The sequence below is a fragment of the Mycobacterium sp. E787 genome (genome assembly GCF_001668725.1).
Classification (GTDB): domain Bacteria; phylum Actinomycetota; class Actinomycetes; order Mycobacteriales; family Mycobacteriaceae; genus Mycobacterium.
This window is the reverse complement of sequence record NZ_LZKL01000034.1, coordinates 1-51971: the sequence shown is the minus strand read 5'-3', so window position 1 is coordinate 51971 and position 51971 is coordinate 1. Positions and strand designations below refer to the sequence as shown.

The following is a 51971-nucleotide window of genomic DNA, read 5'->3' as shown; positions in this document are numbered from 1 at the left end:
CACCGTCACGACGCGCTGGCCGTACGCCGACGTGGTGGTCGCGGTGCTGGTCGCGCTGTGGGTGCTGCCCCGGGCCGTCTCGCTGGCCCGCGCGGCGCTGCGGATCCTGTCCGAGACGTCGCCGGCCCACATCGACGTGGAGGAGTTGCGCAGCGCGCTCGGCGCCGTCGACGGCGTCACCGAGGTGCACGACCTGCACGTGTGGACGCTGTCGCCGGGCAAGGACATGTGCACCGCGCACCTGACCAGCGACGGCGACTCGGCCCGGGTGCTGCAGGACGCGCGCGCGGTGCTTTCGGCGCGCGGGCTGGACCACGCGACCGTCCAGATCGAGTGCCCGGGCGGCGCCGAATGCTCGGAAAGCTATTAGGGAGCTACTGAAGCCCCAGCGCCGTGCGGGCCGCCGGGTCGCAGTCGTCGAGCAGGTCCAGGCAGCGCAGGTATTCGTCGGTCTCGCCGATGGTGTCGGCGGCCTTGGCCAGCGCCGCCACGCAGCGCAGGAAGCCGCGGTTGGGCTCGTGCGCGTAAGGCACCGGCCCGAAGCCCTTCCAGCCGTTTCGCCGCAGCTGGTCCAGCCCGCGGTGGTAGCCGGTGCGGGCATAGGCGTAGGCCGTGACGGCCGCGTCGACCGTCCCGGAAGCTAAAGCCGCCTCGGCCAGGGTTGCCCAGGCCACCGACGCCGACGGATGCGCGGCGGCGACGGAGCTCGGGTTTTCGTTGGCAAGCAGCTCCGCCTCGGCGTCGCTGTCGCCGGGCAGCAGGATCGGATCGGGTCCGAGGAGATCTCCCATCGACGTCATGGTGTCTATTTTGCCGTCCCCCCGGGACGGGTCGCTAAGCTCCTTGCATGCCCAATGCACCCGAGCCCGACCGCGGCCCCGCGCCGAGGCGCGGCGAACGGGCCTTCAACAGCGGCGAGGCGGCCGGTGAAGCGAGCGGCGACGAGGGGGCCGCGGGCCGGCCGATGGTGCCCAACGACCCCGAGACCGAGACCGTCGTGATCAACAAACCCGATCAGGGCAACGATCCCGAAGCGAATCCCGAAGGGGCGCAACGGGAACGCCGTTTCACCGCACCCGGCTTCGACGCGAAGGAAACCCAGATCATCGCGACCGCGGGGGAACCCGCGACGGAGGTGTTCGAGTCCTCGCCGGGCCCCGAGGGGGCGACGACGCAAATGGGCGTACCACCGAAAGCCGCTGTGCCCCAATCGATTCCGCCGCGACTCGGCGCGAAGCTGAAGACCACCCGGCAGGTCAACTGGGGCTGGGTGCTGGCGCTGGTGGTGGTCGTGCTGGCGCTGGCCGCGATCGCGATCCTGGGCACCGTGCTGCTGACCCGCGGCAAGCACTCGAAAGTCTCTGAGGAAGACCAGGTTCGGCACATCATCCAGCGGTACGACGTCGCGGTGCAGCGGGGCGACCTGACCGCCCTGCGTACCATCACGTGCGGGAACGCCCGCGACGGGTATGTGGACTACGACGAGCACGCGTGGCAGGAGACCTACCAGCGGGTGTCGGCGGCCAAGCAGTATCCGGTGATCGCCAGCATCGACCAGGTCGTCGTCAACGGCCAGCACGCCGAGGCGAACATCACCACCTTCATGGCCTACGACCCGTCGCTGCGCTCGACCCGCAGCCTCGACCTGCAATACCGCGACGACCAGTGGAAGATCTGCCAGTCCCCGAGCGGCTGACTTTCGATTGCGAGCAGACGCAAAAGCCCCCAATTCGTCGGCGTGTCGGGGGCTTTTGCGACTGCTCGGCAATCTCAGCCGAGCGACCTGCCCGCGCAGTGCAGGTCGTTGCAGGCCTCCACGACGCGCGCGGTCATGCCGGCCTCGGCCAGCTTGAGGTAGGTGCGCGGGTCGTAGGCCTTCTTCACGCCCACCTCGCCGTCGACCTTGAGCACGCCGTCGTAGTTGCCGAACATGTGGCCCGCGATCGGGCGGGTGAACGCGTACTGGGTGTCGGTGTCGACGTTCATCTTCACCACGCCGTAGCGCAGCGCCTCCTCGATCTCCGACTTCAGCGAGCCCGAACCGCCGTGGAAGACGAAGTCGAACGGCTTGGCGTCATCGGGTAACCCGAGCTTGGCCGACGCCACCTGCTGCCCCCGGGCCAGGATGTCGGGGCGCAGCTTGACGTTGCCGGGCTTGTAGACGCCGTGCACGTTGCCGAACGTCGCGGCCAGCAGGTACTTCCCGTGCTCGCCGTGGCCCAGCGCGTCGATCGTCTTCTCGAAGTCCTCGGGCGTGGTGTAGAGCTTGTCGTTGATCTCGCCCACGACGCCGTCCTCCTCGCCACCCACCACGCCGATCTCGATTTCCAGGACGATCTTCGCGGCGGCGGCCTCCTTGAGCAGCTCCCGCGCGATGACGAGGTTCTCGTCGATCGGCACCGCGGAGCCGTCCCACATGTGCGACCCGAACAGCGGATCGCCGCCCGCGCTCACCCGCGCCGCCGAGATCGCCAGCAGTGGGCGCACGTAGCTGTCCAGCTTGTCCTTGGGGCAGTGGTCGGTGTGCAGCGCGACGTGGACGGGGTACTTGGCGGCGACGACGCGGGTGAACTCGGCCAGCGCGACGGCCCCGGTCACCATGTCCTTGACCCCGAGGCCGGAGGCGAACTCCGCGCCGCCGGTGGAGAACTGGATGATGCCGTCGCTGCCGGCGTCGGCGAAGCCCTTGATCGCGGCGTTGACCGTCTCCGAGGAGGTGCAGTTGATGGCCGGGAAGGCGTAGGAGTTCTGTTTGGCGCGGCCCAGCATCTCGGCGTAAACCTCGGGGGTGGCGACGGGCATGGGCTCCTCCTGGCGGCTGGGCCCATCCAGTATCGCAACAAAGGTATGTTGAAGCATCGTGAGCACCACCGTGACGGCCCTGCCGGACATCCTCGACCCGATGTACTGGTTGGGCGCGGGCGGCGTCTTCGGATCCGCGGTGCTGCCCGGCATCCTCGTCATCGTCTTCATCGAGACGGGGCTGCTGTTTCCGCTGCTCCCCGGCGAATCGCTGCTGTTCACCGGCGGGCTGCTGGCCGCGCACCCGAACCCGCCGGCGAGCATCTGGGTGCTGGCTCCGGCGGTCGCCGTGGTCGCGATCCTGGGCGACCAGTGCGGTTACTTCATCGGGCGGCGGATCGGGCCGGCGCTGTTCAAGAAGGAAGACTCCCGCTTCTTCAAGAAGCACTACGTGACGGAGTCGCACGCGTTCTTCGAGAAGTACGGGCCGTGGGCGATCATCCTGGCCCGGTTCGCCCCGTTCGTGCGGACGTTCGTCCCGCCGGTCGCCGGGGTGTCGTACATGCGCTACCCGGTGTTCCTCGGGTTCGACATCGTCGGCGGCATCCTGTGGGGCGCCGGTGTGACGCTGGCCGGCTACTTCCTGGGCACCGTGCCGTTCGTGCACCAGAACCTGGAGAAGATCATCCTGGGCATCCTGTTCGTGTCGCTGATCCCGGCGTTCATCGCCGCCTGGCGCGCCTACCGGGGGCGCCGGCGCCCGGCCGGACAGGAGCCCGAGTCAGGACACCCGACTTCTGCGGTACGCAACGAAAGCGTCTAGCAGGTCGGGCCGGTCGATCGAACTCTGCTGCACGGCCTCGTGCGGCGCGGTCCCGAGCAGGATCCGCTTGATCGGGATCTCCAGCCGCTTGCCGGTCAGCGTCCGCGGGATGCCGGGAACGTCGAGGATGTCGTCGGGCACGTGTCGCGGCGAGGCGTGCTGGCGGATCTCGGCGACGATCCTCGACCGCAGCGCGTCGCCGAATTCGACGCCGTCGGCCAGGTGCACGAACAGCGGCATCCAGTAGCCGCCGTCATCCTGCTCGACGCCGACCACCAGGCAGTCGGTCACCTCGGGCATGCGTTCGACGGCGGTATAGATCTCCGCGCTGCCCATCCGCACGCCCATCCGGTTCAGGGTGGCGTCCGAACGGCCATGCACCACAACCGATCCCCGGTCGGTGATGGTGATCCAGTCCCCGTGGCACCACACGCCCGGGTACTTGTCGAAGTAGGCGGCGCGGTAGCGACTGCCGTCGTCGTCGTTCCAGAAGAACACCGGCATCGACGGCATCGGCTTGGTCAGCACCAGCTCGCCCTCTTCCCCGATGACGGGGTTCCCCTCGCCCTGCCAGGCCTCGATCGCCGCGCCCAGGCACAGGCAGGACAGCTCGCCGGCCACCACCGGCAGGATCGAGCAGCCGCCGATGAAGGCCGTGCACACGTCGGTGCCGCCGCTCATCGAGGTCACCGGGACCGCTCGGCCGAGTCCCTCTTGCACCCAACGGAATCCGGACGCCGGCAGCGGCGACCCGGTGGATCCCACCGCACGCACGGCCTCCAGCGGGTACGACGCGCCGGGCTTCAATTCCTTTTTGGCACAAGCCAACAGGTATCCCGCGCCGGCGCCGAGCACCGTGACACCGGCCTCGGCGGCGACCCGCCAGAGGCCGTCGGTGCCCGGGTGCGTCGGGCTGCCGTCGTAGAGCACGATGGTCGCGTCGGCCAGCAGGCCGGACACCAGCAGGTTCCACATCATCCAGCTGGTCGACGAGTACCACAGGAAGCGGTCGCCGGGGTACAGCTCGAGTTGCAGGTTCAGGTATTTCAGGTGCTCGAGCACGACGCCGCCGTGCCCGTGCACGATGCCCTTGGGCTTGCCGGTCGTTCCCGACGAGAACATCACCCACAGCGGGTGCGCGAACGGGACCGCCGTGATGTCCAGGGGGGCCTCGTTTTCGACGGCCGCGGCCCACGGCACGATGCCGGCGGCGCCGTCGAGCCCGAGCCGCGGCACCACCACGGTGGCCTTCAGGGTGGGCATCGCCTGCCGGATCGTTTCCAGCTCGGCGCGCCGATCGATGCGCTTGCCGGCGTACACCGAGCCGTCGGTGGCCACCAGCACGGCCGGCTCGACCTGGCCGAGCCGGGCGATGACGCCGTCGACCGACACGTCCTGGTTGCACACCGCCCAGATCGCGCCGACGGCGGCCGCGGCAAGCGCGGCGACGACGGCCTCGCCGACGTTGGGCAGGTACCCGACGACGGCGTCGCCGGGCTTGACGCCGATGGTGCGAAGGTAGGCCGCGAACGCCGCCGTCTCGCGCTGCAGCCTCGCCCACGACCATTCGGTGAAGCCGTCCTCGCCGACGACGATCATGGCCGGGCGCTCACCGGTGGCGTGCCGGAATATCTCGGTGGCGTAGTTGAGCGTGGCGCCCGGGAACCACTCGGCGCCCGGCATGGACCGCTTGCCGAGCACCGCGCGGGGCGGGCTGTCCGCCCGGATGTCGAAGTAGGTCCAGACGGCGTCCCAGAACCAGTCGATGTCGTCCACCGACTTCGCCCACAGGGCCTGGTAGTCGCGGTACTCGCCACGCCCGGTCTCGGCCAGCCAGGCCATGAAGCGGGTGAGGTTGGCTTTGGCGAGCGTCGCCTCGTCGGGGATCCAGCCGCCGCCCAGTTCGCTCATGTCTCGCTCACGGCGGTGACGTTACAGGCGGCCTCCATCAGCATCCAGCCCGAAAGCTGCACCGACAGATCCCGCTCGGCGACCTCGGAGGCGTTCACCGCGCCCTCGACGAATTGCGCCTGTTCGCCGCCCGCGGCGTTTTCCGGGGGCAGTACGGCGTCGCGGTCCCAGAACGCGCCGAACAGCGGCAGCCCGTCGACCGTCTGCCGGTAGTCCCAGGCCGATTTCGCCGACGACAGCACGATGGTGCGTGCGGTGTCGCGGGCCACAGCGTCGTCGGCGGAGTCCCCCGGCAGGGCGGTGGCGACCAGCGCGAGGTAGCGGGCGGTGATGCCGGCGAACAGGCCGCCGTCCCCGCCGCCGGCGCCCCGCAGCACGCCCGCCGGCGCCATCTGCTCGCCGACCGCCGCGACCAGCCGGTGCACCCGGGCCCGGTGCCGGGTCCTGGCCTCCGCGCCGGTGCGCGCGGCGAGCTCCGTCTCCAGGCCCAGCACGACGCCCTGGCAGTAGGTGTATTGCGCGCGGACGAGCGAGCCGTCCTTGATGCCGTCGAACACCAGGTGCGTCTCGGGGTCGATCAGGGTGCGGTCGATCCAGTCGCTCATCTGGTCGGCACGTTGCAGGTGGTCGCCGTAGCGGGCGAGGAAGATGCCGGCCGGGCCGTTGGCCGGGGCGTTGAAGAACCGGTCCTGCTTGCGCCAGGGGATGCCGCCGCCGTGCTGGGGCGCCCACGCGGTGACGAACTGCTCGGCGAGCTTGGGCAGCGCGCGATGGCGCTCGACGCCGGCGAGCCGGGCGGCGCGTTCCAGCGCCAGCGCCAGCCACGCCATGTCGTCGTAATAGCTGTTGGTCCAACGCAGGTTGTTGCGTAGCCGGTGGGAGCGGACCTGACGGTTGATCATCGTGCGCCGGTGGGGTTGCGGGTCGCGGACCTGCGCGTCGGTCAGGCAGTCCAGCAGGTGCGCCTGCCACCAGTAGTGCCAGGTGCCGAACAGCCGGTCCTTGCGGTTCGACGGCCAGGCCACCACCCCCAGCTGGGTTCCGGGCAGCGCCCACAGCCGTTTCAGGTGTCGCTGCGCGACAGCGGCTTCGGAGCTGGCCGCCCGGTTGGCCCATAGCTGATCCATGTCTGCCGATCCTGCCCTAGCACGTCGCCGGAGGATGCTGGAGGCCATGGGAGAACTGACCGTGAATGGGCGTCGCCACGAGGTGGACGCGGAGGACGACACACCGCTGTTGTACGTGCTGCGCAACCACCTGGGGTTGAAGGGCACCCGGTTCGGCTGCGGGGTGGGGTTGTGCGGCGCGTGTTTCGTGCTGGCCGACGGCCGTCCCGTGTACTCGTGCGACACCCCGCTGTGGTCGGTGGCCGGCAAGTCGATCCGCACCGTCGAGGGCCTGGGCGACGACGGGCAGCCGCACCCGGTGGCGCGCGCCATGGTGGCCGGGCAGGCGGCGCAATGCGGGTACTGCATGTCGGGGATCGTGGTGGCCGCCGCGGCCCTGCTGGCCGACAACCCCGACCCGACGGAGGACGAGGTCCGTGCCGCCCTGGACTCCAACCTGTGCCGGTGCGGCTCGCACAACCGCGTGGTCGCGGCGGTGCTGCGCGCGGGGGCCGAGCTGCGGGGGTCGGCCCGTGCGTGACCTGCCGGAGTCGCTGGCGGCCAATCCCGTTTTGGGCGAATGGGTTCGGATCGGCCCGGACGGCATCGTGGAGGTGCGCTCGGGCAAGGTGGAGCTGGGCCAGGGGGTGTTGACGGCGCTGGCGCAGATCGCCGCCGAGGAACTCGACGTGGGTGTAGCGCGCGTGCGGATGACCGCCGCGTCGACCGATCGCAGTCCCGACGAGGGCTTCACCGCCGGGAGCCGGTCGATCCAGCAGTCGGGGGCGGCGCTGCGCCAGGCGTGCGCCGAGGTGCGGGCGATCTATCTGGACGCGGCGGCGGCCAAGCTGGCCGTCGCACCCGACGAGTTGGACGTCGTCGACGGCGAGTTCAGTGGCCCGCACGGCCTGGCCACCAGTTATTGGGAACTCGCCGACGATTCGCGGTTGGACCGCGTGGCGACCGGGGCGGCGACGCCCAAGCCTGAGTCGGAATACGCGGTCGTCGGCACCGAGGTCGCGCGGCTGGACCTGCCCGACAAGCTGACCGGGCGACCGCGCTACCTGCACGACCTGGTGCTGGAGGGGCAGCTGTACGGACGCATTGTCCGGCCGGCGTCGCGCGGCGCCCGGCTGCGGGATGTCGATACCGGCCCGACCCTGGCGCTGCCGGGCGTGGTGACCGTCGTGCGCGACGGCGAGTTCCTCGGTGTGATCGCCGAGCGCGAGGAGGTCGCGGTGCGCGCGGCCGAGCGGCTGCGCGCCGACGCCCATTGGGACCGGCGGCCGACCCTGCCCGACGAGGACGACCTGCCCGCGTTTCTGGTGTCGGCGGCGGCCGAGACGTCGGTGCTTGCCACGAAACAGGCTGGGGCGGTTGCCCGTACGGCGCGGTCGCACGCGGCCCGCTATCACCGCCCGTACCTGGCGCACGCCTCGATCGGCCCGTCGGCGGCCGCGGCGGTGTTCGGCGCCGACGGCGGCCTGGAGGTGTGGTCGCACAGCCAGGGCGTGCACGTGCTGCGGCGTGAACTGGCCACCGCGCTGGGCCTGCCGGTCGATGCGGTGGTGGTGCGCCACGTCGAGGGCGCCGGGTGCTACGGGCACAACGGCGCCGACGACGCCGCCATGGACGCCGCGCTGCTGGCGCGCGTGGTGCCCGGACGCCCGGTGCACGTGGTCTGGTCGCGGGCCGACGAATTGGCTTGGGCGCCTTTCGGTCCCGCCGCGGTTGTCGAGATAGCAGCCGACTGCGGCGACGACGGCGCCGTCGTCGACTGGCGCCACGAGATCTGGAGCGGCAGCTACATGGGTCGCCCCGGCACGACGCCGACGCCGGCGTTGCTGGCGGCGAGCGAGCGCGCCGGTGGCGAGCCGATCCGCGCGGGCGGCGAGCCGCCGGTCGAGTGGGGCGGCGGCACCGGGCGCAACTCGGTGCCGGGCTATGACTTTGCGTCCTACCGGGTGATCAACCACCTGCTGACCGAGATGCCGCTGCGCACCTCGGCGCTGCGTTCGCTGGGCGCGTTCGTCAATGTCTTTGCCGCGGAGTCGTTCCTGGACGAGTTGGCGCTGGCCGCGGGCCGCGATCCTCTCGAGTTCCGGTTGGCGCAGCTGTCGGACGAGCGCGGACGGGCCGTGCTGCGGGTGGCGGCTGAGCGGGCCGGCTGGGGTCACCGGACGCGGCGGGAGTCCGTCGGCCACGGCATCGGGTATGCGCGGTACAAGAATTCGGCCGCGTACTGCGCGGTGGTCGCCGAGGTCGAGGCGGTCGAGGAGGTCCGGGTGCGCCGGCTGGTCATCGCGGTGGACGCCGGGCTGATCATCAATCCCGACGGCGCGGCGAACCAGATCGAGGGCGGCGCGATCCAGGCCACCAGCTGGACGCTCAAGGAGCGGGTGCGGTTCGACGAGTTCAACGTCACCAGCGACACCTGGGAGACCTACCCGATCCTGCGGTTCTCCGAGGTGCCCGCGGTCGACGTCGAATTGGTTGCCGGACAAGGGAACCCGCCGCTGGGAATCGGCGAGTGCGCCCAGGGCCCGACGGCCGCCGCGATCGCCAACGCGGTGCACGACGCGCTCGGCGTGCGGGTGCGCTCTTTACCGCTGACGCCCGAGCAGCTCATCGCGGCGATCGACCGGCGTTAGGCCGCTGCCGCGGTTTCACCTCAGTTGCGGAAAGCCGAGGCTACGGCTGATCGTCAGCGCCGCCGTACGCACCGCCGATGCGACGCGGGCGGGCTGCATGCGGCCGGCCGGCCCGGTCACCGAAAGGGCGGCCACGCCGCGGTGCCCGTCGCGGCCGACGTAACCCTCGACCACGATCGGCGCGGCGACGCACACGATGCCGGCCGTCCATTCTTCACGGTCGTAAGCCACGCCGGCATCCCTGATCTTTTCCAGCTCGCGTGCCAACCGTAGCGGATCGGTGATCGTGGCGCCGGTCCGCTTCGGCATCGGCTCGGCGAGCGTCCGCTCCGCGGCCGACTCGTGGCTGTAGGCCAGGATCACTTTCCCCAGTGCCGTGCAGTAAGCGGGCAACCAGGAGCCGAAGGCCGCTTGCGCGGAACGGCGACCGGTGAGCCTTTCGATGCAGAGGATGCCCGTGCCCTCCAGGACACCAAGGTGCACGGTTTCGCCTGTCGCGGTGACCAGGTCGGACATGAAGGGTCTCGCGCTCGTTCGCAGGCGGCGTGAAGCGGGAACTTGCTGGCCGAGCTCGAATACATGCAGCCCCAACCGGTATCCGTAGGCGCCGCGTTCAAGCATGCGGTGAGCCAACAGATCGGAAGCCAGCCGGTGAACGGTCGCCTTCTTGATACCGGTCAGCCTGGCCAACTCGGTCAGGCCGACCTCGCCGGGCGCGGCCGCAACGGCGTCCATGATCAGCAGCAGCCTGTCACTGACGCTGCGCTGCTCATCGGCTTCCTCGGTGCTCAGCCGCATTCGCGCAGACTACCTCTCGGGTGACGGGAGTGTGTTCAACCGTTGTCTCAGAACCCTTTTGCCGCGAGCCACTGCAGGACGACGTCGGCCACCTCTTTCCATCCGTTGTCGATGGTCAGCGAGTGCCCGCGACCCTTGAAGGTGTGCAACTCGGTGTCCGAGTGCCCCTTCGCGTAAAGCCGATTAGTCGTCTTGGTGACCTTCAGCGGGACGACGTGGTCGTCGGTTCCGGAGGTCAGCAGCAGCGGGCCGCGGTCGGCGTTGCGGATGTCGACCTTGGCCGGCGAGTGCCTCGAGAAGTTCGCTGCCGCACCCTGGAAGAGCGGCCTTCCGGGGCCCGGGATGCTGACCGCGGCGTGCAGCGCGTCGGATTCCTCCCTGGACAGGGTGTTACCGAACGCGTAGTGGAACTGCTTGGCGTTCAGCGCGACCGTCGTGCGCCGCGTGCTCGGGTGCCCGAGGATGGGGAACCCTGAGCGCACCTGCGCCAGGGGCACCACCTTGACGCCCTTGATGGGCGCCGGATCGATCGCCGCCGCGGCGGCAGCGAGGCCCCTGTCGAGCAGGAGCTGCGCGATCAGGCCACCGAAGGAATGCCCGACGACGATCGGCCTCGCCTCGAACGAGCGGATGAGACCGGCGTAGTGGTTGACGATCTCGGCGATCCCGACGCCGTTCAGGGCCGCGGGGTTCCGACGGGTTTCGGACACCGTCGGGCCGTCACCGGGCCACCCGGGCGCCGAGACGGAATAGCCGTAGCTCTCGAAGAGCTCCAGCCACGGGCCCCAGGCCGCCGAGTGAATCCACAGTCCGTGGATGAAGACGACCGGGTTGTGCTTTCGTGGTGCTGACATGTTGTGTCCTTCGGTGTTAGGTGCCGCTATCGGTTCAGCGGTCGAGGAATTGGGCGACGTTGCCCGCTCCTCGGTACGGGGTTACTGAGGACAGCGTCATGGCGATCTGGGCGGCATTCATCCCACCGGTCCGCCCAGTGGACCGAACTCCTCGGGCTAGGCGGCCGCCAATTCGTGCAGCAATTCGCGCAGACCCGTCAGCGAGTGCGCCGGCAGGAACAGGTCGCAATAGGGCAGGGCCGCGGCCATCGAACCGGCCAGTGGCTGGAATTCGCCCTGCGCCGCACGGGGATTGAGCCACACCACCATCGCGGCGCGGCGCCGCAGCCTGGCCATCGCGTGGGCGAGTACCTCGGGCGGGTCGGCGTCCCAGCCGTCGGAGGCGATGATCACCACCGCGCCCCGCAGCGCGTTACCGTGCGGTGCGGCCAGCAGGGCGCCGAGGCTCCGGCCGGCGAACGTGCCGCCGTAGCGGTCGGTGACCTTCGCGTTGGCCTTCTGCAGCGCCACCTCGGCCGAGCGGTGCGAGAGCACCGGCGTGAGCCGGGTCAGCGACGTCGAGAACGCGAAGACCTCCGGGCGGACGCCGCCCCGGCGCAGCGCCGCCGCCCGCATGAGATGCAGATACACCGCTGCGTACGGCTGCATCGAGCGGCTGACGTCGCACGCCAGCACGACCCGCCGCGGCCGGCGGCGTGGCCGGGTTCGCGCCACTTTCACCGATTCCCAACCCGTCGCGCGCGAGGCGTTCATGGTGGCGCGCAGGTCGATGCGCTTGCCGCGTGGGCTGGGCTCGAATCGCATGGTGCGGCGGCGGGGCCAGCGCGCGACGGTCCGCTCCAGCCAGGTGCCGAGCAGCCGAAGGTCTTGGGCGTCGAAGCGGTCGAACGGTTCGTCGGCGCGCGCGGCGATGCGGCTGGGCATCAGATCGGGCAGCAGGACGCTCGCCTCCCTGCCGTCCTCGCCGGCGGCCGTCCTCGTGGTCCACGGCAATCCGCTTGTGCCGCCGGTGGATTGGCTCCCAGCCGGCCGCAGCGTCCCGGCGCCGGGTGCCTTGGGGCCCGGGAGGGGCAGGACCGGTTCGGGCTCTGGGGCGCCGTCGGCCGAGGCGCCGCCGAAAACCGCCGCGAAGACGGCGTCGAAGGCGCCCAGGTCTTCCACCCGGTTGACCAGGGTCAGCCGCGCCGCCCAATACAGCGCGGTCGTGGTGCCGGGAACCAGCTGCCGGAGCGCCTGGACGAAGCTCGCCTGCCCGTCGGCGGAGACCGGCACCCCCGCACCGCGCAGGCGCGCGACCACGGCGGCGGCGAACGCCGCCAGGTCGACGCCCCGCAACAGCAGTGGGATGCTCACCAGCCGCTAGTGTCTCCGGCCCAGCAACCAGCCCAGCACCAGCGCGGCGAGCAGTCCCAGCACGATGGGGGCGTACTTCTTGAGCTGGTCGCCGCCGGCGAGGTCGAGCAGGTCGATGGGTTCGGGCTCGGCCGCGGGGGCGGCGTGGCGTGGTCCCGGAACGGGTTCCGTCGGGCTCGGGGTGGCGGCGCCGGCCGGGGTCGGCGCATTTTGCGAGGCCAGCTCGGCCTCCAGCGATTCCACGAACTGGCCGAGCAGCTTCTCCGAAACCTGCTGCAGCATGCCGCTGCCGAATTGGGCCAGCTTGCCGACGATTTTCAGGTCGGTGTCGACGGTGACGCTGGTGCGGTCGCCGTCCTCGTGCAGTTGAGCGGTGACCGTGGCGGCGGCGTTGCCGGTCCCCCGCGATTCCTTGCCCTTGCCGTCGATGACGGCGCGGTGCTGGTCGCGGTCCAGCTCGACGAAGCGCACCTTGCCGCTGAACTCGCTGGTGACCGGGCCGACCTTGACCTTGACCTTGCCGAGGTAGTCGTCGCCCTCGTGGCCGGTCAACTGCGCGCCCGGCATCAGCGGGATCACCTGCTCCAGGTCGCACAGCACGTCCCAGGCCTGTTCGATGGGGGCGCTGACGGTGAACTGGTTGGCGATCTTCATCCGGTCGGTCCTCTCAGGTGCGGCTGTATTCGGTGAACGTGTCGCGAATCAGACTACGGTCGTCGGGTGTCTTGGCCAGCGCCCCCAGGCTCACGACCGCCGCCTCGTCAACCAGGTCCGCGACACCCAGCGACACCAGCGCGGCCACCCAGTCGATCGTCTCGGCCACCCCGGGCGGCTTGTCCAGGTCGAGACCGCGGACGTGGCCGATGAACTGCGTCGCGTGCTCGATCAGCGGTGCGGTCGCGCCGGGCACCGTCCGGCGGACGATCGCGGCGGCCCGGGCCGGCTCGGGGTAGTCGATCCAGTGATACAGGCAGCGGCGGCGCAGCGCGTCGTGCAGGTCGCGGCTGCGGTTGGAGGTCAGCACCGCGATCGGCGGGCGCTCGGCGACGAAGGTACCCAGCTCGGGCACGGTGACCGCGGCCTCCCCGAGGAATTCCAGCAGTAACGCCTCGAATTCGTCGTCGGCGCGGTCGATTTCGTCGATCAGCAGCACCGGCGGGGTTGGGCCGCGATGGCGCACACACTTCAGGATGGGCCGATCGACCAGATATTTCTCGGTGTAGAGGTCCGCCTCTTCGATGTTGGCGCCGCGCGCCTCGGCCAGCCGGATGGACAGCAACTGGCGCTGGTAGTTCCAGTCGTACAGCGCCTCGCTGGCGGTCAATCCCTCGTAGCACTGCAGCCGGACCAGCTCGGTGTCCAGCACGGCCGCAAGGGTTTTCGCCGCGGTGGTCTTGCCGACGCCGGGCTCGCCCTCCAGCAACAGGGGGCGCCCGAGCGTGACCGCCAGGAAGATCGCCGACGCGGTGCCGGTGTCGAGCAGGTAGTCGTGCGCGTCGAACCGCTTGATGACTTCGGCGACGTCGGTAAACGTCATGACGAGCCCACCAGCCGGCGGTAGTCGTCCCAGGTGTCGACGTCGAGCGGGATCCGGCCGTCGACGGCGAGCTCGCGCACCTCGTGGCGACCCGATTCCACCAGCTTCCAGACCGCCTTGTCGCCGTGCAGGTCGCGCAGGTCGTCGAACAGGTTGCGGCCCAACCAGAACGGGTGGCCGATGCCGTCGTCGTAGCGGCACACGGCGATGTCGGCCCCGGCCCCTTCGGCGGCCATGCGCTGCAGCGTGGCGGGTCGCACGCCGGGCTGGTCGCCCAGCATCAGCACGATCCCTTCGGCCCGCGCGTCCACCCGGTCCAGCGCGGCGCGCAGCGAGGCCGCGCATCCGGTACCGGCATCGGCGACGGTCACCACATCGATTCCGCCCAGCGGCACGGCTTCTCGCACCGCCCGGGCGGCGCCGCCGAGGGTGACGATGAGCTGGTCGAACCCTGCGCCGCGGGCGACCGCGAGGGTCGCCCCGAGCAGCGTCGTATCGCGGTACGGCAGTAGCTGTTTGGGCGTGCCGAGCCTGCGCGAAACGCCGGCCGCCAGCACGACACCGGTGACGGTCATGCTTTCCCGGCGGCGAACGCGGCGCGACAGCCGGGGCCGCAGAACCAGTGGTCCTCGCCGGCCAGCCGCAAATGCTCGGTGGCCGGGCCGACCGTCACGGTCATGCCGCACACCGGATCCACGGCCTCGGACGGGGCGGCCCGCGTCGCGAGGGAGCGGCACAGGTCGCCGCCGCGGATGCCGGCGATCAGCTCGGCCGCGATCGAGACCGCGATCTCCGCGGGGGTTTTGGCGCCGATCGGCAGGCCGACCGGCGTGTGCACGCGCGCCCGCTCGTCGTCGGAGAGGCCGAGCGCGTTCAGGATCGCGGCGCCGCGCACCTTGCTGGCCACCAGTCCGATGTACCCGACGCCGTGATCCAGTGCCGCGCGGATGATCTCGCCCTCCGGCCCGCCATGGCTGGCGATGACGACGGCGCTGGCATCGGCCAGATCACCGTCGCGGCGCACGTCATAGCCCAGCACCCCGCACAGCTGGGCCAGCGCGTCGGCGATCGGGGTGGCCCCGTAGATCTCAATCAGCGGCGCGGGCAGCTGCGGTGTCAGGAAGATCTCCAGCGACCCGCCGGACAGGCAGGGGTTGACGACGACGCAGGCGCCGGGCGCCTCGGGGAAGTGCACGTCGCCGTCGGGAAGCACCCGCAGCAGGACGCTTTCGTTCGTCTGCAACGCGCCGAGTGCCGCCTTGCGGACGGAGTTCTGGGCGCACTGGCCGCCGACGAAGCCCTCGATTGTGCCGTCCGCCAACAGGATTGCCTCATCACCCGGGTAGGACGAGGTGGGCGGCTGGGCGCGCACCACGGTCGCGTGCACGAACGGTGTCCGCGCCGCGATCAGTTGCCGAGCCCGTTCGCTGATCGTGATCAAATGGGTGGCCTCGCTCTGCCCTGCATGGCCTCCCACACCCGCGACGGCGTCAGCGGCATGTCGGCGTGCCGAACCCCGAAGGGCGCCAACGCGTCCACCACCGCGTTCACCACGGCGGGCGGCGATCCCACGGTGGCGGATTCGCCGATGCCCTTGGCGCCGATCGGGTGATGCGGCGACGGCGTCACGGTGTGGCCGGTCTCCAGGTGCGGCACCTCCATCGCGGTCGGGATCAGGTAGTCCATCAGCGACCCGCCCAGGCAGTTGCCGTCCTCGTCGAACGCGATCATCTCCATCAGCGCCATCCCGATGCCGTCGACGATGCCGCCGTGCACCTGGCCCTCGATGATCATCGGGTTGATGCGGGTGCCGCAGTCGTCGACGGCCAGGAACCGCCGCACCTTGACCACCGCGGTGCCCGGATCGACGTCCACCACGCAGAAGTACGCGCCGTACGGGTAGGTCAGGTTCTCCGGGTTGTAGCAGACCTCGGCGTCCAGGCCGCCCTCGATGCCCTCGGGCAGGTCGCCGGCCCCGTGGGCGCGCATGGCGATGTCGGCGATGGTCACCGACGCCGACGGGTCACCCTTGACGTGGAAACTGCCCTTCTCCCATTCCAAGTCGGCGACCGACACCTCGAGCATGCCGGATGCGATGATCTTCGCCTTGTCGCGCACCTTGCGGGCCACCAGCGCCGCCGCCCCGCCCGAAACCGGCGTCGACCGGCTGCCGTAGGTGCCCAGCCCGAACGGGGTCTGGTCGGTGTCGCCGTGCACCACCTCGATGTCGTCGGGCGGGATGCCGAGCTCCTCGGCGACGATCTGCGCGAACGTCGTCTCGTGGCCCTGGCCCTGCGTCTGAACCGACAGCCGCACAACGGCTTTCCCCGTCGGGTGCACGCGCAGCTCGCACCCGTCGGCCATGCCCAGGCCGAGGATGTCCATGTCCTTGCGCGGCCCGGCGCCGACGGCCTCGGTGAAGAACGACATGCCGATGCCCATCAGCTCGCCGCGCTCGCGCTTGGCGGCCTGCTCGGCCCGCAGCGCGTCGTAGCCGATCATGTCCATGGCCTTGCGCATGGTCGCCTCGTAGTCGCCCGAGTCGTACGTCCAGCCGGTCTTGCTCTGGTACGGGAATTGCTCGGGCCGCAACAGGTTTCGCAGCCGCAGCTCGGCCGGGTCCATCTTGAGCTCGAAGGCCAGGCAGTCCACCAGCCGCTCGACGAAGTACACCGCCTCGGTGATCCGGAACGAGCACGCGTAGGCCACCCCACCGGGCGCCTTGTTGGTGTACACGGCGGTCATGTGGCAGTAGGCGGCCTCGAGGTCGTAGCTGCCGGTGAACACGCCGAAGAATCCGGCGGGGTACTTCGTCGGCGCGGCCTGGCCGTTGAACGCGCCGTGGTCGGCCAGCACGTTGGACCGGATCGCCAGGATCTTGCCGTCGTTCGTCGCGGCGATCTCGCCGACCATGATGTAGTCGCGCGCGAAGCTGGTGGAGGTCAGGTTCTCGCTGCGGTCCTCCATCCACTTGACCGGCTTGCCCAGCACCAGCGACGCGACGATCGCGCACACGTAGCCGGGGTAGATCGGCACCTTGTTGCCGAAGCCGCCGCCGATGTCGGGCGAGATCACCCGGATTTTGTGCTCGGGCAGGCCGGCCACCAACGCATAAAGGGTGCGGTGGGCATGCGGCGCCTGCGAGGTGGTCCACAGCGTGAGCTTGCCGGTCACCGGGTCCAAATCGGCCACCGCGCCGCAGGTTTCCATCGGCGCGGGGTGCACCCGGGGGTAGACCATCTCCTGGGAGACGACGACGTCGGCCCGCGCGAACGTCGCCTCGGTGGCCGCGGCGTCGCCGGTCTCCCAGTCGAAGATGTGGTTGTCGGTCTTGCCGTCGAGGTCGGTGCGGATCACCGGCGCCGAGGGGTCGAGCGCCGTGCGGACGTCGACGACGGGATCCAGCGGGTCGTAGTCGACGTCGATGAGCTCCAGCGCGTCGCGGGCCGAATACCGGTCCTCGGCGACGACGAACGCCACCTCCTGACCCTGGAAGCGCACCTTGTCGGTGGCCAGCACGGCCTGCACGTCGTTGGACAGGGTCGGCATCCAGGCCAGCCCCTTCTCGGCCAGGTCCGCGCCCGTGACCACCGCCTTGACCTTCGGATGGGCAAGGGCCGCAGTCGAATCGATGCCGACGATGCGCGCGTGCGCGTACGGCGAGCGCAGGATGGCCAGGTGCAGCATGCCCGGCAGCGCGACGTCGTCGACGTAGGTGCCGCGGCCGCGGATGAAGCGCGGGTCCTCTTTGCGCAGCATCCGGCCGTGGCCGCAGGGCTTTTGGTCGTTGTCCGCGGTATCTTCGGGCGACGGCGGCCTTGACTCGATCGTGGTCATGACTCGGCCTTTACGGTGGCGTTGTTCGCGGCCCACTGAATGGAACGCACGATGGTGGTGTATCCGGTGCACCGGCAGATCTGCCCGGAGATCGCCTCGCGGATGGTTTCCTCGTCGGGATGGGGGTCGCGGTCCAGCAGGGCGCGGGCGGTGATCATCATGCCCGGCGTGCAGAAACCGCATTGCAGCCCGTGGCAGCGCATGAACCCTTCCTGCACCGGGTCCAACTGGCCGTCCACCGCGAGCCCCTCGACGGTGCGGACGCTGTGCCCGGATGCCATCGCGGCCAGCATCGTGCACGACTTCACCGGAACGCCGTCCACGTCGACCACGCACGTCCCGCAGTTGCTGGTGTCGCAGCCCCAATGGGTTCCGGTGAGCCGCAACTGATCCCGCAGGAAGTGCACCAGCAGCGTCCGGGGTTCGACCTCGGCGGTCACCTGTTCGCCGTTGACGGTCATGTTCACCTGCATGGCTAGTTTCCCCTTTGTTCGCGCACCCGTTCGGCCGCCCTGCGCAGCGTGCGGATGGTCAGTTCGGAGGCGAGGTGCCGCTTGTACTCCGCGGTGCCGCGCACGTCGGTCGCCGGGTCGCAGGCCTCCGCCGCGCGCCGGCCCGCCTCGGCGAAGGTCTCGTCGGTGGCCGGCCGGCCGACGAGGGCCGCCGACAGCTCGGCCAGCGCGGCCGGGTCGGGATTGACCGCCGTCAGTCCCACACGCGCGGCCACGATCTCGGCGCCGTCCAGCGTGACGGCCGCCCCGGCCGCCGTCACCGCCCAGTCCCCGACGCGCCGCTCCACCTTGGCGTAGGCGCTGGAGCTGTTGAGCCGCACGGGGATTCGGGCCTCGACCAGGATCTCGTTGTGCGCCAGTGCGGTCTCGTACGGCCCGGCGACGAAATCGTCGATCGGTATTTCTCGTTCGCCCGCGGGCCCGCGGGCCAGGCACACCGCGTCCAGCACGGCGCACACCGTCACCAGGTCCTCGGCCGGATCCGCCTGGCACAGCGAGCCGCCCAGGGTGCCCCGGTTGCGGACCACCGGGTCGGCGATCACCCGTTCGGCGTCGCGGAAGATCGGGCACACGGCGGCCAGGGTGTCGGATTCGAGGATCTCGCGATGGCGGGTCATGGCGCCGATGCGCACCAGCGTCGGGTCGGTGATCACGTAGCCGAGTTCGGGGGCCAGGTCGTTGATGTCGACCAGGTACTCGGGGTTGGCGATGCGCAGCTTCATCATCGGCAGCAGGCTGTGCCCGCCCGCGATCACCCGCGCCCCCTCCCCCAGCCGATCCAGCAACCCGACCGCGTGGTCGACGCTGGTTGCACGTTCGTATTCGAAGGGTCCCGGTACTTGCATTGCAGCAGTGTCAGCCGCGCTGACATGGCCGTCAATAGCGAGTTAAGTAATCACTGAACTGGCTTCGACCTGCGCGTCGTGATGGATGCGCCCGGCGGTCTCGGTCAACGGACGACCCCCGCCGCCCCAGCGCTTGGCGATGATGTCGGCCGCGATCGACACCGCGGTCTCCTCGGGCGTGCGGGCGCCGAGGTCCAGCCCGATGGGGCTGGACAGCCGGCCCAGCTCGGCATCGGTCAGCCCGGCGGCCCGCAGCCGGTCCATCCGGTCGTCGTGCGTGCGCCGCGATCCCATCGCGCCCACGTAGCCGACGTCCAGCCGCAGCGCCACCTCCAGCACCGGCACGTCGAACTTGGGGTCGTGGGTGAGCACGCAGATCACGGTGTTCTCGTCGACGGCGCCCGCCTGCGCCTGGGCGGCGAGGTAGCGGTGCGGCCAGTCGACGACGACGTGGTCTGCCGTCGGGAAGCGCACCGGCGTGGCGAACACCTCGCGGGCGTCGCAGACCGTGACCCGGTAGCCGAGAAACGACCCCTGCTGCGCCAGCGCGGCGGCGAAGTCGATGGCGCCGAAGACCAGCATCCGCGGGCGCGGCGCGTAGCTGGACACGAAGACCTCCATGCCGTCGCCCAGCCGCTGTCCGTCGGGCCCGTACTTGAGGACGTCGCTGCGGCCGACCGCAAGCAGGCCGCGCGCGTCGTCGGCGACCGCGGCGTCGGCGCGCGCCGAGCCCAGCGAACCGTCCAGCGCGTCCGGCCGGACCACGACCCGCCGCCCCAGCCACCGCGCGTCCGGGTGGGCGATGACGGTCGCGACCGCGACGGGACGGTTCTCCCCGATGTCGTCGGCGACCGCGGCGAGCTCGGGGAACGTGGTGCGCGACATCGGCTCGACGAAGACGTCGATGATCCCGCCGCACGTCAGCCCGACGGCGAACGCGTCGCCGTCGCTGACCCCGTAGCGCTCCAGCCGCGGCGTGCCCGTTTTGGCCACCTCGGTCGCGGCGTCGTACACCGCGCCCTCCACGCAGCCGCCCGACACCGAGCCGGCCACCGACCCGTCGGGCGCCACCACCATCGAGGCCCCCGGCGGCCGCGGCGCGGACCGGAAGGTCCGCACCACCGTCCCGAGCCCGGCGGTGCCGCCGGCACGCCAGATCGCCGTCAGCTCGGCAAGCACGTCGCGCACCCCTTCAAAGTAAGCCAGAAGTAGGCTCGTGACGTGACTCCGGCTCAACTTCGGGCCTATTCGGCGGTGGTCCGTTTGGGCTCGGTGCGGGCCGCCGCCGCGGAGCTCGGTGTTTCCGACGCCGGCATCTCGATGCTGGTGGCGGCCCTGCGCAAGGAGCTCGACGACCCGCTGTTCACCCGGACGGGTGCGGGGCTGGCGTTCACGCCCGGGGGGCTGCGCCTGGCCAGCCGCGCGGTCGAGATCCTGGGATTGCAGCAACAAACCGCGATCGAGGTCACCGAGGCCGCGCACGGGCGCCGGCTGCTGCGGATCGCGGCGTCCACCGCTTTCGCCGAACACGCCGCGCCCGGGCTGATCGAGCTGTTCTCGTCGCGGGCCGACGACCTGTCGGTGGAGCTGAGCGTGCATCCGACGAGCCGGTTCCGTGACCTGATCTGCTCGCGCGCCGTCGACATCGCGATCGGCCCGGCGAGCTCGATCGGTCCCGACGACACGATCTTCGTGCGGCCGTTCCTGAAATACCAGATCATCGCCGTCGCGGCGCCCAACAGCCCAGTCGCGGTTGGCATTCCGACGGCGGCACTGCTGCGCCAGCAGCAGTGGATGCTCGGCCCGTCGGCCGGAGGCGTCGACGGAGAGATCGCAAACATGTTGCGCGGCTTGGCAGTTCCGGAGTCACAGCAGCGCATCTTCCAGAGCGACGCCGCCGCGCTCGAGGAGGTGCAGCGGGTCGGCGGCGTCAGCCTGACGATCGGTTTCGCCGTCGCGAAGGACCTCGCGGCCGGGCGGCTGACCCACGTGTCCGGCCCCGGCCTGGACCGCTCCGGCGAGTGGTGCGCGGCGACGCTGGCGCCCTCGGTCCGCCAGCCCGCCGTGTCCGAGCTGGTCCGCTTCATCACCACCCCGCGATGCACGCAGGCGATGATCCGCGGCTCGGGCGTCGGCGTGACCCGATTTCGGCCCAAAGTGCATGTGACGCTGTGGAGTTGAGTGTGAACTCAGGGCTTTCCGTGTGCATCCTGGGCTTTCCGTGTGCATCCTGGGCGGGAAAAACGCCGAAATCCCGCCCTCACTTCACACCGAAAGCCATAGGCTCACACTGAAGGCCGCTGATTCACACTCGAGGTCACGCATTCCCACTCACCAGGCGCGCGAGAGGTCCGCGTGCTGGCGGATCCAGGCGTGCATCGCGATCCCCGCGGCCACACCCGCGTTGATGCTGCGCGTCGAGCCGAACTGGGCGATCGACACCGTCAGCGCCGCGCCGGCCCGCACGTCGTCGGTGATGCCCGGGCCCTCCTGGCCGAACACCAGCAGGCACTCCCGCGGCAGCGCCGCCTCCTCCAGCCGGGCCGCGCCCGGCACGTTGTCCACGGCCACCACCGTCAGGCCCGCGCCCGCGGCGAAGTCCAGCATGTCGGCGACGCTGTCGTGATGGCACAGCCGCTGATAGCGGTCGGTCACCATGGCGCCGCGGCGATTCCACCGCCGCCTCCCCACGATGTGCACGGTGTGCACCGCGAAGGCGTTGGCGGTGCGCACCACCGACCCGATGTTGGCGTCGTAGCCGAAGTTCTCGATCGCCACGTGCAGGGCCTGGCGCCGCCGGTCGATGTCGGCGATGATCGCCTCCCGCGTCCAGTACCGGTAGGCGTCGACGACGTTGCGAGTATCGCCGTCGCGCAGCAGGTTCGGGTCATAGCGCGGATCATCGGGCAGATCGCCGGGCCAGGGCCCGACGCCGGCCGTCGTTCCCCATTCGGTGGGCCCGGGTTCGCTCATCGCTGCGTCCACACCCCGGCGTGGGTGCCGTCGATCGCCACCGTCGCGTAGAGCAGCGCCTGGTTGATCTCGCCCTGGGTGCACAGCGACGCGTTGACGTGCACCGAATCCAGCGAGGCGTCGGGCAGGATCAGCACCGACGACCCGTATGCCGCGCACGCCGGGTTCAGGCCCGGGGCGGGCAGGGTGGGCGACGCGAGCAGCATCATCGGGCCGCCGCGCCTGGCCGAGTCGTCGCGATACCGCTCCGCGAGGGCGTCGGCCTGCAGGCCCAGCAACATGTAGCCGTTGCCGTTGAACGCGGCCGGGTCGCCGAGCTGGGCCTTCGTCACCGGGGCGCCGTCGGCGCGCCAGGCCGTCAGGCTGACGGTCTTGACCACCAGGCCGGTGTCGTTGGAATTGGTGGGCGGCAGCCCGACCGGGAACGCGACCGGGTAGGCCGACGAGGTGTTCGGGATCCGGTCGCGCGGCGAGTAGCCGTACACCCCGCGCACCTGGCTCCGATCCTTGAGCGGCCCAAGGCAAACCGTGCCCACGAGCCGGTCGGGAGGCGCAGCAAGCGCGTGCTGGATATCGTGCACGCCGGCCACGGCCTGGTCGCAGCTGCCCAGGCCGTTCGACTCCAGCGGGTGCGCCAGCGCGCCGTAGAGGCCGAAGCGAATGTCCTCGGGTTTGGCGTGCGGCGCTTTCGGATCCGCGGGCGAGGCGTCCACATCGATCAGCACGTAATCGCCGCCCCAGCGCAGGTTCGACACCGACATGTTCCAGCCCAGCAGCGCCAGCGATTCGCCGAGCCTGGCACCCTGCGCGCCGTAGGGCCGGACGGGATGGTTGGAGCCCGAACAGCCCACGACGCAGGCGGCGATGGCGAGCAACGCGATGAGACTGCGCATACCGCCCGCGGCCTAAGCCAGCCCCAGATCGGCCAGGCCCAGCAGGCTGCGGTACGAAAAGCCCTCGGCCTCAATGGCTTCGGCCGCGCCGGTGGCGCGGTCCACCACGGTGGCCACCCCGACCACCTCGCCGCCCGCGTCCTGAACCGCGCGCACCGCCGTCAGCGCCGAGTTCCCCGTGGTGCTGGTGTCCTCCACCACCAGAACCCGCTTGCCGGCGACGTCGGAGCCCTCGATAAGGCGTTGCAGCCCATGGGTTTTGGCGGACTTACGCACGACGAACGCGTCGATCGGGCGCCCGGGCGCGTGCATGATGGCCGTCGCGACGGGGTCGGCGCCCAGGGTCAGGCCGCCGACGGCCGCGTAGTCCCAGTCGGCGGTGAGGTCGCGCATCAGCTCACCGATCAGCGCGGAGGCGCGGTGGTGCAGCGTGGCCCGGCGCAGGTCGACGTAGTAGTCGGCCTCCTTGCCCGACGACAATGTCACCCGGCCGTGCACCACCGACAGCCGTCGCACCAGCTCGGCGAGCTCGGCGCGCGGGTCAGGTTCGCCCACGACCGCCCCCTACCCGTCGGGTCGCGGCCCGCGCCAGGCCCCGCGGGATCAGCCGCCCGGCGGTGACGATCGCCTTGTACTGCAGGCCCGGAACGCTGATCACCTTGCCGGCGGCGATGTCGGCCAGGCTCTTGGTGACGACGTCGTCGACCTCGAGCCACAGGAACGACGGCAGCTTGGCCATCTCGATGCCCGCCCTGGCGTGGAACTCGGTGTGCACGTACCCCGGGCACACGGCGTGCACGCCGACGCCCGTGCCCTGCAGGCCGACGGCCAGGCCCTCGCTGAACGAGATCACCCACGCCTTGGACGCCGAATACGTCGACCCGCGCCCCGGCACCAGCCCGGCAACGCTGGCGATGTTGATGACGGTGCCCGCGCCGGCGTCGAGCATCGCCGGCAGCGCGGCGCGGGTGAGGTGCATCACCGCGGTGACGTTGACGTCGAGTTGGGCCTGCAGCAGCGCGGGGTCGGTGGCCCAGAAGTCACCGGACGTGCCGAAGCCGGCGTTGTTCACCAACACCCGGACTCCTGCGGCGAGGCGATCGCAGACCTTGCTCCGGCCGGCGGGGTCGGCCAGGTCGGCGGGCAGAACCTCGACGCTCCCGGCCGCGCCCTCGAGCTCCGCCGCCAATCGCGTCAGCCGGTCGACGTCGCGGGCCACCAGGACCAGGTCGTAGCCGTCGCTCGCGTAGCGTCGCGCGTAACCGGCGCCGATCCCGGACGTAGGCCCGGTGATCAGGGCTACGGGGCGAGGCATGAGCGACAGTGTAATGACGGGGCGCTAACCGCCCCCGGACCCACCCCGCGCTATCAGCGCTGGTAGTTGGAGGCCTGATTGCCGTTGCGGCCGGTGGGCGGCGGGCGGCGCAGGGCGTCGGTGCGGCCCTGCTCCCGGCGCACCGGCTCGGGGGCGCGGCGGGCCGCGTCACCGAGCAGCCCCGACACGTCCTGCTGGGCCCGCCGGGAAGGCAGCTCGGCGCGAGCGGCGGGCGCAAGGGGACGACTCGGCGCGGCATTGCGAAGTCCCGCAGGCGATCCCGTCTCGGCAGGGGTCTCCTGGGGCACCGGCGGCAACACCCGCAGCAGGTCGTTGAACTGCCGGACGGTGCGCAGGCCCTCGTCCCACTGGGCGCGCGTGCTGGCGATCGGCATCGCGACCAGCGTCCAGTTCTGCTCGTTCCACATGATCTCGGCGCAGTCGGGCGCGGTGTGGGCGAAAGTGACCATCCGGCGGTCGCACGCCCGCCGGGCGGCGTCCAGGTTGGTGGAGTACACCATCCGGGGCCCGATCGCGCCCAGCAGCCAAATGTCGCTCTCGCGTGGCTCTTTGAGCCCTTTGAGCCGCAGGTCCACCACGACGTTGGTGCCCACCTTGCGGTGCAGCGCGATCACGGTGGCGACCTCCTCGAGGTCGAAGATGTACACCGCCTCGCCACGGATCTGGCCCAGGACGACGTTGTGGGCGGGCACGTCGCCCACCGTGGAGATCACGCCGCGCTTCCAGCGCTTGAGGATGTCGGATGATTCACGCTCGTAGTCGAATCCGTGCGAGCGCGCCCACGACCTGCGGCGCCTGCTCCGGCCGCGGCGTCGATCGAGGTCGACGTACAGCAGCACGCCCGCACCGACAAAGCACAGTGCGGAGAGCGTGAACCAAAGGGGGACCATCCCACACAGGGTATCTGCTGTTGGGCCGGAACACAGAATTCGACCAGGTCACAACCGCGTCACAGGTGTGGCGATCGCGAGCGCGGCGAAGCCGCCGCCAGCAGACGCAAAAGCCCCCAATTTCGGGGGGAAATGGGGGCTTTTGCGTCTGGTCGCCGAGCTGACTCAGCCCAGGACCAGCGAGTCGCCGTCGGGGCTGACGTTGACGGGCACCACGTCGCCGTCGTGCACGTCGCCGGCCAGCAGCATCTTGGCGAGCTGGTCGCCGATGGCCTGCTGGACGAGCCGGCGCAACGGCCGGGCGCCGTAGACCGGATCGAAGCCGCGCTGCGCCAGCCAGCGCTTGGCCGGCAGCGACACCTCCAGCTGCAGCCGCCGCTGCGCCAGCCGCTTGCCCAGCTGCTCGAGCTGGATGTCGACGATCTGCACCAGCTCCTCGGGATTGAGCCCCTCGAAGATCAGCACGTCGTCGAGGCGGTTGATGAACTCCGGCTTGAACGCCGCGCGCACCGCCGCCATGACCTGCTCCTCGCTGCCGCCCGACCCGAGGTTGGACGTCAGGATGAGGATCGTGTTGCGGAAGTCGACCGTGCGGCCCTGCCCGTCGGTCAGCCGGCCCTCGTCGAGCACCTGCAGCAGCACGTCGAACACGTCCGGGTGCGCCTTTTCGACCTCGTCGAACAGCACCACCGTGTAGGGCCGGCGGCGGACCGCCTCGGTCAGCTGACCGCCCTGGTCGTAGCCGATGTAGCCGGGGGGCGCGCCGACCAGGCGGGCCACCGAGTGCTTCTCGCCGTACTCGCTCATGTCGATGCGGACCATGGCCCGGTCGTCGTCGAACAGGAAGTCGGCCAGCGCCTTGGCCAGCTCGGTCTTACCGACGCCGGTCGGGCCCAGGAACATGAACGAACCGGTGGGCCGGTTGGGGTCGGCGACCCCGGCGCGGGAACGCCGCACCGCGTCGGACACGGCCTGCACGGCCTTGCGCTGCCCGACGACGCGCTTGCCCAGCTCGTCTTCCATCCGCAGCAGCTTGGCGGTCTCCCCCTCCAGCAGCCGGCCGGCAGGGATGCCCGTCCACGCCGACACCACGTCGGCGATGTCGTCGGGCCCGACCTCCTCCTTGAGCATCACGTTCTCGCGGGCCTCGGCCTGCGGCAGCGCGGCGTCGAGCTTCTTCTCCACCTCGGGGATGCGCCCGTACCGCAGCTCGGCGGCCTTGGCCAGGTCGCCGTCGCGCTCGGCGCGCTCGGACTCCCCGCGCAACGCCTCCAGCTGTTCCTTGAGCTCGCGGACGATGTCGATCGCGCTCTTCTCGTTCTGCCACCGGGTGGTCAGCTCGGCCAGCTTCTCCTTCTGGTCGGCCAACTCGGCGCGCAGCTTGTCCAGCCGCTCCTTGGAGGCCTCGTCCTCCTCCTTCTCGAGCGCCATCTCCTCGATCTCCAGGCGGCGCACCAGGCGTTCGACCTCGTCGATCTCGACGGGCCGGGAGTCGATCTCCATCTTCAGCCGGCTGGCGGCCTCGTCGACCAGGTCGATGGCCTTGTCCGGCAGGAACCGGGCGGTGATGTAGCGGTCGGACAGGGTGGCCGCGGCGACCAGCGCGGAGTCGGTGATCCGCACGCCGTGGTGCACCTCGTAGCGGTCCTTGAGGCCGCGCAGGATGCCGACGGTGTCCTCCACCGACGGCTCGCCGACGAACACCTGCTGGAACCGCCGCTCCAGGGCGGCGTCCTTCTCGATGTACTTGCGATACTCGTCGAGCGTGGTGGCGCCCACCAGCCGCAACTCGCCGCGGGCCAGCATCGGCTTGATCATGTTGCCGGCGTCCATCGCGCCCTCGCCGGTCGCCCCGGCGCCGACGATGGTGTGCAGCTCGTCGATGAAGGTGATGATCTGCCCGGCGGAGTTCTTGATGTCGTCCAGGACGGCCTTGAGCCGCTCCTCGAACTCGCCGCGGTACTTCGCGCCCGCCACCATCGAGCCCATGTCCAAGCTGATGACGGTCTTGTCGCGCAGGCTCTCGGGCACGTCGCCGGCGACGATGCGCTGGGCCAGGCCCTCCACGATCGCGGTCTTGCCGACGCCGGGCTCGCCGATGAGCACCGGGTTGTTCTTGGTGCGACGCGACAGCACCTGCACGACGCGGCGAATCTCGTTGTCGCGGCCGATGACCGGGTCGAGCTTGCCCTCGCGGGCCCGGCCGGTCAGGTCGGTGGAGTACTTCTCCAGCGCCTGGTAGGTGGCCTCCGGGTCGGCGCTGGTGACCCGCGCGCTGCCGCGGACCTTGACGAACGCGTCCCGCAGCGCCTGCGGGGACGCGCCGTGGCCGGTCAACAGCTTGGCGACGTCGGAGTCGCCCGTGGCCAGCCCGACCATGAGGTGCTCGGTCGAGACGAACTCGTCGTCCATCTCGGTGGCCAGCTGCTGGGCGGCGGTGATGGCCGCCAGCGATTCACGCGACAGCTGCGGTTGCGAGCTGGCGCCGCTGGCCTGGGGCAGTTGGTCGAGAATCCGCTGTGCTTCGGCGCGGATGGTGGCGGGCTCGACACCGACGGCCTCCAGCAGCGGCGCGGCGATCCCGTCGTTCTGCGTCAGCAGCGCCAACAGCAGGTGGGCGGGCCTGATCTCGGGGTTGCCCGCGGCCGAGGCCGCCTGCAGCGCCGACGTCAGGGCCGCCTGCGTCTTGGTGGTCGGGTTGAAAGAGTCGCTGGCCAATCCAGGCCACCTCCGTTCGGTCACGTAGAGAAAATGCTTGTCGCGTTGTTCAACGCCGTCAAGGTTGAGTCTGTTCCGCTCAACTCTAGTGGATTTTGCGCACCTCGGGATAGAGGCTTAAGTCGCCATCCCGCCTAGAATCGGCGCCCGTGAGCCTCGAGGACCGGGATGCGTTGCGGGTTTTGCGCGACGCCTTCGAGGACGAGCTGGTCCGCCACTTCTATACCCACTGGTTCGCCCTCGACGCCTCGGTGCGCGACCTGTTCCCACCGGAGATGGATGCGCAGCGGGCCGCCTTCGCGCACGCGTTGCACTGGGTTTACGGCGAGCTGGTCGCGCAGCGCGCCGCCGAGCCGGTGGCCTTCCTGGCCCAGCTGGGCCGGGATCACCGCAAATTCGGCGTGCTGCCGGGCCATTACGACTCGTTGCGGCGCGCGCTGCACGCCACGCTGCGGAATCACCTCGGCCAAGCCTGGACCGAGGCCGTGGACGCGGCCGCCACCCAGTCGCTCAACCTGATCATCGGGGTGATGCGCGGGGCCGCCGACGCCGACGAAGGACCCGCCTGGTGGGACGGCACCGTCATCGAGCACCAGCGGGTCTCGCGCGACCTGGCCGTCGTTCGGCTGCGACTCGACCGCCCGATGCACTACTACCCCGGCCAGTACGTCAACGTGCACGTTCCGCAGTGCCCGCGGCGTTGGCGTTACCTCTCGCCCGCGATCCCGGCGGACCCGGACGGCGGGATCGAGTTCCACGTCCGCCAGGTCCCGGGCGGCCTGGTCAGCACCGCGGTCGTCGACGAAACGCGGGCCGGCGACCGGTGGCGGCTGTCCAGTCCGCACGGCGGTCTGCGGGTCGACCGCGACGGCGGGGACGTGCTGATGGTCGCCGGCAGCACCGGGCTGGCACCGCTGCGTGCGCTGATCATGGACCTGTCCCGCTACGCGGTGAACCCGCGGGTACACCTCTTCTTCGGCGCGCGCTACCGCTGCGAGCTCTACGACCTGCCCGTCCTGTGGCAGGTCGCGCAGCACAACCCGTGGCTGTCGGTCACGCCGGTCTCGGAGTACCGCCGCGACCCGGCGTGGGCCGCCGACTATCCCGACCCCACCCCGCCGCGCGGGCTGCACGTGCACCAGACCGGCCGCCTGCCCGACGTGGTGACCAAGTACGGCGGCTGGGGCGACCGGCAGATCCTGATCTGCGGCGGGCCCGACATGGTCCGCGCCACCAAAACCGCCCTGATCGCCAAAGGGGCACCGCCCGAACGCATCCAGCACGACCCCCTGTGGAGGTAGGCATGCGCCCGATCACCCTGACCGACCCGTCCGCGCCGGTGGCCGCGACGTTCGTGCCGGACGCCGGCATGATCGGCACCTCCCTGACCGACGACGGCGCGGAGTTGCTGGGCCAGCGGCGCGGGCTGGACGCGTACATCCAAGCCGGCAAGACGATGGGGATCCCGATCCTGTACCCGTGGGCCAACCGGCTCGGGGACGCCCGCTACACGGCCGAGGGCGTGACGGTGACGCTGACGCCGGGCGAGCACGGGGTCCGGCCCGACCCCAACGGGCTGCCGATCCACGGCACGCTGGCCGCCTATCCCGGATGGCGGGTCACGGCGCAGACCGCAAACGAGCTGACCGCCGAGGTGGACTTCGGCGCCGACCCCGAGTTGCTGGCCGCCTTCCCGTACCCGCACGTGCTGACGGTCGCGGTGCGGCTGGCCGACCGCGCGCTGACCGTGCGCGCCACGGTCACCGCGACCGGCGACCTGGCGGTCCCGCTGTGCTTCGGCTTCCACCCCTACCTGTGCCTGCCGGACGTGCCGCGCGCCGAGTGGGTGATCGAGACCCCGCCGCTGCGGCACCTGGCCCTGGACGAGCGGGGGCTGCCCACCGGCGCGGCCGAACCGGAGCCCGCGCGACGGGAGGCGTTGGGCAACAACGCCTTTGACGACGCCTACGACCAGGTCGGCGAGGGCGCGGTGTTCGCGGTGTCCGGCGGCGATCGTCGCGTCGAGGTGCATTTCGAGCGGGGGTTCTCGGCGACCCAGATCTTCGCGCCGGCCGGCGACGAGCCGGAGAAGCAGGTGGTGTGCTTCGAGCCGATGGCGGCGCCGACGGACGCGCTGCGCCGCGGCGGATACCGCAGCGCCCGCCCGGGCGAGCCGGCGGTCGCCCAGTTCTGCATCCGGGTGTGACCAGAGTTGCGGAACGGTCATTTTCACATGCGCTGAACCGGGCCGGCGAGTAGTCTGACGCCCAATCCCGGGCAGGAGGAGCAGGTTGAGCCCCGGCAACAGCGAATCGATCGACGACTTGCTCGATCGCGCGGTGCGCGCCCTCAACGAGGGCGACCGCGAGACCGCCACCTCGCTGGCCGGGCGGGTTCTTGCGGTCGACCGGGGCAACCCCGAGGCGGAGGACCTCCTCGCCGCGCCGGCTCATCACGGTGAGATTCGCCGCCTGACCATCATGTTCGTCGATCTGGTCGAATCCACGGCGCTGTCCACCCGATTGGAACCCGAGCCCTACCACACCCTCGTCGGGCGATACCGCGCCGAGGTGCACCGGGCCGTCGATCGCTACGGAGGCCACATCGGTTCCATCAAGGGCGACGGGCTGCTGGTCGTGTTCGGCCATCCCACTGCGCACGAGCACGACGTCCGCCGCGCCGTCGCAGCCGGCCTCGAGATCACCCGCGCGGTTGCGCAGCTCAGCGAGCGGGCCCAACGCACCTTCGGTGTGGCCATCGACGTGCGGGTCGGCGTTCACCGTGGGCTGGTGTACCTCGACACCGAGCAGGACGACGTCTACGGCTTCGCCGCCAACCTTGCCGCGCGCCTGTGCAGTGTGGCCGAGCCCGGCACAGTGGTGGTCTCGGAGGCGGTCGCCCCGCTGGTGCGCGACGCGTTCGAGCTGCAGACCCGGCCGGCCGTCGCGGTCAAGGGCGTCGACGCGCCCATCACGCCGCATCTGATTCTGGGCGAGCGATCCGAGGCGCCGCCTCCCGGGTCACCGCCGCTGATCGGGCGCGACGCCGAGCGCGGCCGGCTGCAGCACGCCTGGGACCTGGCCCGCGCGGGAACGCTGAGCACCCCGGGCATGGTGCTGCGCGGCGAGCCGGGAATCGGCAAGACGCGGCTGGCGACCGAGATCGCCCGGATCGTCGGGGACTCCGGCGGCGCCGTCGTCGAACTGAGGGGCTCACCGCTGCACACCGACACCGGGCTGCACCCGGTGCGCAGGCTGATGGAACGGCGCTGCAAGATCACCCGGGTGACCGAAGGCGCCGAGCGGTTGCGCCTGCTGGAGTGCGAATTGAGCTCGCACTCAATGGATCCGGCTCGCACGGTGCCACTGCTGGCGCCGGTGCTGGGCATCGCACCCGAGCACGGTTATCGCCCGGTCGCGGTCGAGGGCCGCACCCTTTACCAATTGATCGGCCAGACGGTGCACCAGTACGTGATGGCATGCTTGCGACACCAACCCGGCCTGGTGGTCGCCGAGGACGTCCACTGGTTCGACCCGTCCACCGTGGAACTGCTCGGCGCGCTGATCGCGGGCGCGGACGGGCGGGTGCTGGTGCTGATGACCGGGCGTGAGGGCGACTGGGTCCAAACAGGTTGGGCGGCAGAGGTGTTGGAGCTGCAACCGCTGACCGACGCGGAATCGGATGCCTTGATCACGGCGCTGGACCCGACGCTGTCGCACGCGCGCCGCGGCCAGGTGCGGGACCGGTGCGACGGGATTCCCCTCTACATCGAGCACGTCGTGGCGGGCATGCGCGCGGCCGACGACGAACCGGACGTGCCGGAGGCGCTGTACGCGCCGCTGTTCGCGCGGCTGCACGCGCGCCCCGACGTGGTGCCGGTGGTCGAGGCGGCCGCCGTGATCGGGCGCGCCGGTGACCTGCAGCTGCTTCGGGCGGTTACCGGGGGCCGTACCGCCGACGTCGACGACGTCGTTGCCGAGCTGGTGCGCGCGCGTGTGTTCGAGCGGCGCGACACCGACGGCTGGCGGTTCCGCCACGAGCTACTCCGGCAAGTGGCGACCGAATTGGCCCCGCCGTCGCTGCGGCGCTACCTGCACGGCCGGGCCGCCCGCGCGTTGGCCGACACCGCGACCGCCGCCGAACCGGACTGGCGGGCGGTCGCCGCGCACTTCGCGGAAGCGCACGAGTACGCCGACGCCGTCGACGCCTATCGGAAGGCCACGGTCAACGCCCGGCGTCGCGGCGCGGCCCACGAGGCGCTCGCCTGCCTCACGGCGGCGCTCGAGCAGCAGGCGCACTGCGCCGCGGGCCCCGCACGGGACCGCACGGAGATCGCCCTGCGCCTGGAACGCGGGTTTGTGTCGGGCACCGTGCAGGGCAGCCAGAGCGGCGAGGGGCCCGCCGACTTCCAGCGCTGCCTGGCCCTGGCCAGTGACGGCAACTATCAGGACGAGCTGTTCAGCGCCCTGTGGGCGCTGGTCAGTTACTACATGCCGCGCGCCGAGCTGCGCCGTGCGCACGAGCTGTTGGACTCGCTGTCCGCGCGGACGACTGACAATCCGCCGTGGAATAAGCTGGCAACCGCGTCCACGCTGGGGTCTGTCACCTGGCTGCAGGGCGACTTCACCACCGCGCGGAAGCATTTGCTGGCCGCTCTGGCCGACATTTCCGCCGCGGACCCGCGGGTGCTGGAGACGGCCTTTTGGGTGGCCGTCGACCCGGTCGCGAACGCGCATACCTTCCTGGCGCTGACGCACATGGTCCGCGGGGACCTCGACCATGCCGACGCCGAGTTCGGCGAGGCCCTGCGCCGCTGCGACGAGCTGGGCTTCCCCCGCAACGCCCACAACCGCGCGCACACGCTCTACATGCAGATCTGGGTCCATCTGGAGTCGGGGCAGCTCGAGCGGGCGGCCGAGCTCGTCTCGAGCCTCCGTGAGCTGAGCGAGCGGTCGGGGCTCGACCTGTGGCAATGGGTGGGCAGGACCCAGCACGCCACCGTCAAGGCGCTCGACGCCCTGGCCAAGGGTGCCATGGAGTCCGACGCCGGCGCGCTGACTGGCCAGGCCGAGAAGCTGGCGCAGCGGGTGGACGGGTCGCGGCTGATGAGCCTGAACAGCTACCTCACGTATCACGACGCGGTCATCGGGCGCCTCCTGGTGGCCGCCGGGCAGCCGGAGAAGGCGCGTGAGCGGCTGGACATGTCGTTGCGCCACTCGCAGGAAACAGGCATGCGCTTCTACGACGCCGAGGTACTGCGCGTGCGCGCGCACACCCTCGCCGAACCGGCGGAACGCCGCGCCGCGCTCGCCGACGCGATCCAGTGCGCCCGTCACCAGGGCGCGTCGCTGTTCGAATTGCGTTGCCTGATCGACTCTTTCGATCTCCTCGGCGAGGGCAGCCGGTCGGAGCTGGCCGAGGCCGTGCGGCGATTCGCCGGTGCCGGTCCCTGGCCGGAACTGGAACGGGCGCGCCGCCTGCTGTCGTGACTCACCGACACGACGCGATCAAGCGCGAGCCTTCGCCGCATTCTCTGGGCGCCTCGAGACTGCCTCCAGCGCATCGAGGTTGCTTCGAACCTCGCGGGGCTCGTGTTTGGCGACGGCCCGGATGAGCCGGGGCAACGGTGACAACCGACCCGAGGGTTGCAGGTACCAGGAGCTCAGCGTCGCCGTCCAGGCCTCCTGATGCACCGCCTTCTGCTTCGCGTTCGGCGGGTTCGTCGCCACGTAGCGGGCGAAAAGCCAAGCGCCCTCACGCATCGCGGTCAACCACCGCTGCATGAGTTGGATTTCGTCGGGTATCAGCAACCGGAGCCAGCGAAGCTCCGGGGAGAGCTGCTGCACCTCCTTGTTGATGCCCGGAATCTGGGCGCACAGCAGGTCGTTGACCCGGTGGTAATCCTCCCTCAACGAGTCCGGCCAGCCATCCGCGACGGTCAGCAGCGCGAGGCCCAGGTCGAAGCTGATGTGCGCGTTCAGCCCGGCCAGCATGTGCTGCACGATGACCGCCTGGTGGTCGGGGTCGCCGACGAACGCGACCTCCCAGGGCAGGGTCGGCGTCTTCGACTCGTCACGATGGAAGTGGGCGTTCAACGCGTCGAAGTAGCGTTTGGCGAAGGCCACGTCGAGCCGCTCGATGCGAGGCCCGTCGACGAACCTGCCTTCCTTGATCGCCTCGCGGATGGCGAGGGTGATCCGGCGGTAGAGAACGGCGAAGTACCCGATGCTGCTCTGCGCGTCCTTGGCCCAGTCGACGACCTCGTCGATATTGCGCACGACGTCGTCGATGGTGCCGGGTTCTCGCAGCCGGTGCAGCGTCAGCGGGTCGGCAGGCGCGGGGGCGGACATGTCGAAAGAACCTCCTTTTAGGTAGATCCAGGTCGGTGCGCGCATGGCGCCGTCAGCCCGACAGCTCCCAGCTGCGGGCGAGTCGATCGGGCATGGCGAACGGCGCGCGCTCCCCGCCGCGCTCGAGCCGGAACAACCCGTGGACCAGGTCGTAGCCGAAGGGGCGAGCGATGCGCGAGACCAGTTCGTAACGGGGGGTGGCACGCTCGGTGCGGCCGAAGACGCGCGCGTAGACCCACTTGTTGAGTTGGGCGAGCCGCCCGATCTCGGGGAGGTCGGACTTCGGCACGTTCAGCAGGTCGGCGACGTCGTCGCCGATCAGGTGCCGAACCAGGGGCGGGATCGTGTCGTCGAAACGGTGGAAGGGGGTCATCTCGTCCATCAGCTCGAGCAGCGCCCTGGTCATGTCCTGCCCCTCGGGCGACGCCCTGAACTGCCTGCGCCGGATCGCGTCGACGAGTGCCTCGGCATCGCCGATCCCGTGCACGCGCAGCGCGTCGTCGATGCCCATCAGGTGCCCGATGACGTTCCACAGGTGCAGGTAGGCGTCGACGTCCTTGGCGGGCAGGCGAACTCCCAGCCGGGGCAGCGAGTCCGCGACGATGTAGGAGAACACGAGCTTCGTCCCGGCGAGGTCCTCCTGGTTGATCGGCGTGCCCCACTCGGGATGCCACAGTGGCGACTCGCCCGTGCGCGCCGCCTGCTCGTTGCGGGCCTCGATCAGCTGCCGCACTGCGGCGTGCATCAGGCGGACGCGCTGGATGGTGCGCCGGCCCCTGCCGTTTTCATCGAGGCCGCCGACGCTCAGTACGTCCATGAGGAACTGGCCGGTCTCGATCACCCGCCGCCGGGCGTCGGTGTCGAGCCGCGCGGTCAGGTAGAGCACCTTCACGCCGTCGGCCGCCGCGTACGACGCCGGCAGGGAGGCGCAGAACAGGCACAGAGTGATCAGCACGCCCCAGGTCTCGTACAGCTGCTGGCCCCGCCTGATCTTGCCCATGTCGGCCCAGTCGGGCAGGGCGTGCGTCTCGGCCAGGTAGGCCCTGATTTCTTCCGGCAATTCGCCGGGCGGCGGCTGGTCGTTGCGCACCAGCGTGCGCATGAGCGCGTTGACCGCGTCGACGCCGTGCGACTCGAGGACCGCCCTGACCGGCTTGTCCGCCACGTCATCGCCGGTGTGCCGCATGCGATCCAGCAGCGCGTCCGTCCATCCGGACCTCTTCGTGGTGCTCGACATGGACGCAGCTTGGCAGCCGGCGCGCGCCCCGATAAGCGTAGTCCGCTACTCCACCAGGCGTCCCTTGCGCGGCTGCCAGACCACGACGGCGGTGCTCTTGGGCACCACCGCAAGGTCGCGGCGCTGGCCGGCGCGGGCCTGCGCCAGCTCCTCGGTCAGCTCCTTCACACGCGCCTGCAGGGCCTCCACGTGGTTGGTCAGCTCGATGATGCGCTTGATGCCGGCCAGGTTGACGCCCTCGTCCTGCGACAGCCGCTGCACCTCACGCAGCAGGTCGACGTCGCGCTCCGAATAACGGCGTCCCCCGCCGGGGGTCCGCCTCGGGCTGACCAGCCCGAGGCGGTCGTAGGTGCGCAGCGTCTGCGCGTGCATGCCGGCCAGCTCAGCGGCCACCGAGATCAGGAAGGTGCGGGCCTCGTCTTTGCGGTTCTTGGCCATCAGCGGTTACCCGCCCATCCCGCGCGTGGGTTGAACCCGCTGGACCGCTCGGCGGCCGCATAGGCCTCCAGCGCCTCCTGGGCGGCGCCCTCGACGTTCGGCGGCACGGCCACCTTCACGGTGACGAGCAGGTCGCCGTTGCCCCCGCCGCGCTTGGGCACGCCGCGCCCGCGCACCCGCAGGATGCGGCCGTCGGCGGTGCCCTTGGGCACCCGGACGCCGACCTTGCCGTCCAGCGTGGGAACCGAAAGCGTTGAGCCCAGAGCCAATTCGGTGAAGCTGACGGGAACGGTCACGGTGAGGTCGTCGCCGTCACGGCCGAAGACGTTGTCCGGTCGCACGTGCACCGTCACGTACAGGTCGCCCGACGGCGCCCCGCGCAGCCCCGCCTCGCCCTGCCCGGGCAGCCGGATCCGCTGCCCGTCCTCCACGCCGGGCGGGATCCGCACGTTGATGGTTCGGGTGCGGGTGGTCACGCCGGTGCCTTTGCACTCGTCGCACGGGTGCTCGATGATCGACCCGCTGCCCCGGCAATCGGTGCAGGGTTCGGAGAACCCGAACGCGCCCTGGTTGCGGTTGATCACCCCGGACCCGTTGCAGCTGGGGCACACCTTGGGGCTGGTGCCCGGGCGCGCGCCACTGCCGTGGCAGTTGGTGCACGGCGCGGGGCTGGTCAGCCGCAGCGGCATCGCCACGCCCTTGGCCGCCTCGACGAAGTCGAGCTCCGTCTCGGTTTCCAGGTCGTTGCCGCGCCGCGGCCGGCTGGGGCGGGGACCACCTGCGCCGCGGCCGAACAGGCCGCCGAACAGGTCGCCGATGTTGGCGCCGCCGCTTCGGCCGGCGGCGTCGAACAAGTCGCTGAGGTTGAACTCGGCGCCGTCACCGCCGACATTGAAGCTGAAGCCGCTGCCCCCGTCGAACCGGCGCCCGCCGAAGCCGCCGCCTGCGAACAGGCGGCGGGTCTCGTCGTACTCCTTGCGCTTGGCCGGATCCGACAGCACGTTGTGCGCCTCCGACACCGCCTTGAAGCGTTCGCCGGCGGCGGGGTTGTCGGGATTCGCGTCCGGATGCAGGTCGCGCGCCAGCTTGCGGTAGGCGCGCTTGATCTCTTCTGGGCCGGCGTCGGAGGAGACGCCCAGCTCCTTGTAGAAGTCCTTTTCGACCCATTCACGCTGGGCCATGTCGCGTCACCCCCTTTCACCTTTCTCTATCCATTTGTCGTAACTGATTTTTGTGCCTACTCGACCGGAGTGTCGGCGTTATCGCCCGTGTCGGGCTCTCGAGTTTCGGCTGCGACCGCTTCCTCGCAGTCGCCGGAGACGGTGTCTGGGATGGTGTCGATGACGCCGACCAGCGCGTGCCGCAGCACCTGGTCGCCCAGCTTGTAGCCCTGCCGCATGACGGTGCCGATCACCGGCTTGGAGCCGTCGGCGCCGTCGCCCTCGTGCTGCACGGCCTCGTGCAGCACCGGGTCGAAGTCCTCGCCCTCCTCGCCGAACGCCGTCAGGCCGAGGCCCGTCAGCGCGCTGTCCAGCTTGTCGGCGACCGACTTCAGCGGGCCGGATTCCAGGTCGCCGTGCTTGCGCGCCCGCTCGAGATCGTCGAGCACGCCCAGCAATTGGCTGACGACGGCGGCCTTGGCCCGGTCCGCGGCGGCCTGCTGGTCGCGCAGCGCCCGCTTGCGGTAGTTGGTGAAGTCGGCCTGCACCCGTTGCAGGTCGGCGGTCAGCTCGGCGACCTTGTCGGCACCCTCACCCTTGCCGGCCGGCGCCGCCCCACCCGGCGCTGCCGCGCCGGGGGGAACGTGCCGTACTTCGCCGGTCTCGGGATCGATCCGCCGCTTGTCGGTGACCGTCACCTGTTCCTGGGGGTTGCCCTCCGTCACTTGGCCTCCCGGTCGTCGTCGACCACCTCCGCGTCCACGACGTCATCGGCGGAGCCGGGCTGCGGACCACCGGCGTCACCGGCGGCCTGCCCGCCGGCGGCCTGGGTGGCCTCGTAGATCGCCTGGCCGAGCGCCTGGGACTCCTGGCCCAGCTTCTCCATCGCGGACTTGATCGCGCCGATGTCGGTGCCGCCGAGCGCCGTCTTGGCCTCGGCGATCGCGCCGTCGACCTTGGACAGCGTCTCCTCGGGAACCTTCGACCCGCCCTCGGCTTCACGCTGGTCCTTGACGAACTTCTCCGTCTGGTACACCAGCGATTCCGCCTGGTTGCGGATGTCGGCCTCCTCGCGGCGCTTGCGGTCCTCCTCGGCGTGGGCCTCGGCGTCCTTGATCATCCGGTCGATCTCCTCCTTGGACAGGCCGGAGCCCTCCTGGATCTTGATCGTGTTCTCCTTGCCGGTGCCCTTGTCCTTGGCCGTGACGTGCACGATGCCGTTGGCGTCGATGTCGAAGGTGACCTCGATCTGGGGCACGCCGCGCGGAGCCGGCGGGATGCCGGTCAGCTCGAAGGAGCCGAGCAGCTTGTTGTGCGAGGCGATCTCGCGCTCACCCTGGTAGACCTGGATCTGCACCGACGGCTGGTTGTCGTCGGCCGTGGTGAAGGTCTCCGACCGCTTGGTCGGGATCGTGGTGTTGCGCTCGATGAGCTTGGTCATCACGCCGCCCTTGGTCTCGATACCGAGGCTCAGCGGCGTGACGTCCAGCAGCAGAACGTCTTTCACCTCACCCTTCAAGACACCTGCCTGAAGAGCCGCTCCCACCGCCACAACTTCATCGGGGTTGACGCCCTTGTTGGGCTCCTTGCCGCCGGTGAGCTCCTTGACCAGCTCGGTCACCGCGGGCATGCGGGTGGAACCGCCCACCAGCACCACGTGGTCGATGTCGGCGACCGAGATGCCGGCGTCGGAAATGACCGACTTGAACGGCTGCCGGGTGCGGTCCAGCAGGTCCTGGGTGATCTTCTGGAACTCGGCGCGGGTCAGCTGCTCGTCGAGGAACAGCGGGTTCTTGTCCGCGTCGACGGTGATGTAGGGCAGGTTGATCGACGTGCTCTGCGAACTCGAGAGCTCGATCTTGGCCTTCTCGGCCGCCTCACGCAGCCGCTGCATCGCCATCTTGTCCTTGGTCAGGTCGATGCCGGCGGTGCCCTTGAACTTGTCGACGAGCCAGTTGACGATGCGGTCGTCCCAGTCGTCACCACCGAGGTGGTTGTCACCGCTGGTGGCGCGGACCTCGACCACGCCCTCGCCGATCTCGAGCAGCGAGACGTCGAAGGTGCCGCCGCCCAGGTCGAAGACCAGGATGGTCTGTTCCTTCTCGCCCTTGTCCAGGCCGTAGGCCAGCGCCGCGGCGGTCGGTTCGTTGACGATGCGCAGCACGTTCAGGCCGGCGATCTGGCCGGCTTCCTTTGTCGCCTGCCGCTGGGCGTCGTTGAAGTAAGCGGGCACGGTGATCACCGCGTCGGTGATGTCCTCACCGAGGTACGCCTCGGCGTCGCGCTTCAGCTTCATCAGCACGCGGGCGCTGATCTCCTGCGCGGTGTACTTCTTGCCGTCGATCTCGATGGACCAATCGGTGCCCATGTGCCGTTTGACCGACCGCACGGTGCGGTCGACGTTGGTCACCGCCTGGTTCTTGGCGGGCTGGCCTACCAGCACTTCACCGTTGCGTGCGAACGCAACGATGGACGGAGTCGTCCGCGAGCCCTCGGAGTTGGCGACGACGACGGGGTCGCCGCCCTCCAGAACTGCGACGACGGAGTTGGTGGTCCCGAGGTCGATGCCGACCGCACGAGCCATAGTGATTCCTCCTGAGTGTGTAGAGCATTTGTGGTGCCACTATGCTGAGTGAACCCCGCTCAAGCCTGCCCCTTCGGGCACCCTGGTGTCAACCCAAGGTTGAGTGGGATTCACTCAAGTTGTTGACCATGCCAACGGCGAGCGCCGGCGTCTTGTTCCCAGGGGTCGCCCAATCGGTGTGAATTCGGGGCTTTGCGTGTGCGTTCAGGGTCGAAATGCGCCCGGATTCCCGCCGTCAGTGCACACCCGACGTCGTCAGCTCACATTCGACGGGTCGGGGTCCTATTCCACGGGCGTAGCGCGTTGAGTGTGAACTGAGGTCTTTGCGTGGTGCGCCAGGGTCGAAAAGCGCCCGGATTCCCGCCCTCAGCTCACACCCAAAGCCCTCAGCTCACACTTAAAGCCGTCAGCTCACACGCAGACGCCGTCAGCGCACACTCGACGCGCCGGGTTCCGGGATCATCTCCTCGATGAGCGAGAACACCGCGCGGGTGGCCGCGCTGGTCGGGCGGACCGCCGACATCGCAGCGTACAGCCGCCAACAGATCTCCTGATCGGAGATCCGGACCGTAGCCAGACCGTCATCGCCGATCTCGTCGAGGATGAACCGGCTGAGAAATCCGATTCCTATGCCGTTGCGGATGTGGGTCGCGGTGGTGGCGATGTCGGCGACCTCCAGGGCGACCGTGCGCTGCACCCCGGCGGCGGCGAAGGCCCGGTCGACCACCTCCCGGTTGCCGTACCCCGGCGGCCCGTCGACGAACGACATCCCGCCCAGCTCGGCCAGGGTCACCGATCCCCGGACCGCCAGCGGATGAGTCACCGTGACGACCAACAGCAGCTCGAACGCGGCGACGAGTCGGGTGTGCAGTTCGGCCGGCGGCCCGTCGGGCAGGACTAACAGGGCGACGTCGAGGTTGCCGTCGCGGAGTTGCTGCGCCAGGCCCGCGGAGCCGGCCCGTGCGAAACGGACCTGGACCAAAACGTCGGGATGCCGCGTGTACAGGTCGGCCAGCAGCGTCGGCAGGTCGATGTTGTTGATCGACATCAACGTCCCGAGCCGCACGGTGCCGCGGACGGCCCCGACCGTGGCTGCGACTGCATCCTTGGCCGCGCGGGCGGCCTCGATGGTGGCGCGGGCGTGGGGCGCCAGCTCCTGTCCGGCCGGGGTGAGCGTCACCCCCGCCGGGCCGCGGACGAACAGTTCCGCGCCGAGCTCGCGTTCGAGCGCCTTGATGGTCGCGGACACCCCGGACTGGACGACGTGCAGCCTCTTGGCGGCGCGGGTGAAGCTGAGGGTGTCCGCGACGGCCAGGAAATAGTCCAACTGGCGAAGCTCCACCGAGCAATTATCACCGCGGGTGATGGCTTCCATCAGAAATTTTCGTTGGCGCCTGACGGTTGAGGCAATTTAGCGTTCGCAATTGGCTCGCGTCGATCCCAAACCCCTCAACCGGACGGTGCGCTTTATGAATTTGCAAGCTCCCAGTCTCACGCGGACTAGGACCCGCTGGTCCTCGGCGTCCACTGACGACCAATTCGTCGTGCAGAACCCGGCGACGGGTCAGACGGTCACGGTCGTCCAGGGCGCGGGGCCCGAGGAGGTGGACCAGGCCGTCCGCCGGGCCCACGCCGCGCACCTGAACTGGAAGCAGCGCCCGGCCCGCGAACGCGGCCGCTACCTGCGGCAGATCGCCGAGGTCATCCGCGCCCACGCCGACGAGATCGCCGCCCTGGAAACGCTGGAAATGGGCAAGCCGATCACGCAGGCGCGCAATTTCGACGTGGAAGCCGCGATCGCCGTCTTCGAGTACTTCGGCGGCTTGGTGGAGGCGCTGCCCAGCCAGGCCCGCGACTACGGGCCCGTTCTGGACGTGACCACGCTGGAACCCTACGGCGTGATCGCGTGCATCGTGCCGTTCAACTGGCCACCCATCCACACCGCCGGAAAGATCGCGCCGGCCCTGGCCGTGGGCAACGCCGTCGTGGTCAAACCACCCGAGCAGGCGCCCTCGGTGGTGCTGCGCATGGTCGAGCTGATCCAGTCGGTCCTGCCGGACCACGTGGTGCAGGCCGTGCCGGGCAAGGGCGAGGTGGGCGCCGCGCTGGCCGGACACCGGTTGGTGGGCAAGGTTTCCTTCACCGGATCGCCGCGCACGGGCGCGGCGGTGCTGCGCACCGCCGCCGGCAACCTCACCCCGGCGCTGATGGAGCTCGGCGGGAAGAACCCGCTGGTGGTCTTCGACGACGCCGACCGGCACGAGGCGCTGCTGGCCGCCGTCGACGGCGGCTTTTTCAACCAGGGCGAAGCCTGCACCGCGGCCTCGCGAATCCTGGTGCAGCAGAGCGCATATGAGGAGTTCGAGGCGAAGTTGTGCGCGGCGGTGAGCCGGCTGCGGGTGGGTGACGGCGCCGACCCGGCCACCGACGTCGGGCCGCTGGTCACCCGCAAGCAGCAGAAGCAGGTTCTGGACTACCTGCGGATCGGCGTTGCCGAAGGCGCCCGCATCGCCGCTCAGGCGCCGCTGCCCGAGGATCCCCGGTTGGCCGACGGCTTCTACGTGGCACCGACCGTCCTGACCGACGTCACCCCCGCCATGCGGGTGGCCCGCGACGAGATCTTCGGGCCGGTGGTCACCCTCATTCCGTTCACCGACGAGGACGAGGCGGTCCGCATCGCCAATGCCACGCCGTTCGGACTGGTCGCGGCCGTGTTCACCCAGGACGGTGATCGGGCGCTGCGGGTGAGCCGGCGGATCCGGGCCGGCGCCGTGTTCGTCAACAACTATCACCGCATTTCGATCGGCACCGGGTTCGGCGGGGTGGGCCACAGCGGGTTCGGGCGCGAGCACGCCCAGGAGACGCTGGCCGAATACGGCTACACCAAGACGATCCGGCTGGCAGCCAAACGCGACGAGCTGTCGTACTGGAGCGCCGCGGCCAGGGTGCTGGCGGGCTAGTGCGGACAATAGCCCTCGAAGAGCATTACGCCACAACGGAATTCCTGAACGGCCCGGGCCGGTGGCTGGCGACCCGCGCGGGCCTCGTCGAGCCGATCCGCGATCTCGGTGACGGCCGGATCGCGGCGATGGACGAGGCGGGCGTCGACGTGGCGGTGCTGTCGCTGGCCGCGCCGGGCGTCGAACAGCTCGACGGGCCGCAGGCCGTGCAGCTCGCGCGCGACTGCAACGACGAGCTCGCGGCGGCCTGCGGGCGGTTCCCGGATCGGCTGTCCGGCTTTGCCGCGCTGCCCATCAGCGCGCCCGAGGCGGCCGCCGAGGAGCTGGAGCGGGCGGTGCGCGGGCACGGCTTCGTCGGTGCCGTGATCAACGGGCACAGCCAGGGCCGCTACCTGGACGACCCGTTCTTCGACCCCGTGCTGTCGCGGGCGGCGGCGCTGGGCGTCCCGATCTACCTGCACCCGACCATCCCGCCCGCCCGCGTCATCGAGGCCAGCTACGCCGGGTTCTCCGCGGAGGTCACGTTCGCGCTGGCCACCGTGGGCTGGGGATGGCACATCAACACCGCCACGCATGTGCTGCGCGTGATCCTCGGAGGCGTGTTCGACCGCTACCCCGGGCTGCAGTTCATCATCGGGCACATGGGCGAGGCGACGTCGTTCATGTTGCCGCGGTTCGACGCGACGCTCAAACCGGAGCTGACCGGCCTGCGGCAGCCCGTCAGCAGCTATCTGCGGCAAAACCTCAACTACACCTTCGCCAACTTCAACGACGAGCCGACCTACGCCAACCTCATCGCCCAGGTCGGCCTTGAGCGCGTGTGCTTTTCGGCCGATTACCCGTTCGGGTCGATGGTCGCCGCCCGCGCATTCCTCGACGGGCTGCCGCTGGGCGACGACGAGCGGGCGCTCATCAGCCACCGCAACGCCGAACGGTTGCTGCGCCTCTGACGCCCGTTTGCTGCCGGCAAGCAGGCGCAACCTTGATGGGTTAGCCTGAGCTGTCCCGAAGCCACCAGGGCAGGAGCTCGATGTCAGAGCAGAACAGCGCCGCCGCACGGCTCGCGCGCGAAGAGGCGGGCTATCACAAGGGCCTCAAAAACCGGCAGATCCAGATGATCGCCCTGGGCGGCGCCATCGGAACCGGCCTCTTCCTGGGTGCGGGTGGGCGGCTGGCGTCGGCGGGACCGGGATTGTTTTTGGTCTATGGCGTGTGCGGCATCTTCGTGTTCCTGATCCTGCGCGCCCTCGGCGAGCTGGTGCTGCACCGCCCGTCGTCGGGATCGTTCGTGTCCTACTCCCGCGAATTCTTCGGGGAGAAGCTGGCTTTCGTCTCCGGCTGGATGTACGTCCTGAACTGGTCGATGACGGGAATCGTGGACACCACGGCGATCGCGCACTACTGCCACTACTGGCGTGCCTTCCAGGCCATCCCGCAGTGGACCCTCGCGTTGATCGCGTTGCTGCTGGTGTTGTCGATGAACCTCATCTCGGTCAAGGCGTTCGGCGAGCTCGAGTTCTGGGCCTCGCTGGTCAAGGTGCTGGCGCTGGTGACCTTCCTCGTCGTCGGCACGGTCTTTCTGGTCGGACGGTTCAAGGTCGACGGTCACGACACCGGGCCGGGCCTGTGGGACAGCCACGGCGGGCTGCTGCCCACCGGCCTGCTGCCGTTGGTACTCGTCACCTCGGGGGTGGTGTTCGCTTACGCCGCAATCGAACTGGTCGGCATCGCGGCCGGCGAAACGGCGAACCCGGAGAAGATCATGCCGCGCGCGATCAACTCGGTGGTGTTCCGCATCGCGGTCTTCTACATCGGGTCCACCGTCCTGTTGGGCCTGCTGCTGCCCTACACCGCCTACAAAGCCAACGTCAGCCCGTTCGTGACGTTCTTCTCCAAGGCCGGTGTCAGCGGTGCGGGCAGCGTGATGAACGTGGTGGTTCTGACGGCCGCGCTGTCGAGTTTGAACGCGGGCCTGTATTCCACGGGCCGCATCCTGCGCTCGATGGCGATCAACGGCAGCGGCCCGAGGTTCACCGCGCCGATGTCGAAGAGGGGGGTGCCCTACCGCGGGATCCTGCTCACCAGCGCCGTGGGGTTGTTGGGCATCGTGCTCAACGCGGTCAAACCCAGCCAGGCCTTCGAGATCGTGCTGCACATCGCCGCCGTGGGCATCGTGTTCGCCTGGGGGACGATCGTGGCGAGCCAGCTGCAGTTCTACCGACTGGCGAAGGCCGGGAGGGTGCAGCGGCCCAAGTTCCGGATGCCGCTGTCGCCCTACAGCGGCTACCTCACGCTGGCCTTCCTGGTCGGCGTGGTCATCCTGATGTACTTCGACAAGGTCCAGGGACCGTACCTGCTCGGCGCGACGATCATCGGCGTCCCCGCGCTCATCGCCGGCTGGTTCCTGGTGCGCGGTCGGGTCCGGGCCGCCGCCGAGGACACGGGCGTGCCGGCCACCCCCGCTCAGGGTTCGTCGATGTCCTGACCGCCGGCGAGGTCGCCGCATTCGACGTTGTCCACGTCGGGCCTGCCGCGCAGGAAGGCCGCCGCGCCCCGATCCCCCGACAGCCCGCGCAGCAGTTCCGGCCAGTGCCGGCGCGGGACGACGACGGGATGGCCGGGCCGGCCGGCGAAGCAGGCGCGCGCCAGCCCGCCGGGCGACGACGCCGCCCGGGCCAGGACGCGGGCCACCACGGCCGGACCGACGTCGGGTGTGTCGACGACGTGCAGCACGGCGTAGTCCGCCTGCATGCGGTCGGCGGCGGCCAGGCCGGTGCGCACCGAGGCGCTCAGCCCGTCGCGCCAGTCCGGCGCCACGACGGGGGTCACCCCGGGCGGGGCGGCGGCTCCCCACGTCGGCACGGCGGCGCCCAGGACCAGCACGACGGCGCCGCAGCCGCCGTCCTGCAGCGCGTCGATCGCCGCGTCCAGCCAGCCCTCCACCAGGACTTTCGGCTTGCCGTAGCGCCGCCCCGCCCCAGCAGCGAGCAGCACTCCGACGGCTATCGACTGCGATAACGTCACTCTCCTATGATGGCATCGTGGTTCTCATCAGGCGACAACCGGATGGAGCGCGATGACTCAGGACCTACAAGCCCCCTCCGCTGCCGCGCCCCGGTACGCCGGCACCCGCGTGCAACGGGTGGAGGACGGCCGGCTGCTGACCGGCCGCGGCGGCTTCGTCGACGACATCGCGCGACCCGGCATGCTGCACGCCTGCTTCGTGCGCAGCCCGTTCGCGCGCGCGAAGATCAACGGCATCGACGCCTCGGCGGCGCTGGCGCTGCCCGGCGTGCGCGCGGTTTTCACCGCCGCCGACCTCAACCCGGAGGTCAAGGAGGCGTGGCACGCCGTCGCGGGCAAGGACGTCCCGGACACCCCGCGCCCGCCGCTGGCCGAGGGCGAGGCGAAGTTCGTCGGCGACCCCGTCGCGCTGATCGTCGCCGAGAGCCGGTATGTCGCCGAGGACGCGCTGGAACTGGTCGACGTCGACTACGAGCCGCTGCCCGCGATCGTCGACGTCACCCGGGCGCAGTCCGCCGACGTGCTGGTGCACGACACCTACGCGAACAACGTCGCGGGCGGCATGGGCGGCGCGCCGCCGGACGAGGAGCTGTTCGCGTCGGCGGCCTGCGTCGTGAAAGAGAATATCTACCAACAGATTTACGCGCCGGTGCCGGTCGAGACCCGCGGGCTGGTCGTCGAGTGGTCCGCGGCCTCCGAGGAGCTCACCCTGTGGGCGTCCACGCAGACGCCCCACGAGTTGCGGGCCTTCTGCGCGCGGCTCTTGGGCATTGCGGCGCAACGGGTTCGGGTCATCATGCGCGACACCGGCGGCGGCTTCGGCCAGAAGGTCGTCCCGATGCGCGAGGACATGTGCATCATGCTGGCCGCCCGCAAGGTGCCGGCGGCGCTCAAGTGGATCGAGGACCGGCGCGAGAACCTGATGTCGGCCGGGCAGGCCCGCCACGTCGACGGCACCGGGCGGCTGGCGTTCGACGAGGCCGGCAACATCCTGGCGGCCGACATCGACTTCGTGCAGGACGTCGGCGCCTACCCGACGCCCTACCCGGTGCTGACCACGGCCGCCATCGGCATGTTCTTCCCGGGTCCCTACCGCGTGCCCAAGGCCAGCTTCAACTACAAGACGGTCTTCACCAACACCAGCGGCCTGGCCGCCTACCGCGGGCCGTGGCAGTACGAGACGCTGGCGCGCGAGATCCTGCTCGACGTCGCCGCGCGGAAGATGGGGGTGGATCCCGTCGAGCTGCGCCGCCGCAACCTGTTGCGCCGCGACGAGATGCCGTACTTCAACCCCAACGGCATGCCCTACGACCACGTCGCCCCCAGCGAAACGTTCGAGCAGGCGGTGAAAATCCTTGACCACGAAGGGTTCCGCAAGGAGCAGCGCGAGGCGCTGGCGCAGGGCCGCTACCTGGGCCTGGGCTTCTCGGCCTACATCGAGCCGACCGGGGCGGCGACGGGCCACCTGGCCACCGAGGGTTGCACCATGCGGATGGAGCCGACCGGCAAGATCAACGTCTACGTGAACGGCGGCTCCAGCGGAAACAGCTTGGAAACCACCGTGATTCAGCTGACCGCCGACGCGCTGGGCGCCGACATCGACGACGTCGCCACCATCCAGGGCGACACGGCGATCACGCCTTACGGGGCGGGGACCCAGGGCAGCCGCAGCGGCCCGATGACCGCCGGGGCCGTCGCGGAGGCCGGAACGATCCTGCGCGGGAAGATCGTGGCCCTGGCGGCCCACCAGCTGAAGGTGGCCGAATCCGAAGTGGTGCTGGAGCATTCGACCGCGGCGGTGCGCGACGACCCGTCCAGGCGGGTGAGCTTCGGCGAGCTGGCCTACGTCGCCTATTACTCGCCACAGGCGCTGCCGCCCGGCATGTCACCCGAGCTGGAGGCCAGCGCCCGCTACGTAGCCAAGGCGCCCATCCTGTGGTCCAACGCGACCCACGCCTGCACCTGCGAAGTGGACGTGGCCACCGGCAAGGTCACGCTGCTGCGCTACATCGTCAGCGAGGACGTCGGGCCGATGATCAATCCGGCCATCGTGGAGGGCCAGATCGCCGGCGGCACGGTGCAGGGCATCGGCGGGGCGCTGATGGAGGACCTCGCCTACGACGACGACGGCAACCCGCTGGCAACGACTTTCGTCGACTACCTGCTGCCGACGGCCACCGAGGTGCCGCCGATCGAATTCGGCCACGTCGAGATCCCCGGCCCCGGGCCCGGCGGCTACAAGGGCGCCGGCGAGGGCGGGGCCATCGGGTCGGTGCCCGCGGTGATCAACGCCATCAACGACGCGCTGGCGCCGCGGGGCGTGACGATCACCCGGCTGCCCGCCAGCCCCGCGTCGATCGCGGCGCTGCTCAGCGAGGCGGCCCGGTGAAACCCGCCTCGTTCGACTACCACCGGCCCGACACCGTCGACGACGCCGTCGCGCTGCTGGCCGAGCTGGGCGACGACGCCAAGATCATCGCGGGCGGTCAGAGCCTGGTCCCGATGCTGGCCATGCGGCTGGCCTACTTCGACCACCTCATCGACATCTCGCGGCTGGCCGAGCTGCGGGGCATCGAGCGCCGCGGCACCGAGCTGTGGATCGGCGCGGGCACCACCGAGGCCACCGTCGGTGCCGACGACCAAGTGCGCCAAGCGGTTCCGCTGCTGACGCGCGCGACGCCGTTCGTCGGACACTTCCAGATCCGCAACCGCGGCACCCTGGGCGGGTCGATCGCCCACGCCGACGCCGCGGGTGAGTACCCGGCGGTCGCGCTGGCACTCGACGCGGTGATGGAGGTGCTGTCCCCGCGCGGTCGGCGGGAGATCGCCGCCGCGGACTTCTTCGCCGGCCTGTGGGAAACCACGATGGATCCAGACGAGGTGCTGACCGGCGTCCGATTCCCCGTGTGGAACGGCCGGTCCGGGTTCTCGGTGCGCGAATTCGCCCGGCGCCACGGCGATTTCGCGATCGCCGGAGCCCTGGTCGCCGTCCGGCTCGACGACGCCGACCGCGTGTCGCGCTGCGGGATCGGGTTGCTGGGCCTGGGCGCCACGGTCCGACGCGCGACGGCGGCCGAGGCCGCGGCTGTCGGGCAGCCGGTCGGCGAGCTGGTGGCCGAGGACATCGGCCGGGCGGCGATGCAGGACCTCGACGACGTCCCGACCGACCTGCAGGGGTCGGCGCCGTATCGCACCCAGGTGGGCGCCACGATGGTCGCGCGCGCCTGGAACGAGGCAGTCACGGAGGCACGCAATGCATGAGCAGCCGATCCAGTTGTCGGTGAACGGAACCCCGATCAGCGACGCGGTCGAGCCGCGCATGACGCTGGCGGACTTCCTGCGCGACAAGTGCGGGCTCACGGGCACGCATCTGGGCTGCGAGCACGGGGCGTGCGGCGCCTGCACCGTGCTCGTGGACGGCGACGCCGTCCGGTCCTGCCTGATGTTCGCGGTCCAGGCCGACGGCCTGGAGGTGACGACGGTCGAGGGCATCGCGTCGCCGGACGGCACGCTGTCGCCCGTGCAGTCGGCGCTGCGGGAGTGCCACGGGCTGCAATGCGGCTTCTGCACGCCGGGCTTCGTGATGTCGCTGACGGCGTTGCTGCGCGACAACCCGAATCCCACCGACGACGAGATACGCGAGGGACTGTCCGGAAACTTCTGCCGCTGCACCGGTTACCAGGGCATCGTCGCGGCCGCGCATCGGGCCGCCGAGCTCGGGTCGGTCACGCAGCGGTAAACCTGCGCCATCGGCTCGGCATCGATAGGGCCGTGGTTACAGTAACTTTCGCCGCTTGTTGCGTACTCTGAGCGCTGAATCTGAGAATTTTCGGGAGCGGCGGGTGCAGTTATCGCAGAAGGCGCGGCGGAGCCTGGCCGGTGGCTCGCTGCTGCTCATCCCCGTGCTGGCCAGCCCCGCGTTGATTGACGGCTGCACCTCCACCATCGAGGGCAAGCCGGTCGCCGCGCCGGGGGCCGGGCCGGTCGAACCCACCTTCCCCACCCCGCGGCCGAGCATCACGACGCCGGCCCCCAGCGCAACCGCGGCCCCGCCGCCGGGCACCACCGGGCCTGCGACCCCGACCACGCCGCCCGTCGGCGCCATCCCGCTGCCGCCGGACCACAACGGCTACGTCTTCATCGAGACCAAGTCCGGCGTGACCCGCTGCCAGATCAACAAGGAGACCGTCGGCTGCGAGGCGCCGTTCACCAACTCCCCACTGCAGGACGGTGAACACGCCAACGGCGTGAGCGTCAGCGCCGGCGGCAACGTTCAGTGGGTGCTGGGCAACCTGGGCGCCATCCCGACGGTCACCATCGACTACAAGACCTACTCGGCGCAGGGCTGGACCATCAACGCGACCGAGGAAGGCACCCGCTTCACCAACGACCGCACGCAGCACGGCATGTTCGTCAGCGTGGACAAGGTCAACACCTTCTGAGCGCGACGCCGTCAGGGCACCAGGTTGCCCAGATCGCCGACGACCGTTGAGGCCTGGCCGATGACGGCGAACGCTTCGAATGCCCCGGCCAGCGGGATGAGGTACGTGTCGGTTGCGATCGGTTGGCCGATGGCTGCGACGAGGTTGCCCGACTGCAGTCCGTTGGCGAAGAGGGTCAAGTCGTACGCGGGCAGGCTGGTCAGCAGGGCGTTCGCGACATCGGCGGTGGGCAGCAGCGTCGCGTAGCCGTCCGCGGCCGCGCCCGACAGCGTGTTGACCGCGTTGTAGATGTTGTCGGCGACGTTGACCGGGGAGAGCGCGGAGACGAGGTCGGCCGGGCTGGGCAACGTGAGCGCCGACGGCCCCGACGAGGGCATGCTGAACGAGTTCAGGGATGTCCCGAACGACCCGGTGCCGGAGAATTCCGCGGAGACGTCGTGCATGAAATCGGTGATGCCCTGCTGGGTTCCGGAGACGAGCAGGCCCGGCACCTTCGCCACGTCGCTTATGGGCGGGAACAGGCCGAATTGGGTGGGCACGTTGGCGGGACCCTGCGACCAGCCGTAATTCGGGTCGCCGTAGCCGAGGTTGACCAGCACTTTCATGTCGGGTTGGAGGAGGTCGGCGATGGGGTTGCCGACCACCGGGATGGATCGCAGCGGCTCCAGCAGCGGCAGGTTCTGGGTCGGGATCATGTTGTAGGTCGTCATCGTGGGGCCGACGGTTGGCAGCTGGATCGCCGTGGCGAGCTGGCTGGACGTCAGGTCCGTGTAGGTGGGATGCACGTAATAGATGCCCGCAAGCGAGTTGAGATCCGACAGCAGATTGATCGGGTACTGCGGGACGTCGGCGAAGCCGTCGTATTCCTGAGTCCAGATGGTGGTCGGGTACAGGTTGGAGGGGGTGGCGCCGTTGAACGTGATGCCGAGGGCCGGGATGCTCAGGGGGTACAGCCGTTCGAACAGGCCGCCGTTGGGGGCGTTGGGATCGCCGGTGAGCACGAACGAGACCGCCGAGGTCGGCACGTGCTGGGCCGCCAGCAGCGGCATCACCATCGACGAGATCGTCGAACTCTGCGACTCGCCTTTGACGACAATGGTGTTGCCCGCGTTGTAATTCTGCAGGATCGCGCTGTCGAGAATTTGAACGCCCTGGGCTTCCGACACGTCCAGCGTCAGACTCTTGACCCCGGTGTAGAGCCCGTAATTGCCTTCCGGTGTGAACAGCGCCTGTGGCGTGAAATTCTGGAAGAACGGCTCGATGTACAGGGCGAAATTCTTCGCGATGAAGTCGGGGGTGGGGATCGGCTCCCCGCTGCCGCCCATGATCAGCGCCACGTTCGCGGCGCTGGTGGCGCCACCCCCGGCGAGCAGTCCGGTCGCGGCGTCGACCGCGGTCAGGAGCTGCCCCAGACGCGAGGCGCCGGCCGCCTCGGCGCCGGCGAACGCGTCCGCGGCCGCCGTCAGCGTCTGCGTGAACTGCTTGTGAAACGCCGCCGCCCGCGCGTTGAGCGCCTGGAACTCCTGGGCCTGGCTGGAAAACAGCGAGGCGATCGCCGCCGACACCTCGTCACCCGCGGCAGCCACCACATTGGTGGTCGGGGCCGCAGCCGTCGCATTGGCCGCGGTCAACGCCGAGCCGATGTTTTCCAATTGCCCGGCCGCCTGGTCAACGAACTCCGGCAGCACCATCACGAAGGACATGGCCCGTCTCCCTCGACATTCAGCGATCCCCTGGTGACCCGAGGAAAAGCGTACTCGCGGGCGGTCTTTCGGTCCCGGCTTTCGCTCGGGACGGCGTTCAAGATTGTTCATGTCCGGCCGATTGGGTCAGATGGCCGACGATTCGGGGTTCGCCGCGGTCGAGCGGCTCAAACTTGTCGTACCCGGCTGTGATGATGGGGTCATGTTGTCGACGGCGCCGCCTCGGTTGGGGGTGAACCATAAAGAGCGGTTGGCGGTGTTGTTTGAGGAGTTGGCGGAGTTGGCCGGGCAGCG

At 70.1% G+C, this 51971-nt stretch carries 45 protein-coding genes and 1 pseudogene; 16 read left to right on the top strand and 30 right to left on the bottom strand.

Annotated features, from left to right (window positions below):
* A pseudogene (locus A5705_RS07480) lies at window positions 1-370 on the top strand (cation transporter); the annotation flags it as partial.
* 4 nt (window positions 371-374) lie between these two features.
* On the opposite strand, the gene A5705_RS07475 reads toward A5705_RS07480, so the two are convergent.
* Window positions 375-800 (bottom strand): DUF3151 domain-containing protein, encoded by a 426-nt coding sequence (locus A5705_RS07475; protein ID WP_068276560.1) that lies wholly within the window; start codon window positions 798-800, stop codon window positions 375-377.
* 47 nt (window positions 801-847) lie between these two features.
* Between A5705_RS07475 and A5705_RS07470 the strand changes: the two genes are divergently transcribed.
* The gene (locus A5705_RS07470) at window positions 848-1696 is read left to right on the top strand and encodes a hypothetical protein (protein WP_067871576.1); all 849 of its coding nucleotides are present in this window, start codon (window positions 848-850) and stop codon (window positions 1694-1696) included.
* A 74-nt stretch (window positions 1697-1770) separates the two neighbouring features.
* On the opposite strand, the gene fbaA is transcribed toward A5705_RS07470, so the two are convergent.
* Window positions 1771-2802 carry a class II fructose-bisphosphate aldolase gene (gene fbaA, locus A5705_RS07465; protein ID WP_067871595.1) on the bottom strand — a complete coding sequence of 344 codons (1032 nt, stop codon included), beginning with the start codon at window positions 2800-2802 and terminating at the stop codon, window positions 1771-1773.
* Window positions 2803-2860: 58 nt separating this feature from the next.
* On the opposite strand from fbaA, the gene A5705_RS07460 reads away from it, so the two are divergent.
* Complete coding sequence (locus A5705_RS07460) at window positions 2861-3565, top strand: VTT domain-containing protein (protein ID WP_067871573.1); 705 nt, start codon at window positions 2861-2863, stop codon at window positions 3563-3565.
* Here A5705_RS07460 and A5705_RS07455 read toward each other — a convergent pair.
* Both A5705_RS07455 and A5705_RS07450 read right to left on the bottom strand, forming a co-directional pair.
* Window positions 3524-5476 (bottom strand): acetoacetate--CoA ligase, encoded by a 1953-nt coding sequence (locus A5705_RS07455; protein ID WP_067871570.1) that lies wholly within the window; start codon window positions 5474-5476, stop codon window positions 3524-3526. The genes A5705_RS07460 and A5705_RS07455 overlap by 42 nt on opposite strands.
* Window positions 5473-6603 carry a glycoside hydrolase family 76 protein gene (locus A5705_RS07450; protein WP_067871567.1) on the bottom strand — a complete coding sequence of 377 codons (1131 nt, stop codon included), beginning with the start codon at window positions 6601-6603 and terminating at the stop codon, window positions 5473-5475. The genes A5705_RS07455 and A5705_RS07450 overlap by 4 nt, the downstream gene beginning before the upstream one ends.
* A gap of 46 nt (window positions 6604-6649) precedes the next feature.
* Here A5705_RS07450 and A5705_RS07445 point away from each other — a divergent pair, with 46 nt between their 5' ends.
* Window positions 6650-7123, top strand: a complete 474-nt coding sequence (locus A5705_RS07445; RefSeq protein ID WP_067871592.1) for a (2Fe-2S)-binding protein — start codon at window positions 6650-6652, stop codon at window positions 7121-7123.
* The gene (locus tag A5705_RS07440; protein WP_067871564.1) at window positions 7116-9233 is read left to right on the top strand and encodes a molybdopterin cofactor-binding domain-containing protein; all 2118 of its coding nucleotides are present in this window, start codon (window positions 7116-7118) and stop codon (window positions 9231-9233) included. The genes A5705_RS07445 and A5705_RS07440 overlap by 8 nt, the downstream gene beginning before the upstream one ends.
* Window positions 9234-9248: 15 nt before the next feature.
* On the opposite strand, the gene A5705_RS07435 is transcribed toward A5705_RS07440, so the two are convergent.
* From A5705_RS07435 to A5705_RS07385, 11 genes are all read right to left on the bottom strand, one after another.
* The gene (locus A5705_RS07435) at window positions 9249-10031 is read right to left on the bottom strand and encodes an IclR family transcriptional regulator (protein WP_067871561.1); all 783 of its coding nucleotides are present in this window, start codon (window positions 10029-10031) and stop codon (window positions 9249-9251) included.
* A gap of 47 nt (window positions 10032-10078) precedes the next feature.
* The gene (locus A5705_RS07430; RefSeq protein ID WP_067871558.1) at window positions 10079-10885 is read right to left on the bottom strand and encodes an alpha/beta hydrolase; all 807 of its coding nucleotides are present in this window, start codon (window positions 10883-10885) and stop codon (window positions 10079-10081) included.
* Window positions 10886-11041: 156 nt separating this feature from the next.
* The gene (locus A5705_RS07425; RefSeq protein WP_067871555.1) at window positions 11042-12238 is read right to left on the bottom strand and encodes a VWA domain-containing protein; all 1197 of its coding nucleotides are present in this window, start codon (window positions 12236-12238) and stop codon (window positions 11042-11044) included.
* Between the two features lie 6 nt (window positions 12239-12244).
* Window positions 12245-12892 (bottom strand): SRPBCC family protein, encoded by a 648-nt coding sequence (locus tag A5705_RS07420; protein WP_067871553.1) that lies wholly within the window; start codon window positions 12890-12892, stop codon window positions 12245-12247.
* 13 nt (window positions 12893-12905) lie between these two features.
* Window positions 12906-13775, bottom strand: a complete 870-nt coding sequence (locus A5705_RS07415; RefSeq protein ID WP_067871551.1) for a MoxR family ATPase — start codon at window positions 13773-13775, stop codon at window positions 12906-12908.
* Window positions 13772-14350 carry an NTP transferase domain-containing protein gene (locus A5705_RS07410; RefSeq protein ID WP_067871549.1) on the bottom strand — a complete coding sequence of 193 codons (579 nt, stop codon included), beginning with the start codon at window positions 14348-14350 and terminating at the stop codon, window positions 13772-13774. Before A5705_RS07410 ends, A5705_RS07415 begins: the two co-directional genes overlap by 4 nt.
* Window positions 14347-15213 carry an XdhC family protein gene (locus A5705_RS07405; protein ID WP_067871585.1) on the bottom strand — a complete coding sequence of 289 codons (867 nt, stop codon included), beginning with the start codon at window positions 15211-15213 and terminating at the stop codon, window positions 14347-14349. The genes A5705_RS07410 and A5705_RS07405 overlap by 4 nt, the downstream gene beginning before the upstream one ends.
* Window positions 15213-17612, bottom strand: coding sequence for an aerobic carbon-monoxide dehydrogenase large subunit (locus A5705_RS07400; RefSeq protein ID WP_068276557.1), 2400 nt, complete (start codon window positions 17610-17612; stop codon window positions 15213-15215). The genes A5705_RS07405 and A5705_RS07400 overlap by 1 nt, the downstream gene beginning before the upstream one ends.
* Entirely contained in the window at window positions 17609-18085 is a 477-nt protein-coding gene (locus A5705_RS07395) for a (2Fe-2S)-binding protein (protein ID WP_068276554.1), read from the bottom strand. Before A5705_RS07395 ends, A5705_RS07400 begins: the two co-directional genes overlap by 4 nt.
* A 2-nt stretch (window positions 18086-18087) precedes the next feature.
* Window positions 18088-18969, bottom strand: coding sequence for a xanthine dehydrogenase family protein subunit M (locus A5705_RS07390; protein ID WP_068276549.1), 882 nt, complete (start codon window positions 18967-18969; stop codon window positions 18088-18090).
* A 42-nt stretch (window positions 18970-19011) separates the two neighbouring features.
* The gene (locus A5705_RS07385) at window positions 19012-20157 is read right to left on the bottom strand and encodes an XdhC family protein (protein ID WP_156763056.1); all 1146 of its coding nucleotides are present in this window, start codon (window positions 20155-20157) and stop codon (window positions 19012-19014) included.
* A 33-nt stretch (window positions 20158-20190) separates the two neighbouring features.
* On the opposite strand from A5705_RS07385, the gene A5705_RS07380 reads away from it, so the two are divergent.
* Entirely contained in the window at window positions 20191-21150 is a 960-nt protein-coding gene (locus tag A5705_RS07380; protein ID WP_067871541.1) for a LysR family transcriptional regulator, read from the top strand.
* Between the two features lie 150 nt (window positions 21151-21300).
* Here A5705_RS07380 and A5705_RS07375 read toward each other — a convergent pair whose 3' ends face one another.
* The 6 genes from A5705_RS07375 to clpB form a co-directional block, all read right to left on the bottom strand.
* Window positions 21301-21942 carry an RNA methyltransferase gene (locus A5705_RS07375; RefSeq protein WP_068276546.1) on the bottom strand — a complete coding sequence of 214 codons (642 nt, stop codon included), beginning with the start codon at window positions 21940-21942 and terminating at the stop codon, window positions 21301-21303.
* Window positions 21939-22835, bottom strand: coding sequence for a hypothetical protein (locus A5705_RS07370; protein ID WP_068276543.1), 897 nt, complete (start codon window positions 22833-22835; stop codon window positions 21939-21941). Before A5705_RS07370 ends, A5705_RS07375 begins: the two co-directional genes overlap by 4 nt.
* Before the next feature lie 12 nt (window positions 22836-22847).
* On the bottom strand, window positions 22848-23390 hold the full coding sequence (pyrE, locus tag A5705_RS07365) for an orotate phosphoribosyltransferase (protein WP_067871534.1): 543 nt from the start codon (window positions 23388-23390) through the stop codon (window positions 22848-22850).
* Window positions 23377-24150, bottom strand: a complete 774-nt coding sequence (locus tag A5705_RS07360) for an SDR family oxidoreductase (protein ID WP_067871532.1) — start codon at window positions 24148-24150, stop codon at window positions 23377-23379. The genes pyrE and A5705_RS07360 overlap by 14 nt, the downstream gene beginning before the upstream one ends.
* 53 nt (window positions 24151-24203) lie before the next feature.
* Window positions 24204-25061 carry a trehalose monomycolate transport factor TtfA gene (ttfA, locus tag A5705_RS07355; protein ID WP_067871529.1) on the bottom strand — a complete coding sequence of 286 codons (858 nt, stop codon included), beginning with the start codon at window positions 25059-25061 and terminating at the stop codon, window positions 24204-24206.
* A 165-nt stretch (window positions 25062-25226) separates the two neighbouring features.
* Window positions 25227-27779, bottom strand: a complete 2553-nt coding sequence (clpB, locus tag A5705_RS07350) for an ATP-dependent chaperone ClpB (RefSeq protein ID WP_068276541.1) — start codon at window positions 27777-27779, stop codon at window positions 25227-25229.
* Window positions 27780-27928: 149 nt separating this feature from the next.
* Between clpB and A5705_RS07345 the strand changes: the two genes are divergently transcribed.
* The 3 genes from A5705_RS07345 (at window position 27929) to A5705_RS07335 (ending at window position 33268) form a co-directional block, all read left to right on the top strand.
* On the top strand, window positions 27929-29080 hold the full coding sequence (locus A5705_RS07345; protein ID WP_067871524.1) for an FAD-binding oxidoreductase: 1152 nt from the start codon (window positions 27929-27931) through the stop codon (window positions 29078-29080).
* 2 nt (window positions 29081-29082) lie between these two features.
* Entirely contained in the window at window positions 29083-29985 is a 903-nt protein-coding gene (locus A5705_RS07340) for an aldose 1-epimerase (RefSeq protein WP_068276538.1), read from the top strand.
* Window positions 29986-30070: 85 nt separating this feature from the next.
* Window positions 30071-33268: an adenylate/guanylate cyclase domain-containing protein gene (locus A5705_RS07335; protein ID WP_068276535.1), complete on the top strand. Its 3198-nt coding sequence runs from the start codon at window positions 30071-30073 to the stop codon at window positions 33266-33268.
* Window positions 33269-33286: 18 nt separating this feature from the next.
* Here A5705_RS07335 and A5705_RS07330 read toward each other — a convergent pair whose 3' ends face one another.
* From A5705_RS07330 to A5705_RS07300, 7 genes are all read right to left on the bottom strand, one after another.
* Window positions 33287-34129, bottom strand: a complete 843-nt coding sequence (locus tag A5705_RS07330; RefSeq protein WP_068276531.1) for a DUF5995 family protein — start codon at window positions 34127-34129, stop codon at window positions 33287-33289.
* Between the two features lie 52 nt (window positions 34130-34181).
* Entirely contained in the window at window positions 34182-35366 is a 1185-nt protein-coding gene (locus A5705_RS07325; protein ID WP_068276530.1) for an oxygenase MpaB family protein, read from the bottom strand.
* 45 nt (window positions 35367-35411) lie between these two features.
* Window positions 35412-35804 (bottom strand): heat shock protein transcriptional repressor HspR, encoded by a 393-nt coding sequence (locus A5705_RS07320; RefSeq protein ID WP_067871513.1) that lies wholly within the window; start codon window positions 35802-35804, stop codon window positions 35412-35414.
* On the bottom strand, window positions 35804-36985 hold the full coding sequence (dnaJ, locus tag A5705_RS07315) for a molecular chaperone DnaJ (protein WP_068276527.1): 1182 nt from the start codon (window positions 36983-36985) through the stop codon (window positions 35804-35806). Before dnaJ ends, A5705_RS07320 begins: the two co-directional genes overlap by 1 nt.
* 56 nt (window positions 36986-37041) lie before the next feature.
* The gene (gene grpE, locus A5705_RS07310; RefSeq protein WP_067871509.1) at window positions 37042-37689 is read right to left on the bottom strand and encodes a nucleotide exchange factor GrpE; all 648 of its coding nucleotides are present in this window, start codon (window positions 37687-37689) and stop codon (window positions 37042-37044) included.
* The gene (gene dnaK / locus A5705_RS07305) at window positions 37686-39548 is read right to left on the bottom strand and encodes a molecular chaperone DnaK (protein WP_067871507.1); all 1863 of its coding nucleotides are present in this window, start codon (window positions 39546-39548) and stop codon (window positions 37686-37688) included. The genes grpE and dnaK overlap by 4 nt, the downstream gene beginning before the upstream one ends.
* 427 nt (window positions 39549-39975) lie before the next feature.
* Window positions 39976-40923: a LysR family transcriptional regulator gene (locus tag A5705_RS07300; protein ID WP_231982382.1), complete on the bottom strand. Its 948-nt coding sequence runs from the start codon at window positions 40921-40923 to the stop codon at window positions 39976-39978.
* A 94-nt stretch (window positions 40924-41017) separates the two neighbouring features.
* Here A5705_RS07300 and A5705_RS07295 point away from each other — a divergent pair, with 94 nt between their 5' ends.
* The 3 genes from A5705_RS07295 (at window position 41018) to A5705_RS07285 (ending at window position 44993) form a co-directional block, all read left to right on the top strand.
* Window positions 41018-42508 (top strand): aldehyde dehydrogenase, encoded by a 1491-nt coding sequence (locus A5705_RS07295; protein WP_068276524.1) that lies wholly within the window; start codon window positions 41018-41020, stop codon window positions 42506-42508.
* Window positions 42508-43458, top strand: a complete 951-nt coding sequence (locus A5705_RS07290; RefSeq protein WP_068276521.1) for an amidohydrolase family protein — start codon at window positions 42508-42510, stop codon at window positions 43456-43458. Before A5705_RS07295 ends, A5705_RS07290 begins: the two co-directional genes overlap by 1 nt.
* Before the next feature lie 80 nt (window positions 43459-43538).
* Window positions 43539-44993: an amino acid permease gene (locus A5705_RS07285; RefSeq protein WP_068276518.1), complete on the top strand. Its 1455-nt coding sequence runs from the start codon at window positions 43539-43541 to the stop codon at window positions 44991-44993.
* Here the strand turns inward: A5705_RS07285 and A5705_RS07280 are convergent.
* On the bottom strand, window positions 44972-45532 hold the full coding sequence (locus A5705_RS07280) for an NTP transferase domain-containing protein (RefSeq protein WP_067871499.1): 561 nt from the start codon (window positions 45530-45532) through the stop codon (window positions 44972-44974). The two genes, A5705_RS07285 and A5705_RS07280, sit on opposite strands and share 22 nt — an antisense overlap.
* 52 nt (window positions 45533-45584) lie before the next feature.
* Between A5705_RS07280 and A5705_RS07275 the strand changes: the two genes are divergently transcribed.
* The 4 genes from A5705_RS07275 (at window position 45585) to A5705_RS07260 (ending at window position 49974) form a co-directional block, all read left to right on the top strand.
* Window positions 45585-47921: a xanthine dehydrogenase family protein molybdopterin-binding subunit gene (locus A5705_RS07275; protein ID WP_068276515.1), complete on the top strand. Its 2337-nt coding sequence runs from the start codon at window positions 45585-45587 to the stop codon at window positions 47919-47921.
* Window positions 47918-48793: a xanthine dehydrogenase family protein subunit M gene (locus A5705_RS07270; RefSeq protein ID WP_067871495.1), complete on the top strand. Its 876-nt coding sequence runs from the start codon at window positions 47918-47920 to the stop codon at window positions 48791-48793. Before A5705_RS07275 ends, A5705_RS07270 begins: the two co-directional genes overlap by 4 nt.
* Complete coding sequence (locus tag A5705_RS07265; protein WP_067871493.1) at window positions 48786-49271, top strand: (2Fe-2S)-binding protein; 486 nt, start codon at window positions 48786-48788, stop codon at window positions 49269-49271. Before A5705_RS07270 ends, A5705_RS07265 begins: the two co-directional genes overlap by 8 nt.
* Window positions 49272-49374: 103 nt before the next feature.
* Window positions 49375-49974, top strand: a complete 600-nt coding sequence (locus A5705_RS07260; protein WP_067871491.1) for a hypothetical protein — start codon at window positions 49375-49377, stop codon at window positions 49972-49974.
* A gap of 11 nt (window positions 49975-49985) precedes the next feature.
* Here A5705_RS07260 and A5705_RS07255 read toward each other — a convergent pair whose 3' ends face one another.
* The gene (locus tag A5705_RS07255) at window positions 49986-51677 is read right to left on the bottom strand and encodes a PE-PPE domain-containing protein (protein ID WP_068276514.1); all 1692 of its coding nucleotides are present in this window, start codon (window positions 51675-51677) and stop codon (window positions 49986-49988) included.
* Window positions 51678-51971 lie beyond the last annotated feature (294 nt).

Excerpts from the sequence above, each read along its gene's own strand:
- A5705_RS07475 (WP_068276560.1), bottom strand. The coding sequence starts at position 800 with ATGACGTCGATGGGAGATCTCCTCGGACCCGATCCGATCCTGCTGCCC.
- A5705_RS07470 (WP_067871576.1), top strand. The coding sequence starts at position 848 with ATGCCCAATGCACCCGAGCCCGACCGCGGCCCCGCGCCGAGGCGCGGC.
- fbaA (WP_067871595.1), bottom strand. The coding sequence starts at position 2,802 with ATGCCCGTCGCCACCCCCGAGGTTTACGCCGAGATGCTGGGCCGCGCC.
- A5705_RS07455 (WP_067871570.1), bottom strand. The coding sequence starts at position 5,476 with ATGAGCGAACTGGGCGGCGGCTGGATCCCCGACGAGGCGACGCTCGCC.
- A5705_RS07450 (WP_067871567.1), bottom strand. The coding sequence starts at position 6,603 with ATGGATCAGCTATGGGCCAACCGGGCGGCCAGCTCCGAAGCCGCTGTC.
- A5705_RS07445 (WP_067871592.1), top strand. The coding sequence starts at position 6,650 with ATGGGAGAACTGACCGTGAATGGGCGTCGCCACGAGGTGGACGCGGAG.
- A5705_RS07435 (WP_067871561.1), bottom strand. The coding sequence starts at position 10,031 with ATGCGGCTGAGCACCGAGGAAGCCGATGAGCAGCGCAGCGTCAGTGAC.
- A5705_RS07430 (WP_067871558.1), bottom strand. The coding sequence starts at position 10,885 with ATGTCAGCACCACGAAAGCACAACCCGGTCGTCTTCATCCACGGACTG.
- A5705_RS07420 (WP_067871553.1), bottom strand. The coding sequence starts at position 12,892 with ATGAAGATCGCCAACCAGTTCACCGTCAGCGCCCCCATCGAACAGGCC.
- A5705_RS07415 (WP_067871551.1), bottom strand. The coding sequence starts at position 13,775 with ATGACGTTTACCGACGTCGCCGAAGTCATCAAGCGGTTCGACGCGCAC.
- A5705_RS07410 (WP_067871549.1), bottom strand. The coding sequence starts at position 14,350 with ATGACCGTCACCGGTGTCGTGCTGGCGGCCGGCGTTTCGCGCAGGCTC.
- A5705_RS07400 (WP_068276557.1), bottom strand. The coding sequence starts at position 17,612 with ATGACCACGATCGAGTCAAGGCCGCCGTCGCCCGAAGATACCGCGGAC.
- A5705_RS07395 (WP_068276554.1), bottom strand. The coding sequence starts at position 18,085 with ATGCAGGTGAACATGACCGTCAACGGCGAACAGGTGACCGCCGAGGTC.
- A5705_RS07390 (WP_068276549.1), bottom strand. The coding sequence starts at position 18,969 with ATGCAAGTACCGGGACCCTTCGAATACGAACGTGCAACCAGCGTCGAC.
- A5705_RS07375 (WP_068276546.1), bottom strand. The coding sequence starts at position 21,942 with ATGAGCGAACCCGGGCCCACCGAATGGGGAACGACGGCCGGCGTCGGG.
- A5705_RS07370 (WP_068276543.1), bottom strand. The coding sequence starts at position 22,835 with ATGCGCAGTCTCATCGCGTTGCTCGCCATCGCCGCCTGCGTCGTGGGC.
- A5705_RS07360 (WP_067871532.1), bottom strand. The coding sequence starts at position 24,150 with ATGCCTCGCCCCGTAGCCCTGATCACCGGGCCTACGTCCGGGATCGGC.
- ttfA (WP_067871529.1), bottom strand. The coding sequence starts at position 25,061 with ATGGTCCCCCTTTGGTTCACGCTCTCCGCACTGTGCTTTGTCGGTGCG.
- A5705_RS07340 (WP_068276538.1), top strand. The coding sequence starts at position 29,083 with ATGCGCCCGATCACCCTGACCGACCCGTCCGCGCCGGTGGCCGCGACG.
- A5705_RS07330 (WP_068276531.1), bottom strand. The coding sequence starts at position 34,129 with ATGTCCGCCCCCGCGCCTGCCGACCCGCTGACGCTGCACCGGCTGCGA.
- A5705_RS07325 (WP_068276530.1), bottom strand. The coding sequence starts at position 35,366 with ATGTCGAGCACCACGAAGAGGTCCGGATGGACGGACGCGCTGCTGGAT.
- A5705_RS07320 (WP_067871513.1), bottom strand. The coding sequence starts at position 35,804 with ATGGCCAAGAACCGCAAAGACGAGGCCCGCACCTTCCTGATCTCGGTG.
- dnaJ (WP_068276527.1), bottom strand. The coding sequence starts at position 36,985 with ATGGCCCAGCGTGAATGGGTCGAAAAGGACTTCTACAAGGAGCTGGGC.
- dnaK (WP_067871507.1), bottom strand. The coding sequence starts at position 39,548 with ATGGCTCGTGCGGTCGGCATCGACCTCGGGACCACCAACTCCGTCGTC.
- A5705_RS07300 (WP_231982382.1), bottom strand. The coding sequence starts at position 40,923 with ATGGAAGCCATCACCCGCGGTGATAATTGCTCGGTGGAGCTTCGCCAG.
- A5705_RS07295 (WP_068276524.1), top strand. The coding sequence starts at position 41,018 with ATGAATTTGCAAGCTCCCAGTCTCACGCGGACTAGGACCCGCTGGTCC.
- A5705_RS07285 (WP_068276518.1), top strand. The coding sequence starts at position 43,539 with ATGTCAGAGCAGAACAGCGCCGCCGCACGGCTCGCGCGCGAAGAGGCG.
- A5705_RS07275 (WP_068276515.1), top strand. The coding sequence starts at position 45,585 with ATGACTCAGGACCTACAAGCCCCCTCCGCTGCCGCGCCCCGGTACGCC.
- A5705_RS07265 (WP_067871493.1), top strand. The coding sequence starts at position 48,786 with ATGCATGAGCAGCCGATCCAGTTGTCGGTGAACGGAACCCCGATCAGC.
- A5705_RS07255 (WP_068276514.1), bottom strand. The coding sequence starts at position 51,677 with ATGTCCTTCGTGATGGTGCTGCCGGAGTTCGTTGACCAGGCGGCCGGG.